58 protein-coding genes, 5 pseudogenes, 1 riboswitch and 1 other annotated feature (1 of these 65 running past the window's edge) are annotated in these 57,671 nt (G+C 38.7%); of the genes and pseudogenes, 18 read left to right on the plus strand and 45 right to left on the minus strand.

What is annotated here, in order from left to right; all coding sequences use genetic code 11:
- Positions 1-16: 16 nt before the first annotated feature.
- The 3 genes from BABA_RS13165 to BABA_RS13175 all read right to left on the minus strand — a co-directional run bounded on the left by BABA_RS13165 (position 17) and on the right by BABA_RS13175 (position 2,463).
- Positions 17-811, minus strand: coding sequence for a hypothetical protein (locus BABA_RS13165; RefSeq protein WP_007085682.1), 795 nt, complete (start codon positions 809-811; stop codon positions 17-19).
- Positions 812-1,388: 577 nt separating this feature from the next.
- Positions 1,389-1,733 carry a PH domain-containing protein gene (locus BABA_RS13170; RefSeq protein WP_007085683.1) on the minus strand — a complete coding sequence of 115 codons (345 nt, stop codon included), beginning with the start codon at positions 1,731-1,733 and terminating at the stop codon, positions 1,389-1,391.
- Positions 1,734-1,992: 259 nt separating this feature from the next.
- Positions 1,993-2,463 (minus strand): UPF0158 family protein, encoded by a 471-nt coding sequence (locus tag BABA_RS13175; protein WP_007085684.1) that lies wholly within the window; start codon positions 2,461-2,463, stop codon positions 1,993-1,995.
- A gap of 404 nt (positions 2,464-2,867) precedes the next feature.
- Between BABA_RS13175 and BABA_RS13180 the strand changes: the two genes are divergently transcribed.
- Positions 2,868-3,143: a hypothetical protein gene (locus BABA_RS13180; protein ID WP_007085685.1), complete on the plus strand. Its 276-nt coding sequence runs from the start codon at positions 2,868-2,870 to the stop codon at positions 3,141-3,143.
- A 408-nt stretch (positions 3,144-3,551) separates the two neighbouring features.
- Here the strand turns inward: BABA_RS13180 and BABA_RS28505 are convergent.
- Together BABA_RS28505 and BABA_RS13185 are read right to left on the minus strand one after the other, a co-directional pair.
- Positions 3,552-3,850, minus strand: a pseudogene (locus BABA_RS28505) (NADPH-dependent FMN reductase); the annotation flags it as partial.
- A gap of 151 nt (positions 3,851-4,001) precedes the next feature.
- Positions 4,002-4,811, minus strand: coding sequence for an SDR family NAD(P)-dependent oxidoreductase (locus BABA_RS13185; protein WP_007085686.1), 810 nt, complete (start codon positions 4,809-4,811; stop codon positions 4,002-4,004).
- 103 nt (positions 4,812-4,914) lie between these two features.
- On the opposite strand from BABA_RS13185, the gene BABA_RS13190 reads away from it, so the two are divergent.
- Together BABA_RS13190 and BABA_RS13195 are read left to right on the plus strand one after the other, a co-directional pair.
- The gene (locus BABA_RS13190; RefSeq protein WP_007085687.1) at positions 4,915-5,658 is read left to right on the plus strand and encodes an SDR family NAD(P)-dependent oxidoreductase; all 744 of its coding nucleotides are present in this window, start codon (positions 4,915-4,917) and stop codon (positions 5,656-5,658) included.
- 97 nt (positions 5,659-5,755) lie between these two features.
- Positions 5,756-6,364: a TetR/AcrR family transcriptional regulator gene (locus BABA_RS13195; protein ID WP_007085688.1), complete on the plus strand. Its 609-nt coding sequence runs from the start codon at positions 5,756-5,758 to the stop codon at positions 6,362-6,364.
- Between the two features lie 63 nt (positions 6,365-6,427).
- On the opposite strand, the gene BABA_RS13200 is transcribed toward BABA_RS13195, so the two are convergent.
- From BABA_RS13200 to BABA_RS13210, 3 genes are all read right to left on the minus strand, one after another.
- Entirely contained in the window at positions 6,428-7,390 is a 963-nt protein-coding gene (locus BABA_RS13200; RefSeq protein WP_007085689.1) for an alpha/beta hydrolase, read from the minus strand.
- Positions 7,391-7,474: 84 nt separating this feature from the next.
- Positions 7,475-8,209 carry an SDR family NAD(P)-dependent oxidoreductase gene (locus BABA_RS13205; RefSeq protein ID WP_007085690.1) on the minus strand — a complete coding sequence of 245 codons (735 nt, stop codon included), beginning with the start codon at positions 8,207-8,209 and terminating at the stop codon, positions 7,475-7,477.
- A gap of 80 nt (positions 8,210-8,289) precedes the next feature.
- Positions 8,290-9,915, minus strand: coding sequence for a flavin-containing monooxygenase (locus BABA_RS13210; protein WP_007085691.1), 1,626 nt, complete (start codon positions 9,913-9,915; stop codon positions 8,290-8,292).
- Between the two features lie 261 nt (positions 9,916-10,176).
- On the opposite strand from BABA_RS13210, the gene BABA_RS13215 reads away from it, so the two are divergent.
- A complete protein-coding gene (locus tag BABA_RS13215) occupies positions 10,177-10,872 on the plus strand; it encodes a response regulator transcription factor (RefSeq protein WP_007085692.1) in 696 nt (231 codons plus the stop codon).
- Between the two features lie 215 nt (positions 10,873-11,087).
- On the opposite strand, the pseudogene BABA_RS27005 reads toward BABA_RS13215, so the two are convergent.
- Positions 11,088-11,210: pseudogene (locus tag BABA_RS27005) on the minus strand (YdeI/OmpD-associated family protein); the annotation flags it as partial.
- Positions 11,211-11,218: 8 nt separating this feature from the next.
- On the opposite strand from BABA_RS27005, the gene BABA_RS26055 reads away from it, so the two are divergent.
- Positions 11,219-11,437 (plus strand): hypothetical protein, encoded by a 219-nt coding sequence (locus BABA_RS26055; protein WP_007085693.1) that lies wholly within the window; start codon positions 11,219-11,221, stop codon positions 11,435-11,437.
- Here the strand turns inward: BABA_RS26055 and BABA_RS26580 are convergent.
- Positions 11,366-11,733, minus strand: a pseudogene (locus tag BABA_RS26580) (NAD-dependent epimerase/dehydratase family protein); the annotation flags it as partial. The gene BABA_RS26055 and the pseudogene BABA_RS26580 sit on opposite strands and share 72 nt — an antisense overlap.
- Positions 11,734-12,127: 394 nt before the next feature.
- Here BABA_RS26580 and BABA_RS13225 point away from each other — a divergent pair.
- On the plus strand, positions 12,128-12,715 hold the full coding sequence (locus BABA_RS13225; protein WP_007085696.1) for a Uma2 family endonuclease: 588 nt from the start codon (positions 12,128-12,130) through the stop codon (positions 12,713-12,715).
- 161 nt (positions 12,716-12,876) lie between these two features.
- On the opposite strand, the gene BABA_RS13230 is transcribed toward BABA_RS13225, so the two are convergent.
- The 9 genes from BABA_RS13230 to tenI all read right to left on the minus strand — a co-directional run bounded on the left by BABA_RS13230 (position 12,877) and on the right by tenI (position 20,217).
- Complete coding sequence (locus BABA_RS13230; protein WP_007085697.1) at positions 12,877-13,530, minus strand: thermonuclease family protein; 654 nt, start codon at positions 13,528-13,530, stop codon at positions 12,877-12,879.
- Positions 13,509-13,958 (minus strand): hypothetical protein, encoded by a 450-nt coding sequence (locus tag BABA_RS13235; RefSeq protein WP_007085698.1) that lies wholly within the window; start codon positions 13,956-13,958, stop codon positions 13,509-13,511. Before BABA_RS13235 ends, BABA_RS13230 begins: the two co-directional genes overlap by 22 nt.
- A gap of 67 nt (positions 13,959-14,025) precedes the next feature.
- A complete protein-coding gene (locus BABA_RS13240; protein ID WP_040346365.1) occupies positions 14,026-15,291 on the minus strand; it encodes a replicative DNA helicase in 1,266 nt (421 codons plus the stop codon).
- Positions 15,288-16,277, minus strand: coding sequence for a DnaD domain-containing protein (locus BABA_RS13245; RefSeq protein WP_235749682.1), 990 nt, complete (start codon positions 16,275-16,277; stop codon positions 15,288-15,290). Before BABA_RS13245 ends, BABA_RS13240 begins: the two co-directional genes overlap by 4 nt.
- A gap of 188 nt (positions 16,278-16,465) precedes the next feature.
- The gene (locus BABA_RS13250; RefSeq protein ID WP_007085701.1) at positions 16,466-17,485 is read right to left on the minus strand and encodes a thiazole biosynthesis adenylyltransferase ThiF; all 1,020 of its coding nucleotides are present in this window, start codon (positions 17,483-17,485) and stop codon (positions 16,466-16,468) included.
- A complete protein-coding gene (locus BABA_RS13255) occupies positions 17,482-18,249 on the minus strand; it encodes a thiazole synthase (RefSeq protein WP_007085702.1) in 768 nt (255 codons plus the stop codon). Before BABA_RS13255 ends, BABA_RS13250 begins: the two co-directional genes overlap by 4 nt.
- Position 18,250: 1 nt before the next feature.
- A complete protein-coding gene (thiS, locus tag BABA_RS13260; protein ID WP_007085703.1) occupies positions 18,251-18,454 on the minus strand; it encodes a sulfur carrier protein ThiS in 204 nt (67 codons plus the stop codon).
- A gap of 10 nt (positions 18,455-18,464) precedes the next feature.
- A complete protein-coding gene (gene thiO, locus BABA_RS13265; RefSeq protein WP_007085704.1) occupies positions 18,465-19,595 on the minus strand; it encodes a glycine oxidase ThiO in 1,131 nt (376 codons plus the stop codon).
- Positions 19,579-20,217 (minus strand): thiazole tautomerase TenI, encoded by a 639-nt coding sequence (tenI, locus tag BABA_RS13270; RefSeq protein WP_007085705.1) that lies wholly within the window; start codon positions 20,215-20,217, stop codon positions 19,579-19,581. The genes thiO and tenI overlap by 17 nt, the downstream gene beginning before the upstream one ends.
- A gap of 98 nt (positions 20,218-20,315) precedes the next feature.
- Positions 20,316-20,424, minus strand: a riboswitch (TPP riboswitch).
- Positions 20,425-20,704: 280 nt separating this feature from the next.
- On the opposite strand from tenI, the gene BABA_RS13275 reads away from it, so the two are divergent.
- On the plus strand, positions 20,705-20,908 hold the full coding sequence (locus tag BABA_RS13275) for a hypothetical protein (RefSeq protein ID WP_007085706.1): 204 nt from the start codon (positions 20,705-20,707) through the stop codon (positions 20,906-20,908).
- Positions 20,909-21,022: 114 nt separating this feature from the next.
- On the opposite strand, the gene BABA_RS13280 is transcribed toward BABA_RS13275, so the two are convergent.
- Together BABA_RS13280 and BABA_RS13285 are read right to left on the minus strand one after the other, a co-directional pair.
- Positions 21,023-21,211 carry a hypothetical protein gene (locus tag BABA_RS13280; RefSeq protein ID WP_007085707.1) on the minus strand — a complete coding sequence of 63 codons (189 nt, stop codon included), beginning with the start codon at positions 21,209-21,211 and terminating at the stop codon, positions 21,023-21,025.
- A 91-nt stretch (positions 21,212-21,302) separates the two neighbouring features.
- Positions 21,303-22,529, minus strand: coding sequence for an MFS transporter (locus tag BABA_RS13285; RefSeq protein WP_007085708.1), 1,227 nt, complete (start codon positions 22,527-22,529; stop codon positions 21,303-21,305).
- A 412-nt stretch (positions 22,530-22,941) separates the two neighbouring features.
- Between BABA_RS13285 and BABA_RS13290 the strand changes: the two genes are divergently transcribed.
- The 3 genes from BABA_RS13290 to BABA_RS13300 all read left to right on the plus strand — a co-directional run bounded on the left by BABA_RS13290 (position 22,942) and on the right by BABA_RS13300 (position 26,142).
- Positions 22,942-23,457: a hemerythrin domain-containing protein gene (locus BABA_RS13290; RefSeq protein WP_157273183.1), complete on the plus strand. Its 516-nt coding sequence runs from the start codon at positions 22,942-22,944 to the stop codon at positions 23,455-23,457.
- Between the two features lie 353 nt (positions 23,458-23,810).
- Positions 23,811-24,929 carry an NADH:flavin oxidoreductase gene (locus tag BABA_RS13295; RefSeq protein WP_007085710.1) on the plus strand — a complete coding sequence of 373 codons (1,119 nt, stop codon included), beginning with the start codon at positions 23,811-23,813 and terminating at the stop codon, positions 24,927-24,929.
- Between the two features lie 277 nt (positions 24,930-25,206).
- Complete coding sequence (locus BABA_RS13300; protein WP_157273184.1) at positions 25,207-26,142, plus strand: alpha/beta hydrolase; 936 nt, start codon at positions 25,207-25,209, stop codon at positions 26,140-26,142.
- A gap of 116 nt (positions 26,143-26,258) precedes the next feature.
- On the opposite strand, the gene BABA_RS13305 is transcribed toward BABA_RS13300, so the two are convergent.
- Positions 26,259-27,353 (minus strand): NADH-dependent flavin oxidoreductase, encoded by a 1,095-nt coding sequence (locus BABA_RS13305; RefSeq protein WP_007085712.1) that lies wholly within the window; start codon positions 27,351-27,353, stop codon positions 26,259-26,261.
- Between the two features lie 431 nt (positions 27,354-27,784).
- Entirely contained in the window at positions 27,785-27,940 is a 156-nt protein-coding gene (locus tag BABA_RS27330; protein ID WP_157273185.1) for a hypothetical protein, read from the minus strand.
- A gap of 314 nt (positions 27,941-28,254) precedes the next feature.
- On the opposite strand from BABA_RS27330, the gene BABA_RS13310 reads away from it, so the two are divergent.
- Complete coding sequence (locus tag BABA_RS13310) at positions 28,255-28,602, plus strand: PadR family transcriptional regulator (RefSeq protein ID WP_007085713.1); 348 nt, start codon at positions 28,255-28,257, stop codon at positions 28,600-28,602.
- Positions 28,580-29,599: an HAAS signaling domain-containing protein gene (locus tag BABA_RS13315; RefSeq protein ID WP_235749684.1), complete on the plus strand. Its 1,020-nt coding sequence runs from the start codon at positions 28,580-28,582 to the stop codon at positions 29,597-29,599. Before BABA_RS13310 ends, BABA_RS13315 begins: the two co-directional genes overlap by 23 nt.
- A gap of 156 nt (positions 29,600-29,755) precedes the next feature.
- On the opposite strand, the gene BABA_RS13320 is transcribed toward BABA_RS13315, so the two are convergent.
- Entirely contained in the window at positions 29,756-31,480 is a 1,725-nt protein-coding gene (locus BABA_RS13320; RefSeq protein WP_007085715.1) for a glycine betaine ABC transporter substrate-binding protein, read from the minus strand.
- A gap of 2 nt (positions 31,481-31,482) precedes the next feature.
- Entirely contained in the window at positions 31,483-32,688 is a 1,206-nt protein-coding gene (locus BABA_RS13325; RefSeq protein WP_007085716.1) for a quaternary amine ABC transporter ATP-binding protein, read from the minus strand.
- A 543-nt stretch (positions 32,689-33,231) separates the two neighbouring features.
- Between BABA_RS13325 and BABA_RS26590 the strand changes: the two are divergent.
- Positions 33,232-33,603, plus strand: a pseudogene (locus BABA_RS26590) (DinB family protein); the annotation flags it as partial.
- Positions 33,604-33,977: 374 nt separating this feature from the next.
- On the plus strand, positions 33,978-34,286 hold the full coding sequence (locus BABA_RS13330; protein ID WP_007085718.1) for a hypothetical protein: 309 nt from the start codon (positions 33,978-33,980) through the stop codon (positions 34,284-34,286).
- Between the two features lie 241 nt (positions 34,287-34,527).
- On the opposite strand, the gene BABA_RS13335 is transcribed toward BABA_RS13330, so the two are convergent.
- The 8 genes from BABA_RS13335 to BABA_RS13370 form a co-directional block, all read right to left on the minus strand.
- Complete coding sequence (locus BABA_RS13335; RefSeq protein ID WP_007085719.1) at positions 34,528-35,790, minus strand: mechanosensitive ion channel family protein; 1,263 nt, start codon at positions 35,788-35,790, stop codon at positions 34,528-34,530.
- A 285-nt stretch (positions 35,791-36,075) separates the two neighbouring features.
- Positions 36,076-37,245 (minus strand): SEC-C metal-binding domain-containing protein, encoded by a 1,170-nt coding sequence (locus BABA_RS28355; RefSeq protein ID WP_007085720.1) that lies wholly within the window; start codon positions 37,243-37,245, stop codon positions 36,076-36,078.
- Between the two features lie 123 nt (positions 37,246-37,368).
- On the minus strand, positions 37,369-37,932 hold the full coding sequence (locus tag BABA_RS13345; protein WP_007085721.1) for a DUF2179 domain-containing protein: 564 nt from the start codon (positions 37,930-37,932) through the stop codon (positions 37,369-37,371).
- Positions 37,933-38,016: 84 nt separating this feature from the next.
- The gene (locus BABA_RS13350) at positions 38,017-39,288 is read right to left on the minus strand and encodes a hypothetical protein (RefSeq protein ID WP_007085722.1); all 1,272 of its coding nucleotides are present in this window, start codon (positions 39,286-39,288) and stop codon (positions 38,017-38,019) included.
- 194 nt (positions 39,289-39,482) lie between these two features.
- On the minus strand, positions 39,483-40,583 hold the full coding sequence (locus BABA_RS13355; protein ID WP_007085723.1) for a flavin monoamine oxidase family protein: 1,101 nt from the start codon (positions 40,581-40,583) through the stop codon (positions 39,483-39,485).
- Positions 40,584-40,719: 136 nt separating this feature from the next.
- On the minus strand, positions 40,720-42,108 hold the full coding sequence (locus BABA_RS13360) for an aminotransferase-like domain-containing protein (RefSeq protein ID WP_007085724.1): 1,389 nt from the start codon (positions 42,106-42,108) through the stop codon (positions 40,720-40,722).
- A 126-nt stretch (positions 42,109-42,234) separates the two neighbouring features.
- Positions 42,235-42,450 (minus strand): DUF6366 family protein, encoded by a 216-nt coding sequence (locus BABA_RS13365; RefSeq protein ID WP_007085725.1) that lies wholly within the window; start codon positions 42,448-42,450, stop codon positions 42,235-42,237.
- A gap of 39 nt (positions 42,451-42,489) precedes the next feature.
- Positions 42,490-42,879: a YybH family protein gene (locus BABA_RS13370; RefSeq protein WP_007085726.1), complete on the minus strand. Its 390-nt coding sequence runs from the start codon at positions 42,877-42,879 to the stop codon at positions 42,490-42,492.
- 348 nt (positions 42,880-43,227) lie between these two features.
- Between BABA_RS13370 and BABA_RS13375 the strand changes: the two genes are divergently transcribed.
- The gene (locus tag BABA_RS13375) at positions 43,228-43,770 is read left to right on the plus strand and encodes an HD domain-containing protein (RefSeq protein ID WP_007085727.1); all 543 of its coding nucleotides are present in this window, start codon (positions 43,228-43,230) and stop codon (positions 43,768-43,770) included.
- Between the two features lie 169 nt (positions 43,771-43,939).
- Here the strand turns inward: BABA_RS13375 and BABA_RS13380 are convergent, their stop codons facing one another.
- A complete protein-coding gene (locus BABA_RS13380; protein ID WP_007085728.1) occupies positions 43,940-44,683 on the minus strand; it encodes an SDR family NAD(P)-dependent oxidoreductase in 744 nt (247 codons plus the stop codon).
- Between the two features lie 326 nt (positions 44,684-45,009).
- Between BABA_RS13380 and BABA_RS13385 the strand changes: the two genes are divergently transcribed.
- A complete protein-coding gene (locus BABA_RS13385; protein ID WP_007085729.1) occupies positions 45,010-45,276 on the plus strand; it encodes a hypothetical protein in 267 nt (88 codons plus the stop codon).
- Positions 45,277-45,598: 322 nt separating this feature from the next.
- Here the strand turns inward: BABA_RS13385 and BABA_RS28595 are convergent, their stop codons facing one another.
- The 3 genes and pseudogenes from BABA_RS28595 to BABA_RS13390 all read right to left on the minus strand — a co-directional run bounded on the left by BABA_RS28595 (position 45,599) and on the right by BABA_RS13390 (position 47,370).
- Positions 45,599-45,760 (minus strand): AAA-type ATPase lid domain-containing protein, encoded by a 162-nt coding sequence (locus tag BABA_RS28595; RefSeq protein ID WP_476703716.1) that lies wholly within the window; start codon positions 45,758-45,760, stop codon positions 45,599-45,601.
- A pseudogene (locus tag BABA_RS28360) lies at positions 45,757-46,028 on the minus strand (sigma 54-interacting transcriptional regulator); the annotation flags it as partial. The gene BABA_RS28595 and the pseudogene BABA_RS28360, both read right to left, overlap by 4 nt.
- Positions 46,029-46,473: 445 nt before the next feature.
- The gene (locus BABA_RS13390; RefSeq protein ID WP_007085730.1) at positions 46,474-47,370 is read right to left on the minus strand and encodes a LysR family transcriptional regulator; all 897 of its coding nucleotides are present in this window, start codon (positions 47,368-47,370) and stop codon (positions 46,474-46,476) included.
- 124 nt (positions 47,371-47,494) lie between these two features.
- Here BABA_RS13390 and BABA_RS13395 point away from each other — a divergent pair, with 124 nt between their 5' ends.
- Together BABA_RS13395 and BABA_RS13400 are read left to right on the plus strand one after the other, a co-directional pair.
- Positions 47,495-48,679: a CaiB/BaiF CoA transferase family protein gene (locus tag BABA_RS13395; protein WP_007085731.1), complete on the plus strand. Its 1,185-nt coding sequence runs from the start codon at positions 47,495-47,497 to the stop codon at positions 48,677-48,679.
- 46 nt (positions 48,680-48,725) lie between these two features.
- The gene (locus tag BABA_RS13400) at positions 48,726-49,868 is read left to right on the plus strand and encodes an acyl-CoA dehydrogenase family protein (RefSeq protein ID WP_007085732.1); all 1,143 of its coding nucleotides are present in this window, start codon (positions 48,726-48,728) and stop codon (positions 49,866-49,868) included.
- A gap of 101 nt (positions 49,869-49,969) precedes the next feature.
- On the opposite strand, the gene BABA_RS13405 is transcribed toward BABA_RS13400, so the two are convergent.
- The 8 genes from BABA_RS13405 to BABA_RS13440 all read right to left on the minus strand — a co-directional run.
- Positions 49,970-50,623, minus strand: a complete 654-nt coding sequence (locus BABA_RS13405; RefSeq protein WP_007085733.1) for an RraA family protein — start codon at positions 50,621-50,623, stop codon at positions 49,970-49,972.
- 30 nt (positions 50,624-50,653) lie between these two features.
- Positions 50,654-51,373: a 4-carboxy-4-hydroxy-2-oxoadipate aldolase/oxaloacetate decarboxylase gene (locus BABA_RS13410; protein WP_007085734.1), complete on the minus strand. Its 720-nt coding sequence runs from the start codon at positions 51,371-51,373 to the stop codon at positions 50,654-50,656.
- Between the two features lie 55 nt (positions 51,374-51,428).
- Positions 51,429-52,964 (minus strand): 2-isopropylmalate synthase, encoded by a 1,536-nt coding sequence (locus BABA_RS13415; protein ID WP_007085735.1) that lies wholly within the window; start codon positions 52,962-52,964, stop codon positions 51,429-51,431.
- A 55-nt stretch (positions 52,965-53,019) separates the two neighbouring features.
- Positions 53,020-53,245 (minus strand) — a binding site (T-box leader).
- Positions 53,246-53,326: 81 nt separating this feature from the next.
- On the minus strand, positions 53,327-54,406 hold the full coding sequence (locus tag BABA_RS13420) for an acyl-CoA dehydrogenase family protein (RefSeq protein WP_007085736.1): 1,080 nt from the start codon (positions 54,404-54,406) through the stop codon (positions 53,327-53,329).
- Positions 54,403-55,557 (minus strand): acyl-CoA dehydrogenase family protein, encoded by a 1,155-nt coding sequence (locus tag BABA_RS13425; RefSeq protein ID WP_007085737.1) that lies wholly within the window; start codon positions 55,555-55,557, stop codon positions 54,403-54,405. The genes BABA_RS13420 and BABA_RS13425 overlap by 4 nt, the downstream gene beginning before the upstream one ends.
- 29 nt (positions 55,558-55,586) lie before the next feature.
- Complete coding sequence (locus BABA_RS13430) at positions 55,587-56,753, minus strand: acyl-CoA dehydrogenase family protein (RefSeq protein WP_007085738.1); 1,167 nt, start codon at positions 56,751-56,753, stop codon at positions 55,587-55,589.
- A 73-nt stretch (positions 56,754-56,826) separates the two neighbouring features.
- A complete protein-coding gene (locus BABA_RS13435) occupies positions 56,827-57,279 on the minus strand; it encodes a MaoC family dehydratase (protein ID WP_007085739.1) in 453 nt (150 codons plus the stop codon).
- Positions 57,280-57,307: 28 nt separating this feature from the next.
- Positions 57,308-57,671, minus strand: the final stretch of a protein-coding gene (locus BABA_RS13440) for a hypothetical protein (RefSeq protein WP_007085740.1). Its footprint extends 692 nt past the window's final position; the window shows 364 of its 1,056 coding nt (coding positions 693-1,056); its start codon lies off the right edge, out of view; it ends in the stop codon at positions 57,308-57,310.

Genomic DNA, 57,671 nt, shown 5'->3' on the forward strand with positions numbered 1-57,671 from the left:
GGGTAATATTTGACGCTTACTCATCAACCACTCCTTCTTCACGTTTTTCCTCTAACCGTTCATCGTAATACCGGCAAAACTTCTGTTTTAGGATTCCATAAAAGTAAGCAATCGACTTCTGGACAACCTTTGTGAATTTTAGCTTTCTAATCAGCTGTCTAAAGGCTTCAATGGCGATTCCCACAATGACATCTGTTTCTTCAAGTAGTTTATAGTCATAAGCTAGGATATGAACCATATGCCAATAGTCTTCGATTAACTTCGCGTCATCGAAGAAACATTTAACAAATTGAACAAATTCTTGTGGAACTCGGTTGCTCACAAAGGTGTGATTCAATTCAGACGGTTCTTCTTTACGTTTTTTTATCTCTTGATCTTTTTCAGTTTTTAAAAGATTAATAGTTTCATTATGGGGGTTCATTGTTTCCTGTTTGGGTGGTTCACTTACGGGAAAACGATGAAATACATAGAGATTACTCGACTGCGAACCGTTGCCCCGCTCCGTTTCATAGACAGTGAACAACCCTATTGCTTTTGCCTTGCCAATCATCCGTTTAAATGTGGAACGGGAAATCCCATGATCGTGGTATTTATCATGAATCGCCTTTAACACCGTGCCGATTTTGGCATTGCAAACACCAGGGATTTTCGCAGCAAAACGAACCAGCCGCTTTAAACCGACTAGCTCCCCTTTTGAAAAATCAGACTTGTGCTCCAATAACCACATTTCCATATGATGGTTAAACTCTTTCAAACTTTCAAATTGCGAATACTGTTCAAATCCCTCAATGTTACCTGATTTTAAATTCATTATTTTGTGCCACCCTTTCACCGCTGGTTTCCGTTTCCGGCACCTCTACGATATCGGGTTTTGCTGTGAGAATCGAACCGCTAAAATTCAAATTTGGCGTTGATTTTTGAACGAAAACCCTCGTTTTTGCGTTCAAATCTGTAATTTGGAGCCGATTTTTGCATTTTATGACGAATTTGATATCAATTTTAATCTCGGCCTTTGCAGACTACAGCAGGGTAAAAGAAGGTAGATGGGCCAAAACGATTAATCAGTTCTATGTGTGGGATCGGGATATCAAACAACTCCTAACAGGTACCGTCCAAATTTCTGGATAGTACCTGGCACTTCAACCTTCTACTTGATGAATTTATTTCAATTTAACAAGTGACAGTGGCACCATCCTAATTTTTGGATAATACCTGGCATTTCTACTATTAAAATCCCTTCATAGTAGATATAGGGATTAAGAGAGAAAAGGATAGGTGATTTCGGAAATATGTGAATATTTTTTGACAATCATATAAAGGGTCAGCCCCCCGGTGCGCTAAAGCGTAAGCATGCCGGGGGGCTGACCCTGAAAACCTGTATTTGTTTATTACTGATGGATATCATCAATCTCAAGTCTTTGGCTATTTCGTTGCTCCATAACAGCATTACGAATAATGTCTTTCACTTCCACTGATTTTTTAATATTTTTAAGCAGAATAACGCTATTCATGTGATCAGTGGACAAAACCGTAATATCCCCGAATCCAAAGATTCTTTCTACCAAATTTCGTTTCACTTGAATATCACGAACTCGAAATAATTCAATTTCACTGATAATTTTGGTGAAAACCCCTTTTTCAATAATAAGCCTTTGATTTGTGATCCGATATTTCGTAAATGACGGAAAACCAAAGAAAAATGACTTCCCCATCCAAAGATCTTTTTCTTCCAAAGAAACCGCCTCCTTGTTTACATATTTTTAAATAATTCTAGTACCGAATTAATAAGTCAAATTTTAATTGTGCCTGTGTTCCCCGGTTAATCATTTAAATATTCGACGCGTAATGTATAAAAATCCTTCCATATGTATTAGTAAATTATAAGTACAATTTATATAGCAGTTAGATTCAAATCCCAATGCTATTTTTTAAAATCCCAATACTCTCTTCGAAAGGGAGAACCCTATTATTTCAAAAGATAATAAACTCTCCCTAGTATTCTTTTTTTATATAGTCAATGTTTTTACTTTTGCAAAATTCTATAGCTATTTCCTCATATTTCATATCTCGGTAATCATACCATTGGTCAGAGATTCCTAAACGGTTAACACTGTCTTTAAATCGTTGGAATGCTCCCTTTCCACGAATAGAAGCAAGTAATGCATCTTGTGTTTTACTATCAGAAAGGCTATTACAATAACTTTCCATCATTTCATACTCATCAATATCAAAAGATGAAGGGAGTCCGGCAAACTGATCAAAACTGTCTACTATATCATAGGCTAGCTTTACATCTTCTTGTTGCCATTCTGGTAGGTGTTCATAATCCTCTCCATCGTCGGCAATCGCTAAAGCCTCCTGAGAGACATACACTATTTCTCCTGTTTTAAGGTTAAGATACGAACGGTTCTCTTCCGATTGCATTTCCATTCCTTCAATTATGTGTTCAAGCTTTACTTGCATAGACAACATCCTTTCGTTTAATTTTCCACTTCTTTCTTTACCACCAGAAGAAAAACCAACAATTCCCCCTTCAATATTTTCTGCACATATACACCACCATTAGGAATGTTATTTATCCATATCTATTCCTTCCTCTAATGTTATTGCTTCCATTACAATAATCCCTCCAATCTCAAAATAACATTTTACCCATAATAAGCCAATAAATTACAGAATTAATCTGCTTCTTTGTTCAATAAGAAAAAGCCAGCCGTTTTAGCATAAAGAATGTATAAATAATTTTACAGAGGAGATATGACTTAATACGAAGCAAACTTTTATTTACAAGGAATTTGTGTTTAATATGTTAAAATAAATTTGTAGTTTGTGAAAGGGTTATCAAAGATAGAGAGTGGAGGGGTTATATGAAAACGATAATAAATCGAATAGCACTTGGAGTGATTTTACTAGTTGTAGTTTTATGGGAGGTAGATAAAGCTTCTTTAGGATACTGGTATATAGGAATTATTCCTCTTATTTGTCTTACTTTAGTAGTTAATTACATTAGTAAATTAGAAAAAAAAGATGAAATTGATAAAAAGGTAAAAATAATAGGTTGGATTTGTTTTTTTGCAACTGTAATTATAGGATTAGTGCTAATCCTATCGTATCCTGAAATTTTTAATACATATGGTTTTTAGAACAACAGGAAATCAATAATTCAACAAAAGGGTGCTTTAACTTAATTATGTTGGTAAAATATTACGCTAAAAACGCTCAGGAATAATCTGAGCGTTACTGGCTATTTACATTGCTAATTTACTGTTAAAATATATGCGAATTAGGTTGCCTTTTGCATTGTTTTTAACATTTTTCTCCCCATCAACCGAACCCATTAGTTTTAGCAGCCAGCTCTTTAAGGAAAGCCCACCGTTAGCTTAAGTGTAACGGTTCACAATCTTTTTTATAGAGTGTATTCATTTATTTTCTTCAGATAAAAAAGAATATCAGACACTTTATGGTAGCGTCTGATATTCAGATTATTTTGCACCGATCAATTATCGTTATTATCTCAAGGCTTTCAATGCAACGCTCAAGCGTTAACCTGTTCAAGCAAGTATTAAATTGATATTAGTAAGATGTAATAGAGATGGTTTATATGTTGTAAAGTTTCAAAATCTGTAAACAAAGATAATGTTGGGTGAGTCTTCACATTTTCAATGAATAGTTCTCCACAAAACCCTCTTAAATGTTCAGCTGGACGAGCTCGACCAGTTCTCCCATAGCTTACGATACCTGCGGCTTTGTTATTCCAAGCTTCACGAGTAGCAATATTCAAGTGTATTTTTTAATACTCCAGAAGATTTTGATTGTATTCCTTAACAAAAAATACGAACCCATACAAGCTGCCAAAAACTTTCATTCCTATTCAAATCAATTTTTTAAAGCTTGTTCTAACAGAATATCAATCAATAAATAAACCAACTGCTCTTGTTTCCTACCATCTTTTAATAAAAGTTGAAGTTATTCAAACCTAAAATATTCATCTAATTTTTAGATTACCAGTTTAAATTTTTACTTTTTACTTGTGGTACAGTTGGATTTTGAGCAAGAATTCCACCATCTGCATTAATAACTTGTCCAGTAATGAAATCAGATTCCTCACTTGCTAAGAATAAAGCTAAGTTAGCGATATCACGGGGATTACCAATTCGATTTACTAATTTTGTTTCTTGGTATACTTCAATAAGTTGTTTTAAGCCTTCCGGTGCATTTTCTATAATGAAATCGTTTAAAACCATACCAGGTGCAATTGCGTTACAACGAATACCTTGTTTACCAAATTGCACTGCTGTTGATTTCGTTAAGCCAATTACACCAGCTTTTGCTGCCGCATATGCTGATTTTGTTAGTTCACCAACTTGTCCACCCATAGACGCTGTATTAATGATTGATCCGCCGCCATTTTCTAACATAACTGGAATTGCATATTTTGTCCCCAGCATAACGGATCTTAAATTGTACCGCATTGTTTCATCCCATTCAAAAACATCTAAATCTTTAACATTTAAGTCATTTTTAAAGTCGAGACGTGCTGCGTTATTATGCAAAATATCTAAACGACCGTAGGTATCGACAGCAGCCTGAATCATTTCTTTGATTTTCTCTTCTTCCCCGATATCAACAAATTGAGCTATTGCTTCTCCATTTTTATCTTTAATTTCCTTTACTACACGCTCTAAAGCTTCCATATTAATATCTGCTGCCACTATTTTTGCACCCTCAGACGCAAATAGTTTTGCAGTCGCTTCTCCCATACCTGAAGCTGCACCTGTGATGATAGCAACTTTGTTTTCTAATCTACCCATAAAAAAAGCCTCCCCAATTGCATAATTTTAAAATATATGTTACAAATCAATTATATGAACTATTTTACACTTTGTAAAGAAAATGAATTTGGAGGTTATTCAAATGAGATTGGATGGTAAAGTAGCAATAATTACAGGAGCTGCAAATGGTATGGGAGCAGCTGAAGCTAAATTTTTCGCAAAAGAAGGAGCGAAGATTGTAGCAACAGATTTAAACGAAGAAAAATTAAACGAAGTAGTTTCCGAAATTAAAGCAGCAGGTGGAGAAGCCGTTGCGATTAAACAAAACGTAACATCTGAGGAGGAATGGAAAAATGTTGTTGCAAAAACAGTAGAATTGTATGGTAAAGTAGATGTTTTAGTTAATAACGCTGGTGTTGCAATAAACAAAACAATTGCAAACATGGAAATGGATGAATGGAATTTCGTTATGGACATTAATCTAAATGGCTGTGTTCTTGGAATGAAATACTGTATTCCTGAAATGCAAAAAGCTGGTGGAGGTTCAGTTATTAACATTTCTTCAATTGGTGGTATCGTTGGAATGGCAGGTACAAGCCCATATACAGCTGCTAAAGGTGCCTTACGCTCTTTATCAAAATCAGCAGCAGTTGAATATGCTAAAGATAAAATCCGAGTAAACTCTGTACACCCTGGAATTATTGTAACACCAATGACGGCTCCTACAATGGAAGCAGCAATGCCCTATTATGAAGCCCATACTCAATTACCTTACATGGGAGAACCAGAAGATGTTGCTTATGGTGTACTATTCTTAGCAAGTGATGAATCAAAATTCATGACTGGAGCTGAATTAGTAATTGACGGTGGTTGGACTGCACTTTAAAAATTTAGTATAGCAACTTTAGATATTCTAAAGTTGCTATTTTTATTTTCATTGAAATCATGCTAGTATTAATATAACAATTAAAGGTGTGATATATATGGAAATAAAGGATCCTCGTCAAATTCTCTCTATAAAAAAATTACAAAAAGCATATTTATCTCTTCTATTACAGGAAAACGAAAATATGTCCATTCAACGGCTTTGCCAAGAAGCACAGGTAACTCGACCAACATTCTATAATTTATATAAAGATTTAATGGATTTACGCATTCATTTATATAATAGTATTCTGGAAGAATTAAGAAAGTCATTGACTATAACCAATCCAAAAAAACTAGAAGATATTGAACCTGAAGAATTACCAGAAAATATGATATTTCTATTCGAACATATTTTACAAAACCATTTGGCATATGAAGTCCTTTTCATTTATAAACCAGATGCTCTTTTTATGGAGAAAGTTAAATTAATTATTCGTCAATATATTGTGGATGGAATACGTGCTTCCCAAAGCACAGAAAAGGATTATCGAATGGAAATTCCCTTTATTATCTCTTACACAACAGGTGCATATTTAGAAAGCATTTTTTGGTGGATCAAAAATAATTATAAGTATACACCTGAAATAATGGCAGCTAAGTTACTTGAAATTTCACTATATGGTCCTTATAAAAATGTGATTAATTGGAAAAAACAAGGAAGCTAAATTAAGCACCCAATGGATTTAATACTCCCCTTTAATATCATTTAAGGGGAGTATATATTTAATTTATTTATTTTCTACAGGCTGTTTACGATGGAGCACATGTTTTACTGCACCGATATACTCTGCAAGTGCCCGCTGACTGATATTCGCTTGTGGTACAACTCCTTCAAATCCGTGATAAGCTCCTGGATACAAATGGAATTCAACATCTACGCCTGCTTGACAAAGTTTTTGGATATAAATTAGGGTCTCATCACGAAATGGATCCAATTGTCCAACACATGTGTACGTAAATGGAAGGCCAGATAAATCTGTAGCTCGAGCAGGTGCCGCATAAGGAGGGACATTTTCTGTTCCATTTGCACCATTTAAATACATCGTCCAAGCTCTTTGGTTCAAATCATGATTCCAAACCATGTTACCTGTGATTTCAAGACTTGATGGTGTGTTATTCCGATCGTCAATCATAGGGTACAACGGCATTTGGAAACAAAGCTCTGGACCTTTCCGATCTCTAGCAAGTAATGATAAGGCAGCTGTTAATCCTCCCCCAGCACTAGCACCTGCCACTCCAATTCGGGAAGGATCTACACCTAAACTTGCAGCATTTCCGGAGAACCAATTCAGTGCTGAATAACAATCCTCCAACCCTGCTGGATATGGATTTTCTGGGGCTAGTCTATAATCGACTGCGACCACTACACAATTTCCTTCTGTAACAAATTTCTGGCACAAAACATCATCCCCTTCAGGGACTCCGAATACATAACCACCTCCATGTATCCATAATAATCCAGGCAAAAGTTCATTTTTTTCCTTTGGTTCATAAATTCGTACCCGAATGGAGGGGTTATCGGTTGGAACTGGTATCATCCGGTTGGATATAGAAACAGATTCATTAATAGGAATTTCAATGGATTGAGAGATTTGAACCATACCTTGTCTTGTTTCTTCAAGATAATCTAAATCTAGTGGTGGGAAAACTTCAAGAACTTCCCTTAATTCAGGATCAATTCTGTTTTTCATTGCCAATTCACCTCTGATAATAATTATTATAACAAATTCAATGTATACGTTTACATTAATTAACATCTTTTATTTTAAGATTATTTAAGCTGTTAAACCTCCATCTACAGTAACGATAGAACCATTCATATAACTTGCCTCTTCAGATGCGAGAAAACAAACAACATTAGCTATTTCTTCAGGAGATGATGGTCTTCTTAGTGGCCCATTCTGTACTGGATCGGACATATCCATATCCTTTGTCATATTTGTTATTACCCCTCCTGGACAAACTGCATTAATCCGAATTCCCTTTGGTCCGTATTCCGCAGCTGCTGTTTTCGTAAGACCCACTACACCATGTTTACTTGCAGAGTAGCCTCCTAGAAATGGCGTACTTTGAACTCCTGCTGTTGAAGCAGTGTTTATAATTACCCCTGACCTCTGTTCTTCCATGACCTTGATTACATACTTAAGCCCAAGAAAGGCTCCTTTTAAATTTACTGCCATAATCCGGTCAAACGTCTCCTCACTATAATCAGCTAAAGGGGATAGTGTCCCCATAACTCCAGCATTATTAAAGAAAACATCTATTCTTCCATATCTTTCTTTTATATTCGCAACATAATTCTGCACTTCCGTACTACTAGATACATCTGCTTGGATAAAAATACCATTCCCCTCTTGTTCTTTAACAAGTCGAAGGGTTTCTTCTCCACGTGCCACATCATAATCAACTAGAGCAACCAGCATACCCTGAGTCGAAAGCTTTAAACTGGCTGCCCTGCCTATGCCACTTCCTGCACCGGTAATGATTGCTACACGATTTGCTAAGCTCATGTCTCCACTCCATTCCCTCAATTATCCAAAAAGATTTAGATCTTTTGTTCATATTCTATAAAAATGTTTGTAACAGACAATTATTGCAGGGTCATTCTACTTGAGAGAACAAAACCATCGTATCCCGAAGCTGTAACTTCATTACATTTTTGTTTGTAGTAGATAAATCCGCCTAGATAGATTAGAAAACTTCGTGGTTTCCCTTTAATATTCGCACCCGTGTACCAGGAATCTGTTTTTACATAAAGAGTCATTTCTGCTACTTCACGACAATGCTTGCTCCATTCTTCTTCTGCTTCTCTCGAAGGCTCCAAAGTATCCAGATTGTTTTGAGTGAGATACACTATACAATCCGCAATCCAATCAACATGCTGCTCAATGGCTGTAGGCATATTCACTAATACGGATGGACTTTCCGGACCAGTAATCATAAAAAAGTTTGGAAATCCAGCCGTTCCGAGTCCTAAATAAGTTCTAACCTTTGCCCCATTTTCCCATTTCTCTTTAAGAGTAACCCCTTCTTTGCCTCGAATATCGATATTAAATAATGGACCAGTCATACCGTCATAACCTGTTGCGAAAACAATGATGTCCATTTCATATTCCTCTTTCATTGTTCGAAGACCGTTTGGAGTGATTTCTACAATTGGATCATTTTTGACATCCACTAACGTAACATTTTCACGATTAAAAGTTTCGTAATAACCTGTGTCTAAGATTGGGCGTTTTGTACCAAAAAAGTAGTCTGGTAGTAACTTTTTTGCCGTTTCAGGGTTATTGACTATTTCTTTAATTTTTACTCGGATAAAATCCGCAGCCGTTTTATTCGCCTCTTCGTTGGTAAATAAGTCATTATAGATTGATGTAAAGGCAAATCCACCTTCTTGCCATGCCTTTTCATAAGCCTTCGTACGTTCTTTAGGGGACTCTTCAAAGACAGATACATTACGAATTTGAAGCCCGTTTCCTGATGGAGATCCATCCATGATTCTTTTTATCTCTTCATAGTTATCTTTCGTTTGTTGAATAAACGATGGGTTATAAAGGTAGTTTCTAGCTGGGATTGTATACTGTGGGGTCCGTTGAAATACAGTCAGATGTCCTGCTTCTTTTGCAATTTCAGGGATGGCCTGGACACCGCTTGAACCATTGCCAATTACCCCTACACGTTTGCCTTTGAAATCTACTTTTTCTTGTGGCCATTTTCCAGTATGGTACCAATCCCCTTTAAAGCTCTCTAATCCTTTGAAATTAGGAATATTGGTTGCAGAAAGACATCCTACTCCTGAAATGAAAAACTTTGCTGTCACACTTGTCCCATCATTCATTTGAATCTTCCATCTACAACTTACCTCATTATAATGGGCAGCTGTTATTCGGGTCTCAAACTGAATGTCCTTACGAAGTTTGAATTTATCAGCAACATAATTAAGATAACTTAGTATTTCTTTCTGTTCAGGATATTTAGATGTCCAATTCCATTCCTGGTAAAGCTCCTTCGAAAATGTATAGTTATAATAAATGCTTTCTATGTCACATTTTGCTCCAGGGTATCGATTCCAGTACCAGACTCCACCCACACCATCACCAGCTTCAATCAAGCGGGTGGAAAAGCCCGCCTCTCTTAAGCGGTATAACATGTATAATCCAGAAAAACCCGCACCTATGACAACTGCATCAAAGTCTTTAACATGATTATCTATCATTTTTTCCTCCCTTTTTAAAATTGGTTTCACCTTATCTTACAGTTCAACCTTCCGCACTCAAAAATAAACATCATTTCTGGGTGGTAATTTAATAATAATTAAATTTCTGAATTTTTGGAATTCCCTATTTTTACATTCAGAATACCCTAAATATTGGGTGATTATTGTTTTGTTTTTATACCTTAATTTTCATAAATATTTATAAAAGTTAGAATATTTGGTAAAATAGGTGTATAATTAGCTTAAAAAAGGGGATGAACCATGGTCTCAAACTATACCATTCAACAAGAACTTCAAAGGCTAGAGTTTATATTACGTCATGAGGAAAAGCTTTTTAACATGTTGGAAATCTATCTAGAACTTTTCCCTGTCAAAGATTCTTATTTAGTACGATATTCTCCTCTTGGCTATCTGGGTGAAGGGGTCTTTTATCGTTCCGAAACTGAGGGTGTACATATAGGTGAAATTCGTGAAGATATACGTTCTTTTCCTATAATCTTCTCAGCAATAAGTGAAAAGAAGGCAAAATACTGTACGGGACTAGAGTACCTTAAACAAGTCAGCATTAAATATACGATATCCTCTAATCTTAACGCTTTGCTTGTTATTCCAATTTGTTACGATTCATTCGTGTTCGGTTATATTTGTAGTTCTGACTTTAATGAAAACACAACAATTGATGACAAACTTATATCATCATTTACTTATTTTGGAAAGTTAGTTGGAAAATTGATAATGTCTACACAAGAACACGATGTAGCAAGACTTTTAAGTAAAAGAGAGTTAGAAGTAATGCGAAGAATCTCACTAGGAGAAAGTACCAAAGAAATGGCAAGTACAATGAAAATCAGTGAATTAACGATTAATCAGTATGTGAAAACTGCAATAAAAAAACTTGGAGCAACAAATCGTTCCCATGCGATCGGAGAATTATTCAGAAGAGGATATATATTATAGTTTTTGCATGAGTTTAATCTTATATTAAAGAAGTTAATTCTATGACGTGGCTTGTATTGATTAAGGTAGAAGCAGTATTTGATAATGAAGAAACAATTCCTATACTTAAAAAATTTATTACTTCAAAAAAGAGATTACCAATAAAACAGCAATTGGGGTGAACAGAATGCTAGGGTAGCCAAGCATTTTTTATTTCATTAGATTCTTCTTTTATATTAATCATTTAATCCTTTTTTCTTTGGAATTTGCTGCATATATTTATCAACCCTATCCTCTCGATTTTTGCATTGTTTAGCTCCAGAAAAGTAAAGAATGTAAGCTCTTTGACGTCCCGGAGTTTTACATTATGATACGGTGTGAAATCTGGCTTAAGCGATACCTAGACCTTCGCAAGGATAAAGACCCTGCAATATTTGTTACTGAACGGCACCCACACAGAATGAGTATTGGACAGATGAGGTACATCATAAAACGAATATCCAGTCGGGCAGGACGACATTTCCGCCTTCATATTGACAAAGCCAATTGGCTCCCCTTTGGCGATGCGTTCTACATGGAAATGTAAGTGGCGGGTTTAATCGTCCACGCCCATCACGATGGGAAAACGAACGGCGACGACAGGGAACGTTGCTTGTTGAAATAAAACGGCTTCAGCTTGTCGTTTTCCTTCTGCATACGTAAAGTCTGTACTGTCTCCCATCCGAATTTCATAGGTATAACCAGGTGCTCCACTTGATCACCGAATGGATTACCTGATTGGCCGCGGGTTATGATTGCCACATGGTGCCCGTCTTCAAGTAATAATTCTACTAATTTTCGGCCAAAAAACCGCGTTCCGCCTAAAACTAAAACATTTTTCATTTTTTCGGGCTCCTCACTCTGTAGTTTTAATGGACTTTCATATTTAAATTCTATAAAAATAATCGCAATCCTTCCTCTCTTTTTCGGTGTTAAATCATTTACGGCTTTTTTCAAATAGTTTGTTGTTTTTAAAATCCTCTTCCATGGACCGAGCAAGCCCCTTTTTGTTGATTCTAGTCCATGAGATCGGCTTTCATGGATCAAGTAAACCCTTTTCTGCTGATTCCAGTCCATGAAATCGTTTTTCATGGATCAAGTAAGCCCCTTTTTACTGATTTCAGTCCATGAGATCGTCTTTCATGAGTCAAAGGGATACTCATATTAAATTTTTTCATTTTATAAGGTATAATTAGGTAAACTAAAATGATAAGAGAAGGGTTGTGGGAATAAGGGTATGGCAGATAAACGTCAAAAGATCTTAACCTACAAGGAGTATGCCAACTGGGGTGAAGATGAACGATGTGAAGTGCTGGATGGTAAAATAATCAGCATGGCTCCCTCGCCCCAGCCTAGTCATCAAGAAATATCCATGCAATTATCAATCGAAATCGGTTCTATTCTTAGGGGAAAGGGTTGTAAAGCATTTGCAGCTCCCATTGATGTATTCCTTTTTGAAGATACCCATCATAAATGGATTGATGAAAACGTTAGGAATTGGGTTATTCCTGATCTTATTGTAGTCTGTGACCCTAGTATGATTAAAAGAAATAAAATCTTAGGTGCTCCCGACTTGGTAGTTGAAATCATTTCATCATCTTCGGCTAAAATTGACCGAATCGATAAAAGACTTGCGTATCAGCGTGCAGGAGTAAAAGAATATTGGATTATTGACCCAGCGAATCAGCTCGTTGAAGTATATCGGTTAAGGAATCATTCATTAGAACTACAAGATGTCTTTAAACGAGAGGACATTATTCCTGTCCATGTATTAAATGAACTAGAAATTGATTTAGCTGTAATCTTTCCGGAAAGAGACGAATAGTGATTGGTAATCCAATCACCTAATAATCCATTTCTGTTCCTAATGCTGCATGTTTCCATTCCCGCTTATTCAGAATGTTACTTGCACATCATGGAATGTCTTCGCTACTCAAACAGTGCCAAGAACTATCCAAAGTTCTGGATAGTTCCTGGCATATCCATCTAATGGAGGGAAAATGGGTTAGATCCTTGTAAATTTACTTCCCTCTCAGTCACACACCCATTAAATCCCCTATTTGTCACATAATCTTTGGTACTCCAAATCCTTAACTTGCTCTCCTTTGCCAAATTTTCATCTATTCGATATCGTTTGAGATTTCTATAAGGTGGAGCCATAATATATGCAACCCGTGCATAGCCTTCTTTCAGCAGCGTTTCCTGAATAGAAACCCCATCCACATAAACATAAGCAAGCAGTCTACCATAGGCATCTCTACTATTTCTGCCTTCAAACTCCATCGATAGACTGCCACCCTTCACTAACTCGTTATTCCTTTGGTATGCTTCCTTTGCAAATGGCTGGACGCACATCTCCGGTTTTCTTGATTCGGGTGTATCGACTAATAAATAGCGAATTGTTTCCACTTTTCCATTTACTTTTGCCTTAATGGTATCCCCATCAATTGCTTGTACTAAGGTAATAGGCACTTGCCCAACTGCTATATTTGCTACCTCGTCAGCATAATTGGAGCTTTGTTCTACTTGATGATCAGTTAGATTGCCCCCTAATTGATCTTCATCTATTATTCCCTGTTGTTGATAAGCTAATAGAGTTGCGGCAACGATGAAAGCTCCTACTGCCACTGTTTTTCGCATGGCCACCCCTCCTTCTTAAAACATCCCGCTATAGCTGGAAAACTCGTAAACTCCTTCCGCATGTCTCGAAAGGAAATCCCATCTTTTCCTTTACAAATCTCCCAATCTAGCGGATATTCATGACAGTTCAGTGGGGTTTGGTGGTAGGTCGCGCAAAAGAATTGGATTGCCTCTTGCTCACTGGCTGTAAAGATAAAGATGAATTCATACTGATTCCTTTTCAGTGAGTATATGCGAATCTTATGAAACCCTAATAGATTATTGCGAATCATTTCCGCAACTACCTGATGATTGGCTTGATCAAAGTCTACCTTGGAAACGTCGTCCTCTAATGAAATTTTCTTTTCAGCAAGTAAATGATAGAGATAATGCGCCAAGGAGGATTCTTCGTAGATTAAACTATCCCGGTAAAGTTCTTTCACGATCATGTCATAGCACCTCGATTTTCATTTTTTTATCAATCGTTCGCTTCGTCCTTATTGATCGAATAGACGATTATACCAGGGACAGACTCTGTTCCTTTTGATCCTCAATTGCTCCTGTATCCTCGGTATACTCCACTGCGATGGTTCCAACTGGGCCATTTCGGTTTTTCGAGACAATGATTTCAAGGGAACGATTCTCGGATTTCTTGTCATAATACGCTTCCCGGTATAGTAATAAAATGACATCGGCATCCTGTTCTACACTGCCCGATTCCCGAATATCAGGCATCATTGGCCGCTTATTCGCCCTGGATTCTACTGACCGATTAAGCTGTGCCAAACAAATGACAGGACAATCAAAATCCTTTGCCATCGTTTTGAGGGATTTGGATATTTCTGTTACCTGTAAATGGGCATTCCCTCCATGTAATTGACCTGACTGGATCAGGGTTAAGTAATCAATAAAAAGGATTGGTTTCTTGTATGGATATTGATGCATGAGCTTTCTCGTTTTCGCTCTCATTTCGGCAATCGTTTGTCCAGCTCCATCAAATATTTGCATATGGGTTTCATTAAGTTCACCAATCACATCGAACCATTTATCCTTTTGACTTTGACTTAACATCCTTTTCGGATCCCGCATTTTTCCCCGGTTAAAGCCTCCTGTTGAAGCCATTAATCGAGAGGTTATCAGCTTTTCAGGCATTTCTAAGGAAAATACAAGTGGCAGAAACCCGGCCCAACCCGCCATTTTGGCAAAATGAAGCATCACATCGGTTTTCCCCATCGATGGCCGTGCTGCTAGAATGGTCACTTCCCCGCCCTGAAATCCACCTGTCACTTCATCGAGCTTTTTGATACCCGTTGTCACACTCTTAAGAAGTAGCTGATCTTCCCACGGTGCCTCATAGATGCCCGCTAACGCTTGTTGTAAGGGCGTGTGATCATCCATTTTCGTTTGGTTAATTTTATCCAATTCGCCAATGACTTTCGCAATCTCCCAATCATTCATCGCTGCAAGTGTTAAGATCCTTCTCTTTTCCCGTTCCTTCCACAGATCAAGAATTAGCTGCTCCGTTCCGTCAAATTTCTCGGGATCGGCATACGATAGCAGCTCCGAAAGGTAAGACATACCACCTAATGATTCGAGGTCAGGTAAGGTGGTAAAGGTAATTAAATCTATATTCTTTCCGGCGCGCTTTAACTCGCCCATTTTTCGCATGATCTCTTTATGCCATGTGCTTTCGAGCTGTTCCGGTTGAACGATGGTATCCTTCAGTAAGTAATCCGCCTTCATCAAGCTTCCTAAGAACACTTTTTCCACCATACTCATCATTTTTCACCTCTTGTTAGGTCGAGTACAAAGTCCCTAGGAATATCCCTTCCGGCCGGCACTTGCCTTGTCGTTCGTACAGTCTTTTGCTTCTCCTGATACGAATCAATTTCTTCAACGGTTAGTAAGGATTCGTTCTCCCAATTCCTCAGAATCCCCACAACATAATTCAGCTTTCGCTTGTTATTGGCACAAGCAATATTCATCGCTTTTAAAATCATCTCTTTTGGCTGTAAAAAGTGAGAATCATCCAACCAAGCCAACAGCTGCTGTTTCGCATTCTCGTTCGTAAACCCAAATCCATTGTTGTCCCAAAACTCAACAATTTCTTTTATCTCTTCGTTTTTTTGATTACCCAGTAACGGATTCTCATTATCTAAATGGCTCTCACTGTTTAGCGGAAAATCTTTTTGTTGTTGTTTTTGTTTTTCTTTTTCTTTTTGTTTTTCTTTTTGCCCACCTATCGTATGACGAGTCAGTAACGTATCGTCCATTTCTTCGCATTCGGTTTCATATGTATCGTTTTCATCTTGATCAATGAATTCAGTGCCAAGAAATATTTCTTCTGGTTTACAAAAAGATTCATATAAGTGACGAATCTCTTGTTTATGTATGGATTCCGAAACATATGGTATTAGCGAGTAATCTTCGACCTCTTTTAATTCGGAAAAAATACAATCCATCACCGGTTTACCGCCATTCTGCAGGTTCTCTTTCCCCCAGTTTTTAATCGCGAGCTCTCTTGTTTCAGGATTATACCGAATCAACTTGTGATGCAGGGTAAATCGTTCCATTAACGCATGTACACTTTCAATCGAATAGCCCAAATCAAAGGCCATTTGTTTTTTCGTAATTTTATAGATTCCAATTTGCGTTGTTTGCGGATTCGTCAGCAAATAAACGTAAAAGTATTTATCCTCTGGAGTCATCTCCTCCATCACAACAGGGTTCTTCCAAAAATCCGTACGCACCATTCTATACCTTGCCATCCTTAACCAAATCCCTTCTTCTGTTAAAATTCCCTTCATAGTAGATATAGGGAGTAAGAAAGAAAAAGGATAGGCAGATTTCGGAAATATATGAACATTTGATGATGATTTTTAAAAAGGGTCAGACCCCCGGTGCGCTAGAGTGTTAGCACATCGGGGGTCTGACCCTGGAGATTCCAATATTATTTTTAACCCAAGTATCTATGGTATAGCGCCTTTGCTTCTGCAATATCCTTCGTTCCGTGTATGAGCACTCTTCCGTCTTTAAATAACACTAATCGGTGAGGATTCACCGTATAGGATAAAAGGTAAGGATTCCGCTGAATCGTCCCCCCTTGTTTTTCCAAAAAGATTTCTAATGCAGCCAAATCACGTAAAGTTGGACTGGGTGGACGGATCTGAACAGTATCTCTTCCACAGAGTACTGCTGTTTTCGTTTGATTTTCAAACGATAAATAAGGATACGATCGGTTTATCCCGCAAGAAGGACAATTTTCACTTTTCATTTTATCGACTTGAATCGCACTAAACTGGTTTTTCCATAAATCAAAAGAAACAAGTTTGTTTCGTAATGAGTCGAAGTCACCGACTAAAATTTTCAACGCTTCACTTATTTGATAAGCAACCACCATTTGAACGGCCGGGCTTATTATCCCTGCGGTGTCACAGGTTAACCCGCCAATAGGAACCGTTTTAAGTAAACATGAAAGGCAAGGCGTTTTTTCGGGAATAATCGTGTAGGAAATGCCGTAGCTTCCAACACATGCACCATAAATCCATGGGACACCCACTTGTTGAGATACATCATTTATCATCATTCTTGTTTCAAAATTATCAGTTGCATCAATGATAAGATCCACGTGTTTCGCCCATTTTTCAAGCTCTAAGGCTGAAGCATCTGCAACAATTGCTTCAATTTCCACAGATGAATTAACTGCTGATAAGCGCTGTTTGGCAGCTATGACTTTTGGGGTTCGGTTTTTGGCATCTACTTCTGTATATAATTGTTGCCGCTGCAAATTGCTCCATTCCACATAATCACGATCAACGATGGTAAGTTTGCCAATTCCAGCGCGGACCAACGCTTCGGCACTGCCTGTACCGAGTGCTCCCACTCCTATGATGAGTACATGTTTAGTTGAAATCTTTTGTTGCCCATCTTTTCCAATGGGTGAAAATAGTTCTTGTCGTGAGTACCGTTGATTCATCCAATACTCATTCCTTCTTTTGGACTGCTTGCGGTTGCATATTTCTTTTTCTCGATTCTTCCAGCTTCAAAGCCTAATCGTCCGGCTTCAATTGCAAGCTTCATGGCTTTTGCCATTTTTACCGGATCCTTTGCTGCTGACACTGCGGTATTTAATAACACACCATCTGCCCCTAATTCCATCGCCAAGGCAGCATCGGCCGGCGAGCCAATCCCAGCATCAACAATCACAGGAACGACGGCCTGTTCGATGATAAACCTAAGGTTTATTGGATTGATGATCCCCTGACCGGAACCAATTGGTGATGCACCTGGCATAACCGCATTACAGCCAACTTCTTGCAGCTTCCTAGCTAACACCACATCGTCTGAGGTATAGGGGAGGACAATAAATCCTTCCTTCACCAATTCTTCCGTTGCCTTTAGAGTTTCAACGGGATCAGGAAGTAATGTTTGATTACAACCAATTACTTCCACTTTAATCATATCGCATAGACCTGAAGCTTTCGCTAATTTTGCGATTCGCACTGCCTCAGCTGCCGTTTTGGCACCAGCTGTATTAGGCAAAAGCGTATATTTATTGGTATCGAGCTGCTCCAAAAAATTGGGCTGGCTTGGTTCAAAAATATTCATTCTTCTTACTGCAAACGTAAGGATTTCAGCATCAGATACTTCCACAGCTTCCTTTTGGATTTCAAAGCTTGGATACTTTCCAGTTCCTAGTAATAAACGAGATTGAAAGGATAATGGACCTATTTTTAACATATCAACCGCCTCCTACAAAATGGACTATTTCAATTCGATCTTTATCTGATATTCTCGTACTCTGGTGTTCATGTTTCACTACTATTTCCCCGTTTACTTCCACGACGATGATTTTATCCTGAATGTCATAATGCTTGAGAACATCAGCAATACAAACGACATGTTTTGGTAGTTGGATTAACTCCCCATTTACAACGACTTCCATACCTTCCCTCCTACACAACTGTTTCTTCATGCCTTTCCAAATGAAAAGCAGAAAGTAGCGTTCGATCCAGTAATCTCTCTGCTAAAAGATCTGCCACTAGTTTTCCTGTTATCGGACCTAATAAAATCCCGTTTCGAAAATGTCCTGCGGCAACGTACAATCCCTTCCAACTTGGATGTTCGCCAATGTATGGCATCCCATCCCCTGTCTGCGGTCGGATTCCAGACCATACTCGCTCCCATGGTGCTTCATTCAGCTCAGGAACAAGTTGTGTTGCTCTTTCTATTAAGCTTGCAATCCCTCTAGGTGTTACCGTTTGATCAAATGTATGCTCAATCATGGTAGCGCCGATATAAATTTCTCCATTTCGTTTTGGTACCAGATAACACCTCTTGTCGGAAAAAATGGTCGTGTTGATCACCGGTTTTTCTGGCCTGACAGAAAAGCACTCTCCTTTAACTGGATACACATTTATTTCGAGCCCGGATTCACGCATTAATTTAGCTGCCCATGCTCCGGTGGCGACGACAACCTGTTCTCCGTGGATAACACCATGGGAAGTGTTAACTCCTTTAACCTGACCGTTTTCATAATTAATAGAAACGACTTCAGTATACTCACGAATCTCGGTGCCAAAATAAGCTGCTGCTTGCGCGTATGCTCTTGATAAATTTGCTGGTTGTACATGGCCATCATTAGGAAGAAACATGGCTCCTGAAATGCTTGGAGATAAGGATGGTTCCAATTCAAGTAATTCCTTTTTATCAAGCCATGTTATTGCAGGATCCCACTTCCTTTGGAAGGTGACTTGTTTATGTACTATGGATGCTATTTCTTCTGTTTCCGCAATTTTTAGCATTCCTTTATTGACCAACTCGATATCAATTCCTGTATATTCAAATAATTCGCTTGAGAGAGTTGGAAACATGGCTCGACTTTTTAGAGCCATTTGGAATAACGGACCATCTTGTTCAATCTCCGCCTGTGCAGCCAGCATTCCGGCGGCAGCACTTGATGCTTGGCAAGCCAATCGATCCTTCTCAAGTATGACCACTTTTCTTCCCATTTTTGATAGCTGATAGGCAATGGAGGATCCGATTATTCCGCCGCCGATAATAATCACATCAAATGAATTTTCCACTTTTTCCATCTCCCATTTTTAATACTTTTGTGTAAGACTTAATTGCTGCTAGTGGATCACGTGCATCTAAAACTCCAGACATAACTGCGATCCCATTTGCCCCTGCCTGTAGTACCTGTGCTGTATTCTCTGGTGTTATGCCTCCAATCGCAATCGTCGGAATGTCAAGTTGTGTCAACATTGACAATTTCCTCACTCCTTTTGGCGCCACATCTGGTTTGGATTGAGAAGGGAAAATGTGACCGTAAATTACATAGTCTGCCCCATTCGCTTTTGCATCCACTCCTTCCTCATAAGAATGAATCGAGCACCCAATCCGAAACTGAGGGAAACTTTCCTTCACAATAGCCGGTTCTATACTGTGAAAGGCTAATTGAACCCCACCAACCCTTGTAACTAAGGCAACATCAAGGCGATCATTAATGATTACCTTTGAAAGCGGGATATTTGCAGCATGTAAAAGTTGGACCGTTTGAAATAGTTCCCTAGCCGTTTTTTGTTTTTCCCGTAAATGGATGGCCGTTACATAGGGGTGAATATCAATGAGAATTTCCCGGAACTGCTCAATCGGCATCTTACCATTGGAAATGATATGAAACTCTTTATCTTTGAAAATACACATCACCCCTTTCAGAAGATTCCGCTAAAAGTAAAAACAAAAAACCACTTCCTTTGATTAAGAAAGTGGTTGAAATTTGAAATAGAATCATACATTCTTCAAATATCCAGTTTCCACTTCCCTACGCTGGTATGATCCAGATCAGGTTCATAGAGTCCTGAAGTAGCACTTCAATCTCAGCCCTTTAAAAAGGCACCTCTAGCGGATAAACTTCATTTATTATTTTTATTGATGACCTTACATGGATAATGTTAGCACTTTTGTTAGAATTGTCAAATACTTTATCGTTGTGCAAAATCTGCAAAAAGGTCGTCCTGTATCAAATTAAAGTATAATAATGTGTTACATCTTTTTGTTTAAAAATGATTCTTTCAATAGGGTTAGGAATCGAAACAAATTTTTAACTTTTACGATTTAGGAAAAATTTATTTAATACTTTTACAGAAGTAAGGGGAAAATAAGAGGAACTTGAATTAGGAGGGCGATGCAGTTGAAAGAAAAGGAAAAGGAAGCAATTGAAGCAAATCAAGAAATGGATGAAATATTTTATGACTCTGGATTCAGTTCCATTAAAGGGGATACCGAAGCAGATACAGCAAATCTTGAAATCCAAGAGCAGTTTTATGGAGCTGACAAAGAAGATCATTCTCTTCCTTTTCATGTTGATACCAATAATCCACCAATACAAAAGTAAAAAAAAAGCCTTTTTTTGCGCTACTTGCAAGGAAAGGACTTTTTTACTTTTTAAGGTCTCAAGGAGAAAACATTATAAAAGGGAATCATAAATGTGTCAGGCACCTACCATACTCTACGTAACTCGAATTCTACCAACTCTTCTATTTCGATTACGATCTTTACTATCTAGTGCACTTTGAGATTGATGAATACCTGGAAATGATATGAGGCCAGCCTTAAACATGGCATACCCGATAAAGGTAGCAAAGATCGAACTTCCGATCAGAAACCAGATGAATCTGCTGCCAACATAGCGTATCATATTTTCACCTCTTTACCTTCTCATTGATGATAAATATGATGAAATGATCATTTTTATGTCATCTTATTCCACTCTAGAATATAGGGTCTAATTACATTACCTTAGATAGATTTTTAATAGCCACTCTCGTTTGTTTCACATTTCCTTTTCTCAAGCTGATCATCGCAATAAAGGAGATACAGTAGAGGATTGCTAGGTAGCTCATGGCAATCGTGACGTTTGCGTGCTGCAGAATAAAGCCAACTAAAATGGGGGATAGGCCGCCTAATGCTCTGCCAAAGTTAAAGATTGTGTTTGTTGCCGTGCTGCGAACTTCTATTGGGAAGTAAGCGCTGATAAGAGCACCATAGCCGGCAAACATTCCGTTCGAAAAGAATCCAACGATGGCGCCGCCAATTAACACACCTGCTGCTCCCGTTGCAAAGGAGTACAAGAAAACTGCCACTGCTGACGCAGCAAGGAAGAATCCATAAGCTTTCTTCATTCCAAATCGGTCCATCACTTGACCAAATGTTAACATTCCTGCAATCATTCCGACCGCCGTACTAATGGTCCACAAGGCAGAACCCGAAACCGACAAACCTTGTGATGTTTGTAAAATCGATGGCAGCCAAATCATCAAACCATTATAGCCGGCAATTTGCACCGTAGCCATGATCGCTAATGCAATGGTCGTAAAGGCTGTCCGTGGATTTGCAAATAATTGTTTAACATTTCCTTGCTTTACAGCTGCTTGTCGTTTTTCCTTTTGCGCCGCAAGCCATTCTGGTGATTCGTTTAAATTTTTCCTTACGAAGAAGGCAAAGATAACCGGTATAATTCCGACAAAAAACAAACCTCTCCAACCAAATGTCGGTAGAATCATGGCACTTAGTAGGGCAGCTAGGATAACCCCAAATTGAGCTCCAATACTTACATAAGATGAGGCACGGCCTTGTTTATTCTTTGGCCATGCTTCTGCGACAAGCGTCATGCCAATTCCATATTCTCCGCCTGCACCTACGCCAGCAATAAACCTGAAAATGTATACTTGTTCAACATTTGCTGCCAAACCTGTTAACGCCGTGCCGATTGCGAATAATAAGACAGTATACGTAAAAACTTTCACTCTTCCAAACTTATCTGCTAAGATTCCGAAAAGGATTCCCCCAAATAACATGCCTAAGTTGGTAATAGAGGAAATCAAACCGCCTGTTGCCATGTCTAGATGGAATTCAGCGATGATCATGGACATAGCAAAGGAAATAAACATAATGTCCATACCTTCTAAGGTCAAACCTGTTACTGATGCGACAACTGTCTTTTTCTGATAATTCATTCTGTCTTTTCCCCTTTCGAGCCTCACTGGACTTGATTAAAAGATTTTTTAGCAAAATAAAATGCCCTTTCATCCATAGGATAAAAGGGCATTCATATATACACAATTAAGTTATATGAATAGTCATGTTCGCCCTTTTTAGCCTCTCTGGACTACCTTTAAAGGAAATTTCTTTATTATCCTATCATGCTTATGGGGCAATGTAAATTTTTTTTACAAAAATAATTTACATTACCGTTTGATGAATCACCACCTTTATCCCGAGAGGGTGGTTGTCCGATGATTCTGCAAGTATCAGGCACTGCCACTTTTTACGAAAACTCTTAAAACATATTAGTGATTTATATAACTATAAAAAACAGGTAATGTTTATATACTAATGGTAAGCAAATCATGGAAAGGGGTAATTTTGGTGCAAGGATGTTCTAGCGGTATGTTTGGAAATGGTCCTGTCACACTTTCAGACGGATTAAATAAATTGGTGAGCGAACATGTCCCATTACGGAACAGTTTGGAGACACTAGTTTCCTTATGCAAACAGGTGGAGGAAGAACAAGGGGATTCCTTTGAAGTATTAATAAAAGAGGTAAAAGAGTTCACCACAAACCTTGATTATCATTCCGAGCGTGAAGAAACGATTTTATTTCGAATGATGGAAGTATATCTTGGTAAAAATGGCGGTCCGATAGCAGTAATGGAGTATGAGCATGAGGAGGCCCATGGTTTCATCAACAAATTTTTAAAAATTGTTGAGGATAATCCACAATTTTCCAGAAAAGAGAAAATAACCCATTCCAATTTAATCGAAAATGCTTATCATACATTAATTAGCCATTTTGGCAAAGAAGAACAAGTATTGTATCCAATGGCTGAGAGGATGTTTACCGAAGAGGAAAAAGAATTACTTAAGCAAAAAGTATCAGAATAAATTGATGAAGGACAGGATTGCTTTATTCTCCAGCGGTTTTGTCCCTCACTCCCCCCACCTAAAACATCCTGCTATAGCTGGAAAACTTGCAAACTCCTTCCTCATATCCGAAACGAAATCCCATCTTTTCCTCTAGAAATCTCCCAATCTTAAATGGTGGCAGTCCCCCAGTACGTTAAAGCTTTACTTTACCGGGGGAATGACCCTGAAACTAGAGATGATACTTTTTCAAAAGAAAAACACCTATATTATCATATAAGTACAAACATAAACATATCGGTTTATATTTGTATAGCGGAATTGTAGAATAAAGGAAGCATGATAAAAAGAATAAATGGAAGGAAGTGCTCTCCTTGGAATTCGCTGGTCATACATTGTTTCAATCTGTACCATTTGGAAATGAATGGTTAGCAAGCCGGTTAGTGATGGCCCCAATGACAAGAATCTTTTCGAAAGAAGGTGTCCCAGGGGAAAATGTAGCACAATATTACCGCAAACGTGCAGAGAATGGAATTGGACTCATCATAACTGAAGGGACAGCAATCAACCACCCCGCTGCGGTCATGCACGCCGATATTCCCCGTTTTTATGGTGAGGACGCCTTAAATGGCTGGGCAAATGTAGTTAACGAAGTCCACCGAGCAGGTGGCAAAATCATTCCACAATTATGGCATGTTGGGGCAGCTCGAAAAGCAGGCAGTGAACCAAATATTGAAGCACCTCCCGTGAGTCCGTCTGGATTTACTTTAAGAGGCAGCAGAAATGAGAAAATAAATGCTTTAACGAAAGAAGAAGTCACCGCATTGATTGATACATACGCCGAAGCTGCAGCCAATGCGAAGCGCATCGGCTTTGACGGAATTGAATTGCATGGAGCGCATGGATACTTAATTGATCAATTTTTTTGGGAAGTAACGAATAAGCGTAATGATGAGTATGGTGGGGATCTAGGCGAACGAACAAAATTTGCGGCAGACATTGTTCGTGCTTGCCGAAAAGAAGTAGGGCCAAATTTTCCAATTGTCTTTCGTTATTCACAATGGAAAGGAACCGATTATCACGCTAAATTAGCTAAGAACTCTAAAGAACTTGAACAATTGCTCACCCCGTTAGTTGAAGCAGGTGTAGATATTTTCCACTGCTCTACCAGACGAATATGGGAACCTGAATTTAAAGATGAAGATCCATCATTAACCTTAGCCGGCTGGACTAAACGAATTACTAAAAAGCCAACGATTGCGGTTGGTTCCGTCGGTATTAACCGCGCATATCTGAGCAATCAGGATAACGATCATGTAACAATTGAAGACAATCTCAAAATTGTAGATGAAAAAATCAAAGCAGGCGAATTTGACTACGTAGCAGTCGGTCGCGCACTGCTAGCTGATTCAGAATGGGCTGTAAAACTCAAAAATGGTAAACTTGATCAAGTTTTGCATTATACGAAGGAATCCGAGAAATACCTAATTTAATTTCAATCAAGAACCGTGCGTTTTTAATATGCAACTACCATCTTTCAAACAGAGTCGGTATCTTTGAATTTTACCCGATTAATGTACTCTTCATATGGGTCCATTATTCGGGTTTTACTATGTCCTCAGAATGAAAACCCTTCGATAGCATTAGTAAACCATTTGCCTCCTCTCCTATTCAAAAACAGGCATTAATTGGGACTTAAGATTTTTCCATTTTTGTGCTGCCTTACATATGATAATGTACCGATGACTTCAAATGGAGGAGGCGTTCATGTTGAGTGAGGAAAAGAATGGGGAATCAAGTAAATCAGGTAAGTCCCTGTGGAAACCGCTTTTAGCTGCACCTGCTTTATTTTTTCTTGCCCCTCTAGGGGTTGGGTTGTATCTAACCCATCCCTTCCCAGCAAAAACTACAAAAAAACCGATGGAATACGGACTTGAATTTGAAGATATTGAATTTTTCAGCCGAAAAGATCAAGTAAAACTGTCTGGCTGGTGGATTCCAGCAGCTTCAAAGAAAAGCAAGAAAACAGTGATCACGGCACACGGTTACATGAATGAACGTGCCATGGAAAGGATTGACGGACTGCGGCTCGTTAAGGTTCTATCTGAACAAGGATACAATGTACTAATGTTTGATTTTCGCAATGCAGGCAAATCCAAAGGGAAAACCACGGGGATCGGATATTTTGAAAGACACGATTTGTATGCAGCTATTGATTATGCAATTCAGGAAAAACATCAGGAAAAAGTTGCTCTCCTTGGCTGGAGTATGGGAGCTGCCGCTGCGCTTATTGCTGGATGCGAACACCCAGCTGTTTCCGTCATCATTGCCGACAGTCCCTTTTGTGATTTAGAATCTTTCCTAAAAGAAAATCTTTCGCATTGGACCAAGCTACCGAAAAGGCCATTTACACCGATTGTTTATCATTCCATGCGCAAGCTCCTCAAAATTGACCCCACTGAAGTTTCACCCATCAATCATGTGAAAAACACGAAAGGAAAATCCTTCTTCTTCATCCATAGCAAGTCAGATAAAGCGATTCCATATGCTGAGAGCGAAAAATTATTCCAATCGATCTCATCGGAAAATCAAAGAGAATTGTGGCTGACGAAAGATTGCGAACACATTCATTCGTATCGTTTGCATAAAAATGAGTATACACGTCGTGTACTCAGGTTTCTAAATAGGTACTTAAAGCTTGACTAAGACCACTTCCTACGTCTCAACAAGAATAGATCATTCGTCACATCCCTTTTGCTTGTAATTTAATTAAACCCCCTCGCGCTATAGCGTTAGCACGTCGGGGGTCTGACCCTTTTACTCTATTTAACGCCAGGAACCCAGCCAGGACGTGATTGCATCATACGCATCATCTGTCCAGGAATGACATTATTTTGCGTCATATCCATTTCGGTAATGACTTCTTCTCCTGCCGTCATTTTTTCAACCCAATGTGGTTCAATTAATAATTCGCGACCCAATGCTAGTAGTTCTGCACCTGTTTCCATTGCTTCTAATGCATCTTTTTTCGAATAAATTGAGCCTACACCAATTAACGGTATGCGACCATCAAGAACACGATGTACAATCTTGATACGATTTTCTTTTTCCCCTGCATAACGGTGTGCTACTGAACGGAAATCCCCGAGTGAAATGTGTAAGTATCCGAGTGGCTCATTCGCTAAACGGTCTACAAGCTGTACCGTATCATCGAGTGAAATACCCTCTTCTTCCGGCTCTTCTGGGCTGAACCGATAGCCAACGATAAAGGAATCATCTGCATATTGTTGCTTTACGCGATTCACTTCTGCTACTACTTCTAATGGGAAACGCATACGTTTTTCAAGTGTCCCACCGTATTCATCCGTACGTTTGTTTGTGAAGCCAGAGAAAAATTGTTGAAGCAAATACGTATTTGCACCGTGTATTTCAACGCCATCAAAGCCTGCTTCAATAGCACGCCTCGTTGTTTCACCAAATGCTTTCACGATTTCTTGAATCTCCTCAATTGTTACTGCGCGTGCCTTGCCACCATCTGCTGCTATCGTATCACTTGCACTGACAACATCCCCATTTGGCACAAGTTCACGAGGCGACTTACGACCACCATGATAAATTTGTAAAATCGCCTTAGCACCACCTTTATGAATCGCTTGTGCCACTTTACGCAAACTATCAATGTAAGCATCTGTATGCCCGGCAAATTGGCCCGGGAACCCCTTACCACTTGCGGCCACGTATGTACATGCTGTAATCACTGCCCCTACTCCGTATGAACGTTCTTCATAATACGCTAATTCTTCATCTGATACCGTATCATCTGGATTTGCAGAATATGTTGTCATCGGTGCCATTACGTAGCGATTCCGTAGCTCGACACCGTTATCAAATGTAAATGGTACTAAATAAGTTGTCATTTTCTTCACTCCTTGTTATTCATAGTAAACAAATGAGATTTATTGGTCAAGTGAACCGATTTCCATCGAAAGCTATTTTCAAACCTCATTCCAAAAAGTATTTAATCAAATAAATGCAAAAAGACCGATTATGGAGTTACATGTCCGATCCAACTATAGACGGTTCCCACAAATGAGTATCCAGTTCATCGGGTTGCTGCCCTTCAATTCGTTACAACATTTTGTTATGTTATTATTCATTTAATATAAAGCAATCAACTTGTGGTGTAGCGTGAAATTTTTTTCTTAGAAGATATAGGGATAAAGTGAGAAGAAGGATAGGCGGTTTTCATAAATATGTGATTATATGATGACAATCATAAAAAGAGTCAGCTCCACAGCATGCTAAAGCAGTAGCATGTCGGGGTCTGACCCTGAAAGTTAGGATGATGTTAATTCTTATCTGCGGTTATATCGTTATAGGGTAAGATAAGCTTTTTTACCCTGTCGTAACTCATAGACCCAATTTCTTGCATTAATCTTGGGATTGACTCTTCAGGATAGCCGTATTCCCGAAGTAACTTTTTCATCTTTTCTTTATGTTCCAAGCTGACACCCCCGATAAATAGTATGGTTTAGTGTCCCCTTTTATAGAAAAAAACATTTACCTCGTAGCAGATGAATTTTCTTAAAGCGTAAACCCTCAGCTTCCGCCATTAATTATTATGGACAAGGGTATATGATTGATGGCAATCGAGTGGAAGCCTTAGAAGAACAGGAACCAACAGGATTAAAATATTTCGGAGATGTTTAGTTATAAAACCTAAACATATTTTTTCATGTGGAATAATATACATTATTCATCGTTGTTTAAATGACAATAGTGGATGACATACAGTATGAAAAATGAGGTGATCAATGCATGGCTTCTTTGTTAGATACATTTACGACCGAACTAAGAAGAGGAACGCTTACCCTTGCCGTTTTAAGCCAATTGCGAACGCCCCAATACGGCTATTCACTTGTACAACGGCTTGAAGATGCTGGTGTGACCATAGAGCAAAGTACGTTGTATCCCCTGTTGCGACGATTAGAGAAACAGGAACTTGTGACTAGCAGCTGGGACACAACGGAAAGCAGGCCGCGGAAGTATTACGTCTTGAGTGACTACGGGATTGAGGTTTACAAGCAATTGAAGGATGAATGGAAAGAGATGACCCTAGAACTGAAATCATTATTAAAAGGAGATGAAGATCTTGAATCTGATTGAGGTTTATGTGTATGAAGTAACAAAAAGACTTCCTGCTAAAACACGAGATGATATCGCCCTAGAGCTTAGATCTACAATCGAGGATATGCTCCCGGAAAATTATTCGGAAGTAGATGTGAAAGACGCACTTTCGAAACTTGGAAATCCAGTATTGCTTGCTGCAAGCTATCGTGATAGACCTATGTATTTAATTGGACCAAATCTATATGACTATTATATTCTGACAATGAAAAGAGTTATTCCATGGGCCATTTTGATTTCAATCTTTATCCATACTTTCGTGAGTATTGCATCTTTTGAAGGTAAGGAAGCCATTCTTTCTGTGGCCATTAACACCATTGGAATTTTGATCGGCAATGTCATAAATGTGCTTATACAAGTGTTCTTTTGGATTACGATAGTATTTGCCTTCGTAGAAAGAGTTGGCATCACAAACGCTGATCTGCCACATAATAAGAAATGTGAAAAATGGACGCCAGAGGATTTAAAGAATATCGAAATCATCCCCAAGAAAAAAGCCATTTCAAAAGCAGATGTTGTTTTCAGCTTCATCTGGACAGCCATTTGGGCAATTGCCTATTTCAATGCTGACCATCTTGTTGGCATTTACCGATCAATGGATGGGAACGGATTGCAATTCGTTATGCCTATATTTAACCAGGATACCCTGCTTTCATACTGGCCAATCGTCCTAATTTTTATCGGTTTGGAAATAGGTTTAATCGTTTATAAATGGAATGCAGCCCAATGGACAATGAAACTTGTCATTGTGAATGCAATCATTCATTTATTGAGCGTGATTGCTTTTATCGTCATTGCAAGTAACCCGCATTTGCTCAATGATGCAGTCATTCCCTATACAGCAGATTTGTTTGAAACCACTTCTTCCACTATAGTTAATTTCTTGGATTGGATCTGGCGGATCATCGTAGCTTCCTTCGTTGTCACCACTTTGATTGAAATCATCGATAGTTATCGCAAAGCTAGAATCAGATAATTTTAGAAAAACCTCTGAACTCACGAAACTCATGGGAGCAGTCGGCCAAGACATTGTCGGTTATGAGTTGTTTATATTATTTTTAACATTCCCCTCAACCTCTGAGCTCCAGCACAAAGCTATTCCTGCCGAGCAAGAATGGCTTTGTGTCATACATTATTTTTTCAATTCCTCTATCGAATGAATCTTAACATAATCCGGAACAACTAACCCAAGTTTTGTCCCTTTTAGATTCGGGCCAAGGTCGACGATATCTTTCTTATACCTATTGTAATATTCGAGGTGGGTAGTAGGCAGCCAGGCAGCCACCATGGCGTCGGCACTTCCGTTTGCAATACCAGCAAACATCGGGCCAACTTCAACCTGACTCAGCGTTACATCGTAGCCATTTTGTTCAAGCACCTTCGCAATGACATTTGTGCTCGCTATTTCAGTATCCCAGGCTACATATACAAGTTTGATTTTTTCACCTTTCCCAGCTTGGGCACCGTTTGTCCACTTGGTTACTTTATCTGGGTTATCAGCAATCCATTTTTTAGCAGCATCAGCAGGATCCGCGCCTTTTTCAACCTCGCTCATCACATTTTCCATATCACTGGTTTCCCAAAAGAATTGGTCAAGGATTTTATAAGCTCCAGGGGCATCCCGATCAAGTCCCTTTCTAACAATTGAATTTATATTTTCAGCTTTGCCAAAGACACCTTTTGGATCTTCGAGATACTTCAGATCAAAGGAAGAAAACATCCAATGTGGAGACCATCCAGTGATAATGATAGGCTCCTGTTTATCAATGGCTTTCTTTAATACAGCAACCATTGCGGCTGATGAGCCTTCAACAAGCTGCCATTTTTCTAATCCGTAATCCTTTAACATTTGATGAGCCGACTTCATTATTCCAGCTCCAGGCTCAATCCCGATAATTTGATAATCCGTTTGGGCCCCGATTCCATTGGCATTTTCGTTTCCTGTAGTGCTTTTGGTAAACGATAATACGAGTGCCGTTCCTACTAATAGAACCGCTAAAATGGATAAAATAATTTTTCGGCTAACGATATTTTCATAGGCCGGTTTGAGAAAGTTTTGTGAGATCCGGTCAAGAATGATAGCAATGATGACGATAGATAACCCAGCTTCAAAGCCTTGTCCCACATTAATTTGACTAACCGCTCGATATACATCTGCTCCAAGTCCCGGAGCTCCAACTAATGAGGCTGTCACCACCATGGAGAGAGCAAGCATGATGCTTTGGTTTACGCCAGCCATAATCGTTGGTGTGGCTAATGGCAATTGAACTTTGAACAACTTTTGGCTAGGGGTAGAGCCGAAAGCATCTGAAGCTTCAATTAAATCATTTGGCACTTCTTTAATGCCGAGATTGGTCATCCGGATGGTCGGAGAAATCGCGAAAATAAAGGAAGCAATAATTCCTGGTACGACGCCAATGCCAAAAAATAAAATGGATGGAATTAAATAAACGAATGCCGGCATTGTTTGCATAAAGTCTAAAATAGGCGTAATGATACTATGGGCTGTTTTGCTTCGTGCGCACCAAATTCCCAATGGGATCCCGATGATAATTGTAAGCAAACCTGATAGAACAACGATGGCCAGTGTTTGAATACTTGAGTCCCAGTAGCCAAGATTATCGATTAACAGTAAGCTAATGAGCGTAAAAATTCCTAATGGCCACCTGCTCGTGTAGGAAACTAATAAGGCTAAGATGATAATTAATACGAATGGCGGACCCGCACTTAATACATCAGCACAAATATTTAAAAGACCTTCAACTGTACTAGTAATAAATGAAAATAATCCAGCAAATGTGACCGTTATCCAATTAACGAGTGTGTCGATCCACTGTCCTAAAGGGATTTTCGCCATGTTCAATCACTCTCCAAATCGTTCAAAGAATCTTTATTTCCCGCTAAAGCACCGATAATAGCTCCGCGAATCACGATTCCTTTTAATCTTTTCTCTTCATCAATGACCGCTACTGGCAATGTGCTGGTAGCCATATCATCCATAAATTCAGCAAGCACTGCACCCTCATTAACGGTTGGAAGGTCAGTTGCCATCACTTCGGAAATGGATTGGTTCTGATCAATTGCCTGACGCGCTTGTTCAGCCGTCAGCACACCCAAAAGCTTCTTCTTTCGGTCAACGACAAAGATGCTGGAATATCCTTGCTTCCTCATAATTTCCAGTGCTACCCGTGGGCCGCGGTCTGGACTGATTTTCTCCGGCCGTTTCATCACATGGGATGCTGTTAATACTTTCGATAGATCGACATCCTCCACGAACTTCTCAACAAATTCATTGGCCGGATTCATCATAATTTGTTCAGGTGTTCCTAATTGAATAACACTCCCGTCTTTCATTAATGCAATTCTGTCCCCGATTCGAAGTGCTTCATCTAAGTCATGGGTGATAAAAATAATCGTTTTCTTGTATAGCTCCTGAATTTCGATTAATTCATCCTGCATGTCTTTACGAATGAGCGGATCTAACGCGCTGAAAGCCTCGTCCATTAGTAAAACTTTCGTATCACTGGCAAGAGCCCGAGCAAGCCCAACCCTTTGTTGCATACCGCCGCTCAATTGGGATGGAAGCTGGTCTTCATAGCCTTTTAAACCAACGACTGCAAGGGCATTCAGCGCTTTTTCACGGCGCTCTTTTGGAGGAACATTCTTAATTTCGAGACCAAATTCCGTGTTTTCCAAAATGGATTTATGCGGAAATAATGCAAAATTTTGAAAGACCATGCTAATTTTCTTTTGTCTAACTTCTCTTAGTCTTGCGGCATTCATTTTGACGATATCTTCATGATCAATTAGAATTTCTCCGATAGTCGGATCGATTAGCCGATTAAACATGCGGATTAAGGTTGATTTTCCACTACCGGATAACCCCATAATGACAAAAATTTCACCGGGAAAAATTTCAAAATTGACTTTATTCACACCCACTGTCTGCCCCGTTGCTTTCAGTATTTCTTTTTTTGTTTTTCCTTGCTTTAATAATTCGATGGCAGTTTTAGGCGATTTGCCAAAAATCTTCGAGACATTTCTAACTTCTACAATTGGCTTCAATCTAAACACCTCATTCAATAGTTGCCGATATCGTATGTAGTTTTACCGAATATATATTGATATATGTTGACTTTTGTTTAGAAAAAAGGAAAAAAGGGTCAGACCCCCGGCGCGCTAATACGTTAGCACGTCGGGGGTCTGACCCACTAGTCTTGTATGATAGTAATTAAATTGAATTAATTTAAAAAATTTATATTTATTTTTCGCTATCAGTAGAAAAAACGAGAACATGGGATTAAAATGACCTTTTCCCCTTTTTTTTCCTTTTTAGTAATTTCCTAATTTCTGTTCATTTTTCCTCTTCTGTTTCCTAAGCTTTTCTTTCACCAAAGCCACAGTTCCAAACGATGGTTTTTCCCTCTCTAATGGAATAGGCACCTTCTGTCTTCCCTTTGATTTTTTCACTTTCCTATTTAGTTCTTTCAACATTTCTTTGCCTGGCAAAAATAAATAGGTTCGTAATATCCGAAAGAAAACCCAAGGTGTTTTCCTAGACTTGGTTTGAAGTTTTACAATTGGTGAAACCCCAAATGCGATGCGGGGGAACAGGCAAGCTGGAAACCAAATGGAGAGGCAACAAAAACTATTTGGGAGAACGTTAATCACCTCATTTATTACAAAGAGAGACTGACTGCAAACTTAGAAGGCAGAGAATGGGCAAATAATCTCGATGGTAATGAAACATTCGATCTCACCGATCAATCAAATGACGATGGTGAATGGAAAAAACTCATTGAACGCGCAGAGATCGCTCAACGAAATTTAAGACAAGTATTAAGTGCCATTTCCGATGAAATGCTTGACCAAAATTCACTTGAGAGAAAATTACTGGACATTATGCTTCATGATGCATATCATACAGGGCAAATTATTCAATTAAGAAAAATACAAGGATCTTGGCCATCAGTCCGTTAATATGAAAAACTTCATACTATGACAATAGGAGCTAGCTATGCAGGAGCTCTTTAATGCTTGAATGAACGATTCAATCTATTTAACAAACCGGTAAACTAGTTAAAAATGCATTTAAAAATAATGTGGCAGTTAGTCGGCGAATTTTTTTATTGATCTTCTTCAAAAATATTCTTACAATAAAGCACTGATTATTAATAATAACCACGAGAGTAAACACCATTACATTTGTCTAACATACACTAAAGCAAAATTGTAGTTCTGGGGTTGTTAATTATGGATTATCCAAAGTTTTGGAGTCAGAGTGGAAAAGACTTGAATGATGATAAGAAAAAAAAAAACTACAACTGGAAAAGGAGGTTGCATTCGCCCTTTGGGTGCAAGTGCTAGGACAAATTATCGAACTTAAAGGTTTATCAGAGCTGTTTCATTTAGAGGAAGATTCCAATAAAATAGGTGAACAACAAATACTAACCGGTGTTTGGACTAGGACAATTGGACAAATACTTGAGGCTATATCTGTTACAAAACAATTAGGCGAAACAGATTTAGTAAAACTTAACCAAGAACAAAAGATCGCCATCACAGGAGACTTGCTAGTGTCAATCGGTGCAGCGATTGAAGTAATCGGAGGAATTAATGTACTGGAAGAGGAAACAGTCACTCCTCCAATAATTGTTCCTTAATTAATGATGCATCTAACCGGTTTAGTTTTTACTTAGAACATGAGCTTGGACACCCGCACGGCTTGCTTGTATCTAATTACCTATATAAGCAGTGTATTCTCCATCTTCACCTTTCATCTCAAGTACCATAAACAAAAGTCCATTTGCCAATGGAAAATTGGGTCAGACCCCCGGTGCGCTAATGCGTTAGCACGTCGGGGGTCTGACCCTAAAACCTCACTATAGAATTGTACACTAGGGGTCACGCCCTAGATTTCATTACTTCCCCTCTTGATTCATCCACCATCGACTTCAAATCATGACCTGATGGATTCTGGAATAAGCGAAGCCCAAACTCTTGTGCTACGGCGAAAAGATGGTCAAAGATATCCGCTTGTACCGATTCGTATACTGCCCAACCTATATCATTTGAAAATGCATAGATTTCTAGTGGCAGCCCGTGTTCCGTTGGCGCTAACTGTCTAACCAATAAAGTCATTTCTTGATTGATTCCAGGATGATGTTGAATGTAGTTGTTGATATACGCCCGAAATACGCCGATATTGGTAAGAGCCCTTCCATTCACTGGATTGCTCCGATTAATATCGTTCTTCGTATTATACTCTTCAATTTCACGTTCCCGGTCATTCATATAGTCCGAGAGAAAGTCGATTGTATTAAATTTCCTAATCATCTCCTCGGTACAAAATGAAATACTAGTTGTATCGATAAATAATGACCGCTTGATCCGTCGTCCTCCAGAGGTTTGCATCCCTCTCCAATTTATAAAGGAATCGGATATCATCGCATAGCTTGGAACCATGGTAATCGTTTTATCCCAATTTTGTACCTTTACTGTATTTAAAGAAATATCAATAATATCTCCGTCTGCCCCGTATTTCGGCATTTCAATCCAGTCACCAACCCGAACCATATCATTGGAAGCCAATTGAATCCCAGCAACAAGTCCTAATAACGAATCTTTGAAAACCAACATGAGTACGGCGGAGAGAGCACCAATTCCACTTAGAAAAACAAGTGGACTCTTTCCAATCAGGTTCGCGATCACCAATATGACACCAAGTGTTATGACTATAATTTTAATTACCTGAATGTACCCTTTTATTGGCTTAATCCTAGATATTTCATACGTTTGATAAATATCATTTATCGCATTTAATAAGTTGTCCATCACCAATAATCCGACAATGATTATATAGGCAATTGCACTCTTTTCTATCAAATTCTGATAGTTTGGAAAGGTTGATGAGAACGAATAAATAATGATGGCAGGAACAAAATGAGATAACTTATGAAAGACCCTTCGTTCCAAAAGTATTTTATCCCACGTGAATTTGTTATTTTTCACAATATGTGTGATAACTCTGATTACTACTTTTCTTGTGATAAAATGCGCTACAACACAGATAATCGATATTAATAGAATCATAATTATAATAGAAAGATACCCAGCAATGGTGGGGTCTATTTCAAATTCTAAAAGCAGGTTACTTATGTAATTCATCTATTCTACTCCCTTGATGTTTTATTGATCTATTTCAATTATAACAGAGATTCTATAGGCCCTTTTATCTATCTTAATCATTACATTCAAAAAGCCCCTGGAAACGTTACATGGAAGGGGGTAAATGAAATATGATCCGGTATGAAGTGATATTCCTCTTATTATAAGGCCTTATCTGAACTTCGGAGCCCTCTTCCCTGCAAACTGCGATTATACAGAAAAAAGCATCTACAAATTTTTGAAGATGCTTTCATGTTAATAAAGTTTTTCATTCGGATGGGCTGGTTAAAATTCACTGCCACAGCATTTTTTATATTTTTTTCCGCTACCACAGGGGCATGGATCATTTCGGCCGACTTTATTTTCGTTTCGGATCGGGGCACTTGGAAGAGCATTCCCCTTTCTTGTTGAATTTCTAAAGTCGATCTCTCTTTCCATTGCTACTTGTCTCCACTCATCTAGTTCAGGATGATCTAAGCCTAAGATCGAATAGTAGCTATAAACCGGCTGTTCAATATCAACTAGGCCTGAAGAGTATTCCAGCTTCATATGTTCGTTAATTTCAGGAAGTGCCTCTTCCGACAGCTGATGACTAAGTGCTTCGGCTAGTATGTCTTGTTGGTCCAGTTCTTTCGCAGAATGATAGGCTTCTCTGAGAACCTTTACAGCAAGGTCTGATTTAATGTTTTCAACGATAGAAGCAGCATAAATAATGGATTTGTCTTTCCTTAGATAAGGTGCTACATCCTTCACAGCCTCATCCGATTGAAAACGAATTAACGCTTCGGAAGCTTCTTCTAACAAGGTGTCATCATCACGAACCAATAAGTCGGCTAGGATAGGAATATATTTTTCCAACTTTAATAATCCAATCATATAAACGGTCAAGATTCCATTAAATGAAAACCATTGTTCCTTTACTTCCTCTTGTAGCACCAGTTGTATTTCTTCTTCCGAAACCCAGCCCTTCTTCACCAAACAGGCTGCGAGTTTTTTTGCTTTTATGTAAAGGTCATGTTGGAAAGAATCCAAACAATCAAGGTCATTCAAGATTTGTCCATATTCCATGTAAACTTCTTCTTCCGTACCATGTAACAGTAAATCATATAATGACCATGTATCTTGGGGAACATACTTTTGAAGCTGTTCCTTATATTTAAATGCTGTTTCTGGTTCAATCCGTTGGACCAAATCTATCGCTAAATGGCGCTTGGATGGATCCATTAAAGGGATATTTTCAATTAGAATCCTGACACCTTCTTCAGCGATCGGTTGATTTTCTACATAGATCAAGATCGAGGATTGTTTGTCTTTTTTTCTAAAAGCTTCTTTCAGTAACTCATTGATCCATTCTTCCGGGACATTCGGATAATCATGCAGCGCATGCAAGACTGTTTCTTGGATTAAAATATCACCGCTAATCAAGTGCGGTTTAATTTTTTCTAAAAAGGTCATGATCTTTTCCTCGCATTCTCCTTATTTCATCACAATCATTGTACAATAATGTTGAAAACTTAGAAAAGAGATAGGTCTTTCTATTAAAAAAAACAGGCAATAAGCACCCGGTCATTATCGTTATTACCTTCCCATGTGTGTTGGAGCATTTTTCAGGGAACTGTTTTTCATATTCTTTTTCATAGCCTTCACGAGGAAACCGCCTTTAAATCTTCGTGGTTCATAGGAAACGATGAAAGCTTTAGGGTCATATTGTTCAATAAAATTCATCACTTCAATTTCAACATTCCGCTTTGTCAATATTTCTAATTGGTACCTTTTGCTATCACGGCCGTTCCCTTCAAAGATGGTCACTCCTAGTCCTTTATTTCTTAACGCTTCAATTAATTCTTCATTTCTGTCCATTAAATTAACATATAATGTTGTGTATCCAATTGCTAATTTATTTTCAATGTGTGTTCCAAGGTAAAGCCCCACACCGAAGCCAACTGCATAAACAAGCTTTTCAGTGATGCTTTGATTACCGGAAAATACGATGGATAAGCTGAAGATCGAGATTAATGTTTCTACTATACCGAGCAATGAAGCTGCTTTTCTCATGTTTTTTACTAAAAAGATGGTCCGTAGTGTCATAATGGGAACATATACCAGTTGGAGTATAAAAATCACAAGAAGATTTACTAACATAATGGACTCCTTTTTCTATGAAAATTAATCATCCCTGTGAAGCGCCCTTTGTGCTATCGCAGGGATGAATGGTTAAACGTTCAATCAGGCACCCGTTTCAATCTTTAGCAATTGCTGCGGTACTTCACTACTGAAGGCATTGCATATATTTTCCCAGGCCTGCTGCGTTTCTATAAAATTGTTATAATGCTTTTTCACATTGTGATGATAGTTTTCTAGTTCGGCAGCGATCTTCATGAAATCGTTTCTGCCAAAATACTCACAGATTTTTGGCAGAGTTGCGGCCAGCTGTTCACGCATCTCCTGAATTCTTTCCTCATATTTCTTCCGATCCGTGATATATAACCAAAGCGGTTTATAGCGGATCCAGCCGATACACGCCTTGTAAAAACGCTGGATCACCTCTTCACAGTCCGCTTTAATGTTGTCTAATTTCGTCGGCAGCACTCCATCCAGCAAGTTCTTGTACATGGAGAAACCGTCGTGGAAGGTATAGCTTGGCACACGCAGCACTTTCCGATCATGAAGGCAGGTTGCTAAAAAGGTATCTTCCCCACGGGCGTTCGGGGGATTGTAAAAAGCATTGACACGATTAGGATCTGTTAAATTAATACAAAGATTAGAGCCAGAGATAAATTTAGAATGGTTGACTTCTTCCACCTCTTCTACCTCTCTATTAACGAGCACCCTCGTATCTGCATATGTAACACCACCGTTTGCCATTACCGATTTAATCGTATCCCAGTTGACAATATCATTACTGATGGCTTGAATGAAGGTCTGAAAATCGGATTCCTGTAAGATATCATTGTATTCAAGATATGGAATAGGAGAAATGTACCCACAGTGGTGGCCATTCGTCATATCGGCGTGCTGAATATATGTAAGATGGGTGCGCAGACCCTGCTGACCGCCCCATACAGCTGTTTCGCTATTGGTAACAGCTAAAGGATATTCATCGTCATCGAGAAACATCAGATAATCTATGCCTTCCTTTAAAGCCATATATTGAATAATATTGCGTTTACCTGCATATCCTCTACCGAAAACAAGCTTTGCTTGTCTTTCATTTATAATCCCCTGCTCGATTAACCCGCTGATTTCTGCCTGCATTTTTTCATTTCCGATAAGGCAGATCCCATCAACTAGTTCTAGTAATTCAGAATTGATATTTGTATAGTCTGAAGGCTTTGTATTGTGGTAGTTTAAATCGTAGGCAACAAACAGGTTTAAACTTACCTTATCGCTGGAGGTTAATTCAGATTCCCTCCAATTATAAATATAGGTTTTTAAAACCTGTTTGAATTGTTTGCGGCCAGTTGCAAAGCCAATACCTACTTTCATTTCCTTTTTCACTAATAATCCCCTCTTCCATTTTACATAACTTCGTCCCATCGACACTCGCCTATTTGAGCATTCCTTGGGTAATGTCAAGCTTCTTTAATTTCTAAGTACCCTATTACTAGCAGGTCAAAACATGTAACAAATTTTCGTTAAATTAGTAGAATCAAAAAAAAGTTCAGCTCCTTTATTGAGCTGAACCATAACAATCAAATATTTAAATTAATGATTTTAAAAACTGCCTGTTCAGCTGACTGGAGTGCACCTTCAAGATGTCCACTATATTGTGAATTCGTCTCTGTTCCAGCAAAAATAAGTTTCTTTTCCCATACACCTTCTACTGGCGGCTGACCATAACTCTGGTAATTTTTAAGAGGACTTAAGTCTTCCTTAACAGTGGTTTCAGTATCGCTGGACCAATCTTTATAAAGAATAGCCTTTGCGTTTTTAGCTTCACTTCCAAAGAGCTTAACTAACTGGTCAGCAACCAAGTTTAAAATTTTATCTTGACCCATTTTTTCACGCGCTTCTGCAGGCATTCCGAAGAAACCAAATAATGCACCAGGGCCATTAATAGGCGAGGCATCATATATTTCTTCTAAGGGACCAACGGCACTTAATACATATCCAGAAAGTCCTACTTCTCTCCAGAAGGGACGATCATAGACTGCAACTACCTTGGCCTGTCCCGCCATCCACGTAGGTTTTTTTACAATTTCCGTCATAAGATTTGGAGGGAGGGAAGGCGAAAATTCAATGTGATGCGCCACAAGACGAGGTGGCAATGCAAGAATAACAGCCTCTGCAGGAATTTTTTCTATCTTTCCATCAGAATGCTCTGCTTCAACCGTGATATCACCAGCTTCATTCAGCTGAATTTTCTTCACTCGTGTTTCTAGCTCCACTATTTCGGAAGGAATCGTCTCCACAAGAGCATCGATAAGGGACTGCACACCTCCAGTCAATCGAACCCATTTTTCGTCAGAATTTTCTTTCAGCACACAGCGCTCTGGTGGCTTGATTTGGAATCGTTCTATAAGTATTTCGCCTTCCTTATATTGTTCGAAAGTTTCTAAATTTAGTTCTTTCACAAGATTAGCCATATGGCTCTCATACTGTGGCCAAAACCACGTTGGGCCTAGGTCAAATCTACCTAGATCAGGTCTGTTGGGAACGGACGTACTCAAAACCCTACCACCAATCCTATCTCGTGCCTCTAGGACCCTACATTTAATGCCTTGTTCAGTAAGTAATGATGCAGCACGTAGGCCACTTAACCCCGCACCGATAATGATTACTGGATTGTTCATATTTTTTTCCTCCTTCTAACTGTGTTTATGTTGTATAAAGTTATTTGAAAGGGTTATTCCTTTCCTTCTACTAGTTTGAATCATCATAACACTCACAAAAAAACCATACAATATTAAAATTGTATGGCAAACAATATTAAGAAAACTCGTTTAGTAGACCTTTAAGGATTATTAATCCTTGCTCAAGCTCTTCAAGCGTTTTCGGTGCACAGACAGATATCCTTACAGCTCTTTCTGGAGAACTATTTCCAACTACAAAACGCTCGGCAGCATATACTTGTACTCCCTGCTTTGCAGCTAACGTTTCAAATTCAGCACCTGTAATCTTGCCTGGTAACAGCAACCAACGAAAGATGCCTGTTTCCACACCTAGACACGTATAGTCTGCCAAATATCGGTTTACGACTTGGTTTCTGCGAATGGTTTGTTCCCGATGACTCTCAATTAAGATTTCAAATTGATTCGATACAATCGTACGTGCTGTCAGTTCTGCTAAGAGCGGGGAAACTGTTATATTTAAATTATAAAGTGCCTTTGAAATTGGTTCCTTGAATTGACTCGGCACTGCTACATAAGCTAGTCGTAACCCTGGGGCTAATGATTTAGATAAACTTGCGATATAGATAACCTGTTCAGGTGCAAATGATGCGACTGCTGGAAGAGGTTTCTTGCCCAGAAGATGGTACGATGCATCCTCAATAATGAACTGATTATACTTTTTGGCAATTGCTGCAATCTTTTTTCGATTCTCAACAGACATAAAGGAAGCTGTCGGGTTATGATAATCTGGGATCAAGTAAACGCCTTTAAGATTATCATTTTTACAAGCATCTTCAAAGGACGTTGGACTCATTTCATCGTTCTCTGATTTTATCGGTACTATTTGTACACTAAGCATCGCCGCAACCGTTTTTAAGCCAGGGTACGTATGATGGTCAACACCAATACGATCTCCAGGGTTACAAAGACTTGCCAGTATAGCAGCAATCGCATTTTGACCCCCATTGGCAAATAAAATGTGATCAACTGTGGTTTCAAACCCACCTCTTCGGATTAGCTTTATAGCAGCATCCTTTTGCCAAAGGCTTTCACCTGCACGACCATAACCAAACCACTTAGCATAATCTGTCTCTTGTAACATACTTTTTAGTTGGATTAGCAGTGACTCGTAAGAAGCATTATCTGGTAGTGTTGCTCCCATTTCAATTAAATGCTTCGGCTTTGTATCTTCTAGTAAATACGCATTGGATAACGCATCATACGATACAAATGTGCCACTTCCCACCGATGCACTTAACAATCCCTTTAACTCGCAGACTTTAAAAGCCTTTGAAATGGTACTTAGATTTAAATTCAAATAATCAGCCAGTTCTCGCTGTGGAGGAAGTTTTGTTCCAGGTAATAAAACTCCTTTTACTATATCCTGTTCCAATTGCACTGCGATAGCTTGATAAATAGGCTTTTCCGTTTTATCAATCGATGGCTTCCAGCTCATCGGGTAGTTTTCAAAAGAATTAATCGGCATCATCTGCATCCTTTTTCAGATAATTATAGGATTGTGCTTTTTTAAACACAATTGAACTCCTGCTCCTATTTTGTAACAAGAAAAAAACCGCTGGATCCACAGACGGATCTTTAAGTAATGCACGAGTTAGCTAAAGAAGAAAGAATATATTATTACTCCTACTATTACTACAAAAATAAGTATTCCCGTACCTTTCCATCCCAAACTACCTACCAAATCAACAAGACTGCCATTGTTTGCTTTGTTGAAAGCATCGTTCAGATTGCCCGTTGGATTGCCTTTCAATTCTTGTTGTCTTAGTCTCTCTCTTTTTTGTTCAGGAGTTTCTTTGTTTTCTTGCATTTAAACACCCCTTAAAAAAGATTCACAAACTACTATTGACTATTTGAAAATTAATTCCGTACCATACGAGTTGTCTATTGCACAAAGCCAATTACCTTGTGGACTTTTCTTAAACACGTATGTTGCTCGTCTATCCATAGAATATTCACTATCATTTTTATTAGCTTCGAGCAAGGTTTGGGAGATAACTAAGGCAGTGTCGCCAGCTTCTAATATAATCATTTCCCCTTGTGTTGGGGTAAGGCTGTTATTGAAATATTTTGCAATTTTAATAAATGCAGATTTAATTTCCTCTTTGCCTCGTGCAATCATTCCTGGCTTTATAACCAAGATTGCATCATCCGTATAATAATTCATTAGCCTATCAAAATCTTCCTGTTTTATTGCGATATCACATTTTTTAATAACTTCCTGTAATTCCTGATCCATAATATCCCTCCTCAGTTAGTTCATATATATTCTCCATTTATTCCTGTTATCCTTTTTCAAAAAAAAGGTCAGACCCCCATCGCGCTAAAGCGTTGGCACGTTGGAGTCTGACCCTTGAGCATTTATTTTTTGTTTTTGCCAACAAACATATTGATTACATATCTTATCAAAAGAAAAGCAACAATTAACAAAATAATACCTACAAAATTAACTGTGAGCCTATTCCCTTTTCACTCCAAGGAACAATCGATTCCCCTCCCGTTTAAGCCTAAATATCATCCATATCTTTGTTACTATCTCTAAACTGTTTTATAATACAATATAATACTTTACATAAGGGTGTTTAACATGAGACATGTAACATTAATTCAAATTTTCAATCATCATATTGCGAAAAAATATCTGAATCGCTCTGGAGTGGCTCATGCCATCGCTTGTGCGTACCACGCTTTCAAATTAGCGAAAGAGCGCAACGTATCGGTTGACTTGGCAACCAAAGCCGCACTGCTGCACGATATGGGCCATTATACGTGGTATCAAAATGGCAAATGGGATTATGATCTATATAAAAAGAATGATATACATGCAATCAAAGGCGCAGAAAGAGCTCATAAATTGTTGATCCGATTAGGAGAAAATCCAATTATTGCAAAAGAAATTGCGATAGCCATTTTATTTCATACTGATTCTTATATGCCAGAAGGTTTTATCAAAAGGACACCGTTACAAAAAATTGTAAAATTAGCAGATGAGTTAGACGAGGAACAAGGTGGTATGCATCATTATCGAACAATAGAGAAAGACAAAGCTATAAAAATGATTGAACGATTAGATCAAATGGTGGAAGAAGAATTGAGAGAAACGAAAAGCTGTCAGGAAAAACCTTTATAGTACAGGATGACCCTAGACGTGTTTGGTAAATATTGTGTATTTCTCGAAGAAATAGGGTCAGACCCCCAGTGCGCTAAAGCGTTAGCACGTCTGGGAGTCTGACCCTCATTATCATAAGAAATACACCATCTACAATGATATGGGCTGGAGCCTATTGTAAAACGTTTTATTATAAATCAGAAATCATACCGCCATCCACAACGAATTGTGCTCCAGTTGAATAACTAGAATCGTCAGAAGCAAGATAAATAACTAAATTAGATACTTCATAAACCTCTGCTCTTCTTCTTAATGGGATGTCCTGTTCCAGTTGTTTCAAATAATCTGCAACATCTCCTTGTTCAGCCATTGGAGTTTTAATAATTCCTGGGTGAACGGAGTTTACACGAATATTATATTGACCAAGTTCAGTAGCAGCACCTTTTGTCATACCAGTAACAGCATGTTTTGATGCACTGTAAGCAATGGCAGTTGGTGCACTAACTAATCCATCAACAGAAGAAATATTAACGATAGATCCAACTCCAGCCTTTTTCATAGAAGGGACGACTGTCTTCATGCCTAAAAATACACCTAATTCATCTACTTCAAATGTTAATCGGAAGTCTTTTTCTGTTAGTTCCTCAAGAGGTTTAAAAATCCCAACTCCAGCATTATTTACTAAAACAGTAACAGGCCCAAACTTTTCTTCCGTTTTTTCGACTACTTCTTTCCAATTATCCGCATTTGAAACATCCAGTTTTAATGCGATAGCATTCTCACCAATTTCATTTGCTAATGCCTGCGCTGCTTCAACATTGATATCCGTAATGGCTACTTTTGCCCCTTCTTCAACGAATTTACGAGCATGCATAGCTCCCATTCCTTGTGCTGACCCAGTAATAATAGCTACTTTATTATCTAATTTTCCCATTTTTAACATTCTCCCATCGTTTTTGAATCAAAAGTAGTTTAAGTATAAGTAATTAATATTATGCATTAAATTACTTTTAATTCGAGAATTTTTAATTACAAATATATATTATTCCTATTTAAATATAGTGTCAAAAAATCTGTTTTAAGTGCCCTGCCCCTCCAAAAAAAGAGTCAGACCCCCAGTGCGCTAAAAGCGCTAGCACTTGGGGGGTCTGACCCTCATTATCTGGATGGTTTTGTGAATTTTACTTTGAATATTATGTTAGTATTGATATAGAGATAGTGGGTTAACGCCGCAGAATAGTTAGAGGGAGGAAATTGGTTTTGAATGAAAATAAAAAAGCATTGTACTTCAGTATAATTTTGGGTACAATCGGAAACATTCTCATTGCCATAGCTACAATGAAGTATCTGGTTAAAGAAAATGATATTCTAGGATATGGTATTATACTTTTTGGTTTAGTATTAACGAACTTATATATAAGTGACTTAGAAAAAAAAGCAGGAATAAGAAAAAAATTGACTTTGATTAGAGTATTTTTTGTTACTTTAAGTTTATTTATTTCTGCTTTATATTTCTTTTATTACTGAAAAAAAGGTCAGCCCCCCAGTGTGCTAAAACGTTAGCACGATGGGGGGCTGACCCTTGGGCACATTTTGCCTGGCTATGAATCTTTTAGAGTCACTAATTGGTCTCTAACTTACTTTAACCATTTTAAAAATCAATCTACCTTTATATTTGCAATTCTAGTGCCAAGTGATTGAGCCGCTAACTTTTTATTATTTCCAAATTTTTCTATATTTGTGAGAATAAGTTCTTTTTCTTTATTTTTTATACTTTGTTTATTTGTTGTTTCTTTCGAAAACTGTCTTCTTTTTATTTTTTCTGAAAGAAATTTTGCCCCCTAAAGTCTTAAACTATTACTCTCTTCAAGAACCACCCTGCGTTCAATTGTATCCTTAATTCACGAATATTCCCAGGCCAGTCGTACTTCTGAAAAAAGCAAATTAATTCTTTTTCAACGGTTATAATTTTATTTTTTCTTTTATTATTAAACTCATCTAGAAAAGATATGTGCCTTTCTCATATCCAAACATTTCACTTTCGAGAAGATTTTCTGGTAAAACGGCGCAGTTTACAGATACAAAGGGGCCAAATGATCGATGACTTGCCGAGTGAATCCCTTGAGCAAATAATTCTACTTAGCTTCAAAGCCATTGTGATGAAGTTTTTTACGAAGTTGCAATTCTACCTTTTGAAAATCTGTAATTTCTTTAAAATTTGATACTGCCCCGACAATTTTTCCTTTGACGATAACTGGAGATCTATTAATAACATGTTGCCCGTATTAGAAGCTGGGAAAATTGAACGAGGCGGTATTGTTACTGTAGGAGGGCGTCAAATTTAAAAATAATTGAAATAAGTAATGTTGCAGAAATTAGTATGTTAAACCACAAAGGCTCTTTTTAGGAATTGTTTAACCATAAATTTTATCCACTACATAACGGTATAACCCCCTTCTCTAATGTTTACTGGGTCTGCCTTTTTTGATCTTAAAGAATGAAAGAAACACTCACTTTAAAAGAATTGGTACATGTTTAATTAGAAATGAAAGTGTATAAATCATTTTTACTTTCACATCGCTTATAATATAAAAATAAAATAGTAGTTTTTTTCAAGGCATCAGTTTGGAAACTGATACACTCTCTTGTTTATTCAATTTGCAGCCATTGCTCATCGTAATCAGAAGCGGACAAGTTATCATGGAGATAAAAACTTATTATCAATTATTGGGAAGCAGACATAAACCTAATAAAGTTTTGCATCTGTTTCGTTAAAATTTGATCTTTCCTGTATATCAAGAGGGAATATCGTTTGATGGGTACATAATCATTTATATCTGCTTTTACCAACAATCCCTGTTTTAACTCATCCTGTACGGAAATTTCCGGCAAAATAGCTACACCAGTTCCTAACTTTGCCATCTGTTTAACTGCATATATATCGTTTAGTTCCATAATAATTTTGGGTGAAACCCCAAACCTATTATACAACCCTTGAATTTGTGGCCAAAAGTTTGTGTTTTTTCCATAAGCAATCAGTGGCTCCTTAATCAGGTCCTCAATAGCAATAGAATTCATCCGATTAATCTTGTTGTTTGGTGAAAATACGAAGACAAAGTTGTCAATGCCTATACATTTCGCATTGAACTTCGGATCCGAAACAATATCTGTAGAATTTCTAATTATACCAATTTGAATTTCTTTAGAATTTAACATATGGATAATTTTAGGACTGATTTCGGCAAAAAGAACTATTTCGACTAGAGGGAATTTCCTGTTAAATTTTTCAAGTAACTTTGGAATATTGTAATAACAAAGTGTAGGAGAAATTCCAATTGATATTGAACCAGATAAACCTTTATTATAGTTTTTTATCGTTTTTTTTGATTCGTTTGCCAATGCAACAATTTGAGAGGAATATTGTAAAAAAATATGTCCAACTTCAGTTAGTTCTCCTGTTGATTTTTTATTACCCTTAAACAGTCTTATCCCCATCTCTTTTTCTATTAAATTTATGTATGAACTTACAGTGGATTGTGAAATAAAAAGTGCCTCAGCGGTCTTTGAGAAGCTTTTAAGTTCACAAAGTTTATTAAATACCTCATAATGTCTTAAATCCATTTAACGCCTCTCCATTATTATAATTTGCGATAATTATATGCTGAATTTTGAAAATTATCAAATAATTAATGTGATAAGCTTAAATAGTAAAAGTTTTAAAACATGTGGTTGGAGGTGAAAAACTATGAATCTGCCTTTAGAAGGTATAAAAGTTCTGGAATTGGCTAAAACATTAGCTGGTCCTGTATCTGGACAAATGCTGGGTGATTTGGGCGCGGAGGTTATTAAAGTAGAACAACCAGGAATAGGCGATGAATCCAGACATATGAAGCCCCCCGAATGGAATGGTGAAAGCTGCTTTTATCTAAGTTCAAACCGCAATAAAAAAAGCATCACCTTAAATCTCAAAAGCGAACAAGGGAGACAAATTGTATATGAATTGGTAAAAGAAAGTGATATCTTAATTGAAAATTTTCGAACTGGTGTTACTGAAAAGTTAGGAATTGATTATGAGACGCTACTCAAGATCAATCCCCGATTGATTTACTTGTCTATTTCAGGTTTCGGGCGGACAGGCCCTGAAAAATATCGTGCAGGATACGATCTTTTATTACAAGGATATTCAGGCTTTATGAGCACAACAGGAGAGCCAGATGTACCATACAAAACAGGCCCTTCAGTTGTGGATCTTTCAACAGGTTTTCTTGGAGCCTTGGGTGTATTGGCAGCGTTATTGGCACGTGATAAAACAGGGAAAGGACAATTTATTGATTGCGGTTTACTGGATGGACAAATTATGGTTCTAAACCACTTAGCAACTGGTTTCTATGCTACGGGCCAATCAGCTAAACCTATGGGCCAGGGGCACAACTCTCTTGTTCCTTATCAAGTTTTTAAAGCAAAGGACAAGAATATTATCTTGGCAGCTGCTAACGATGCACTTTGGGTCAAAACGTGCGAGGCAATGGGCTGGTTGGATTTACTAGAATACAATTTGTTTAAGACAAACAGCTTACGGGTAGAAAACAGAGAAAAACTCATCCCCATCCTTAGTGGGCGAATTAGAAATATTTCCAGTGATGAAATATGCACAAAACTTGATGAAGCTGGGGTTCCTTGCGGTCCTATCAATTCAATTGGTGAAGCACTTACATCTCCTCAAGTAGTGGCTAGAGAAATGATGGTTAGAATCAATCATCCCAAAATAAAAGATTTAAGGACACCAGCGTTTCCTGTAAAACTATCTGAAACCCCTGCAACCGTCAGGCTCCCCCCACCTTCTCTAGGAGAACAAACGGAAGAAATACTGACGTCCTTAGGCTTAAGCTTTGAAGAAATTGATAATTTCCGAAAAAACGGTGTGATTTAAAGTCCTAGTTAGAATATATAGATAGAAAATAAGGAGGAGTAATTCTATGATTATTCATCATTCCAAGTCTACCTGGAGGGAAAAAGCAAAAGAAGTGGGAGAAAAGCTTCAACCTATTGCAAGAGAAGTGGATAAAACAGGAGAGTACGATCCCAGGGCTTTGGAACTGTTGATTGAGAGTAAATTAATCGCCCCAATACTACCTGAAGTTTACGGAGGAAGCGGGGTTTGTGAAACTGAGTGTCAAGATATTATGGAGGAAGTTTGTAAAGCGAATACAAGTGCAGGTTCAATGATTGCTTGTCAGCTGATGGCTGCATACGCATTTTTATCAGGGGCTTCTGACGATCAAAAAAAGCTTTATCTTCCAAAAATGGCAGCAGGTGAAATAATAGGAGTTCCTGCCATTACAGAAAAAGATGCAGGCTCCGATGTATCTGCCATTCAAATGACAGCTGTCCGAGACGGAGATGATTATATTCTAGATGGCGAAAAAACTCTGATTTCTTTTTATGGAATTGCAGATATATATGTAGTTTTCGCTAAAACGAATCCTGAAAAAAAGCATAAAGGAATTTCTGCTTTCATTGTAAACAGCTCAAATAATGGCCTTGAGTTAACTTATAGATACAATAAAATGGGTCAAAGGGGCATGCCTACAGGTTCACTTCAATTTCGTTCATGCCGGATCCCGGCAAAAGACCTAATAGGTTCAGAGGGAGAAGGCTTTAAAATTGCGATGGAATTGTTGAATCGTTCAAGAATATTGATGGCTTCACAGGCTATCGGCATATCGATGGCAGCCTATGAAGCAGCAGTTGACTACGCCACAAAAAGAAAAACCTTTGGCAACTCTTTGTCTAGCCATCAGGTAATAGCCTTTAAATTGGCTGATATGGCAATAGGTTTGAAGACTGCTAGACTGGCAGCGCAAGAAGCGGCAATAAAATACGAAAAAGGCGAAAATTACTTAATGGACGTGGCCGTTGCGAAAGTTTATGCATCCGAAGTTTGCCAAAAAATTGTAAACGAATCATTACAAATTCATGGTGGAATCGGCTATACAACGGAATATGACATAGAAAGGCTATACCGTGATTCCAGAATTATTGAGTTGTATGGCGGAGCCTCAGAAATTCAACGGCTAGTCATCAGCAGGATGATTTTGGAGGACCCTAAATTAATGTAATAGCCCTCTTTATAACACATGCTTCCTCTTTACCGGCAGGTGCCTTTATCCCACCCGAAATTCAAAAAACAAATTGGCTGCCCATCCCGGCAGCCATAACTTTAACTTCTAGTTTGAAGATTATAGTATGAATTTTTTGTACGGGCATCTTTTAACTTTTCACCCTTTAATACAGCAGCGCGAATATTTTCTTCGGCAGTATGGATCATCCATGCGGCTTCTAATACTAGCTCTACTTTTGATGCTGGAATGGCCACCACTCCATCACCATCTCCACGTAAATAATCCCCGGGACTAACCAAGACGCCGCCAATTGAAACAGGTACATTTTCCTCCACAACCATTACTCGATCTTTGCCCGTTCTCATCCAATTCCCTCGACTATAAATCGGATAATTTAGTTCCAGTATACGGTCCACGTCGCGACAAACTCCATTGATTACTGTTCCTGCAAGGTTATGCTGATGAGCGGTTAAAGTTAATAGATCACCCCAAACAGTTACATCCTTCCGTCCGCCATTATCAATGACAACAACCGTATCCGCTTCAAGTTTATCTATATAATCACCAACAGTTCCTCCTTCTACGCTTATGGGGCCATATCGAATTGTAAAGGCCTCCCCTGTTAATTGAAATGATCGTTCCAGCGGCATAATCCCCAAGCATTGGCCATTAATTCCTAACCGATCCAGTGCATCACTTATTGTCGAAGTACCAAATTTCCGTAAATGACTTAAAATTTCCGCCTTTTCCATGCGCTATCCCCCATCCAAAAGTTCAGAAGCCTAAAGCTCAACCTTTTTCATTTCTTTTTCAGCCTCTACTTGGTTTTCGTAATATACTACATTTTCTTTTATCATTGCAGACCTCAAATTAAAGATATCTAAGGTGAATTCTCCATTAACAATCCTATTTCTTGTGATTTCTTCGTCCAAAACTCTCTTTTCCGATTGGTGAGAAACTTTCTCCAGATAATCGCTTTTTACTACAACCACTCCATCATCATCAGCCATTATCAGGTCTCCGGGGCATACCTCCGTGCCCCTGCAAATAGCTGGGGTATTGACCAAGCCGCCTTTTATTTTAGTTGTTCCTTCTGAGTAGATAACCTTGCTCCAAATAGGGAACCCGAGCTTCCTGATTTGTTCCGCATCACGGATGCCAGCATTTATAATGACTCCTTGGACATCCTGCTCCATCATTGCTCTTACCATGAGCTCCCCGATCATACCTGATACACTCTCACCTATTGTTGTAATGACAAGAATATCTCCAGGTTGACAGACTTCAAGGGCAGCATGAATCATTAAGTTATCGCCTGAATGACAGATAACAGTGACTGCGGGACCGCAAATCATCTTCCCTTTTATGAGCGGCATTAATCCGTACTCCATCAGCCCAATTTTCCCTTGTGCCTCATAAACGGTAGATACATCAAACTCTTTAAACTTATTAATGATTTGTGGACTTGGCCGTTTGAAATTTTTTACAATATAGGGCTTCATAAAATATCTCACCTCGATTCCAGTTGTTTTACAATATCTAAACAATGTTCACTTACTATATTTTCTTAAGGACCTTACTAGAGGCTAAATTTTTTATCCTATTAATAGCAGCAAGATAAGCCTCAGCACTGGCTTCTAGGATATCGACGCTCATCCCGCGGCCCTGAGCGAGGGTATCGTCCATTTTGATTTGGACAAAAACCTCTCCTTGCGCATCTTTTCCTTTTGTAACCGACAAAATTTTATAGTCTAATAGTTCAATATCTTTATCAATAATCTGGTCAATCGCATTAAAAATTGCATCTACTGATCCATTTCCTGATGAGGTTCCATTCAGTAATTGGTCGTCATCGTTCAACAACTGGACTGATGCATTCGGTTGACTGGAAGTATCATATGAAATGGAGATATTTCTCAATTTGTACAATTCCAATTCATTTTTTCTTTGATTATCCACCAAAGCAATAATATCTTCGTCCAAAATTTGTTTTTTACGGTCTGCAAGTTCTTTGAATTTCTTAAAAATATTTTTTAATTCATCTTCATCAGCATCATATCCCAGAGTGATTAGTCTTTGTTTCAAAGCATTACGACCGGACAGCTTACCAAGAACAAGGTCTATCTCATCTAATCCAATGGTTTCAGGTTTCATGATTTCGTACGTGCTCTTGTCTTTGATGACCCCATCCTGGTGAACACCGGATGCATGAGCGAAGGCGTTTGCCCCAATTACAGCTTTATTCGCAGGTACCGGCATTCCGGTCAATCTGCTGACTAATTTACTAGTTTTGGCTATTTCTTTCAAAACCATAGAAGTTCGTTTTTGAAAATGGTCATACCGGGTCTCTAATGCCAAGGCAACTTCCTCCAAAGCGACATTGCCCGCACGTTCTCCGATTCCGTTAATACACCCTTCAACCTGAGTAACACCGGCTTCAATAGCTGCAAGTGAATTGATTGTGGCCATTCCAAGATCGTCGTGACAGTGGCAGCTTAAAATGACATTTTCAATTCCTTTGACTCGTTTGCGTAAAGTCCAAAACCGATTGGCATATTCCCAAGGTGTTATGTAGCCAACCGTATCTGGAAAGTTTAAAACCGTAGCCCCGGCTTTAATTACCTGTTCAGAAATTTCACAAAGGAAATCAAGGTCTGAACGTGTTGAATCCTCACAAGAAAACTCAATATGATTAAAGAATTGACTGGCATAGCGTACTGCTTCAACAGATTGTTCTAATACCTGGCTTTTTGTCATCCTTAATTTCTTTTCCATATGAATTGAAGAAGTTGCTATAAAAATATGAATTCCTATATTATTATTTCCACTTAATGCTTCAACAACAGCGTCAATATCTTCTTTATTTGTCCGTGCCAGGCTGACAACAATTGGTTTTTCAACTGCTTCAGCAACGGCGCGAACCGCCTTCAAGTCACCAGGTGAGGCTGCAGCAAAGCCTGCCTCAATCACATCAATGCCAGCCTTTTCCAATTGCTTGGCAATTTCCACTTTCTCAGCAAGATTCAGACTGACTCCCGGCGTTTGTTCCCCATCTCTCAAGGACGTGTCAAACAGGTAAATTTTTTTACTCACTATTATTCCCCTTTCATCAGGAAGTCTATTATGAAAACAAAAAAAACCTTCACTTTAGAGGGGCGAAAATAATTCACGGTACCACCCTCTTTTACCGCACACAACATACGGCCTCTTTAAGTAAAAGATTTACTTTGCAATGTTACGGCTGCAACCGTACTTCCTACTTAATTCAGAAGTCGACTCCAAGGTGAGTAGCCTCAAATGTCAACACCTATTCTCAGCATCCATAGGTTCTCTGTGCTTGACATGAAGAAGCGTTTCCTTTTCATCATCAATTTTATTAACTATTCATAATAATTTAAATTATATGATAATTAATATTCCAATTCAATACTTTAAAGTAAAAAAATGAAAATCATTTACAATCTAATTTGATTTATGTTTGTTACTAGCGGATATAAAGATTCAGATCCATGTGATAAGATTCTTTCCCCTAAGCGAGCTGCCCAAACAGTTTCATTACCAAACTCTTCACGCCAAGCCCAAAGGCGACGTGTATATTGCTGGAGTACATGTTCATCGGTGAATCCTATTGCACCGTGTATTTGATGTGCTATTGGTGTAACGGTGCCCGCTGCCTGACCCAATCTAATTTTGGCTAAAGCTATGCTTGGCCACGAAGCTTCTTCCTCTGAATCTGAAATTGCCATGTTTGACGCTACCCCAGCTGCAGTGACCTCCCCAGCCAAGATAGCCAATTGCTGCTGGACAGCTTGGAAACGCCCAATTGAACGGCCAAACTGCTCCCGTTCTTTTGCATATGAAACTGATAATTCTAAAACTCGCTCTAAAGCCCCGCTCATTAAGGCGATGCGCGTTAATGCTGCTCGTGTGAAAATTGCTGTTTCGTCCATATGAGAAGTCATTGTTTTTACATTCTCTATCTCTACACCGACATGATTAAAAATCACTTCATCCAATGACTCGCCTGCCAGGTTTTCTCCATTATTAATGGTTAATAAATCAGGATGAAGCAGTGCAGCAACTAAAGAATCACCACAATAACCTAAGACTACAATAGCCTTTGCAAAGCGCGCCCAACTAACCTTTTTTGCAGTACCTGAGATGTCCCAACCAGCAGGTGTATTCGTAAATTTTACAGAATCAGTTGAAGATGGCATAACAATAGCCAAAGGACCATCCGGAAAAGGTAAGTTGCAAGTAGAAAGAACCCATTTTGATAAAAGTGTCTCTGCTAAAGGTATTGGGGCTGCAAAGCGGCCTGCTGCCTGCAATACACTTAACGCATCACCAAGTGAACCGCCAGATCCTTGCATCTCCACAGGAATAGATATATTCGTTATCCCTGTTTCCTCCAATGTATCCCACAATGGAGCCGGCCAAATTCCCTGTTCAACCTTAGTGATAACCTCTTTCGTACAGTGATCCTTTAATATTTTTTCAGTAGTAGTTAAAAGAATATCCCGAATTTCACTCATCTTACCCCCAACCCCCTTGCAATAATACCGCGAAGAATTTCTGTTGCTCCACCGCGCAATGTGAATCCCGGTGCGTGCAAGATGGCTTCAGCCATTAATACTTCAAAGCGGGAATCTGATGTCTCCGAAGGAATAATTGACACAAGCAGACGAATAGTTTCAGTTACATCTTTTTCAAATTGTGTCCCTAAATCCTTCACTAATGCAGCGGCAATTTCGGGAGATTGGCCCTTCTCCAACAAACCAGCGACCCCTAACGACATATGGCGCAGCGTCCATAAGCGGGTTGTAAGGTTTCCAATTGCAACATGTACAGACTTGTCTCGACTTTCACCAACTATACGTATAAATTCCTTAAATAAAGGAAAAGTACTGAGAAATCTTTCGGGACCGCTTCTTTCAAAAGCTAAATCAGCCATGACTTGCTTCCAGCCATTCCCTGTTGTCCCGATAACCATGTAATCAGGCACTTCTACATCTTCAAAAATCACCTCGTTAAAGTGATGCTCCCCATTCATTAATCGGATCGGCCGAACGGTCACGCCTGGAGTTGATAAATCCACAATAATCTGGCTGAAGCCGGCCCGGCGATCTTCTGTCCGAGGCTCTGTCCTGCAAAAGACAATTATTTGATGGGCACGGTGGGCACCACTGGTCCAGATTTTGCTTCCATTAATCCTCCAACCGCCATCGATTCTTTCTGCCTTTGTGGAAACAGAAGCCAAATCAGATCCGGAATTTGGCTCGCTTAGGCCAATCGCTACGAACCACTCGCCATTTGCGTATTTGGGAAGGTATTTTTGCTTTTGTTCTTCCGAACCAAATTTTAATAGCAGCGGTCCTGTTTGACGGTCGGCAATCCAATGGGCAGCAACTGGTGCACCAGCTGCCAACAGTTCTTCTGTTACGACAAACCGTTCTAAAGCTGTCCGTTCATGTCCTCCATATTTTTTGGGAAAGGTCATTCCCAGCCAACCGCGCTTACCCAGCTTTAAGCTAAATTCAGGGTCAAAACCGCCCAGCCATGAATCACATTGTGGGGCAAACGACTTGGAAGCGAGTTCTTCTTTAATAAAATCTCGGACTTCAGCCCGCAATTCTTCTGCGCTTTTGGGAAGCTCTACAAAAGGCAGCTGCAACTCTTTAAACAAATTCAAAACCTCCCAATGTATGCTTTTTCTTAGTAGGATTTAGGCAAGCCAAGGACGTGTTCGCTGATATAATTGAGCACCATCTGCTGAGAGATTGGGGCAATTTTTAATAGTCTTGCTTCACGCCAATATCTTTCAACATGGAATTCCTTGGCATAACCGAATCCTCCAAACGTTTGCAAGGCTCTATCACAAGCTTCAAATACTACTTCTCCTGCAATGTATTTGGCTGTATTGGCTTCAGCGCCGCTAGGAAGCCCCTTATCATAATTTACAGCAGCACGCTGCCAAAGAAGCTCAGCTGCCTCTAACTTTGCATAACTATCAGCAAGAGGGTGCTGAATCGATTGATTCTTCCCGATTGGACGGTTGAACACCACTCTCTCATTTGCATACTTCACCGCCTTTTTCAAAGCAGCCCTTCCTAATCCGCAAAATTCAGCAGCTAACAATATTCGTTCCGGATTTAAGCCATCTAACAAATGATAAAACCCCCTGCCGACCTCTCCGACTACATCACTGGCATCAACTGGCAGGTCCTCAATGAATAATTCATTGGAATCCACCGCATGCCTTCCAAGCTTTTCAATCTCCTTGATAGTGGTATATCTCTCATCCAGATCTGCTAAAAATAATGTCATCCCTTCGGTTCTCTTTTTACAATCTTTTAATGGTGTTGTTCTCGCTAGCAATAATACTTTACTAGATTCTTTAGCTTTCGTATTCCAAACCTTTTGTCCGTTGATGATATAACGGTCCCCGTCCTTACGCGCAAAAGTGGAAATGCTTGGAGTATCAGAGCCTGCATCCGGTTCAGTTACTCCAAATGAAACATGGAGATTTCCTTTTGCTGCTTCTGGCAGGTATTTTTGTTTCATTTCCTCGGAACCATGTTTGACAACCGGGTTTAATCCGAACATGGAAAGATGCAAGGTGGTGCCGCCGTTCATTCCTGCTCCCGATTCCGCAACTGCGTTTAATACTATGCAGGCCTCCATTATTCCCAATCCAGCGCCACCATATTTCTCGGGGATGGCAATCCCTAACCAGCCGCCCTCCGCAAAGGCGTTATAAAATTCCCAAGGAAATCTATGTTCATTATCACAATTCATCCAATAATTATCATCAAACTGTGAGCAAAGTCTGCTAACCTCTTTTTTTAACGTTATTCGCTCCGGTGTCCATTCAAAATCCATTATATCCCTTCCTTTAAAAAGAATTGGCTACTCATTTAAACAACTTCATTCAAAATATTTTCAAAAGCACTTATCAGTTATGTTTTTTTCGCATTAAAGCCACACGTTGACAACACATCACAATTTCTTCATGTTGATTTCTAGCACGATGTTCTAAAAATACGAGACCTTCTTTAGGTCTTGACTTTGATTCACGTTTGTTCAGTACTTCCGTTTCAACATAGATGGTATCTCCCGCAAATACGGGTTTCGGAAACTCAACTTTATCAAAGCCAAGGTTTCCGACAGTTGTGCCAAGTGTGGTATCGTTTACAGTAAGGCCAATGGCTAAACCTAAGGTAAATAGACTATTCATTAAGGGTTTCCCGAACTCTGCCCTTGACGAGTACTCTTCATCAAGATGCAACGGCTGCGGATTCATTGTAAGAGTAGAGAATAATACATTGTCATAATCATAGACAGTACGGCCGGTCTTATGTGAAAAGATATGTCCAATCTCAAAATCTTCATAGTATAATCCCGTCAATTACATACCTCCTCTAATATCATTACACTTAATATTTGTAGGGATTTATCTGGGAACAATGAAGGTCGCCGCCAAATCCCCAGCCGTGAAGAACCATGGAAAAACGTCCTAATCCACCGGCAACGGTTACGGCAATACGATCCGGGCTTTTAACGAGCGGGACCATTTCACTATCATCAGCTTCTTGAAGCCACTTGGGCCAAAACGCCTCTTTATTTTCCTTACTGTACATGCCACCCGTCTTTGCCAGATGCATGGGGACACGGGCTTTTTCAAACAAAAACTCTTTAACATCCTGTTTTGTCCAATGGTCTTTTGCAATGGTTGCTGCATGCTCTGGGCTGATAACCACCATCACATCTCCATGGCAATGCAAATTATTATTACCTAAT

Source organism: Neobacillus bataviensis LMG 21833 (assembly GCF_000307875.1).
In the GTDB taxonomy this organism is placed as follows: domain Bacteria; phylum Bacillota; class Bacilli; order Bacillales; family Cytobacillaceae; genus Neobacillus; species Neobacillus bataviensis.

What these genes read in the sequence shown, in the direction of transcription:
- BABA_RS13230 (WP_007085697.1), bottom strand. Translation starts at nt 13,530, where the DNA reads ATGCGAAAAACAGTGGCAGTAGGAGCTTTCATCGTTGCCGCAACTCTA.
- BABA_RS13235 (WP_007085698.1), bottom strand. Translation starts at nt 13,958, where the DNA reads ATGATCGTGAAAGAACTTTACCGGGATAGTTTAATCTACGAAGAATCC.
- BABA_RS13180 (WP_007085685.1), top strand. Translation starts at nt 2,868, where the DNA reads ATGAAAACGATAATAAATCGAATAGCACTTGGAGTGATTTTACTAGTT.
- BABA_RS26055 (WP_007085693.1), top strand. Translation starts at nt 11,219, where the DNA reads ATGATACGGTGTGAAATCTGGCTTAAGCGATACCTAGACCTTCGCAAG.
- BABA_RS13420 (WP_007085736.1), bottom strand. Translation starts at nt 54,406, where the DNA reads ATGAGTGAAATTCGGGATATTCTTTTAACTACTACTGAAAAAATATTA.
- BABA_RS13305 (WP_007085712.1), bottom strand. Translation starts at nt 27,353, where the DNA reads ATGACAACTTATTTAGTACCATTTACATTTGATAACGGTGTCGAGCTA.
- BABA_RS13245 (WP_235749682.1), bottom strand. Translation starts at nt 16,277, where the DNA reads ATGGCAAGGTATAGAATGGTGCGTACGGATTTTTGGAAGAACCCTGTT.
- BABA_RS13175 (WP_007085684.1), bottom strand. Translation starts at nt 2,463, where the DNA reads ATGCAAGTAAAGCTTGAACACATAATTGAAGGAATGGAAATGCAATCG.
- BABA_RS13315 (WP_235749684.1), top strand. Translation starts at nt 28,580, where the DNA reads ATGAAGATCTTGAATCTGATTGAGGTTTATGTGTATGAAGTAACAAAA.
- BABA_RS13200 (WP_007085689.1), bottom strand. Translation starts at nt 7,390, where the DNA reads ATGAAAAACAGAATTGATCCTGAATTAAGGGAAGTTCTTGAAGTTTTC.
- BABA_RS13365 (WP_007085725.1), bottom strand. Translation starts at nt 42,450, where the DNA reads ATGCAAGAAAACAAAGAAACTCCTGAACAAAAAAGAGAGAGACTAAGA.
- BABA_RS28355 (WP_007085720.1), bottom strand. Translation starts at nt 37,245, where the DNA reads ATGACCTTTTTAGAAAAAATTAAACCGCACTTGATTAGCGGTGATATT.
- BABA_RS13360 (WP_007085724.1), bottom strand. Translation starts at nt 42,108, where the DNA reads ATGCCGATTAATTCTTTTGAAAACTACCCGATGAGCTGGAAGCCATCG.
- BABA_RS13215 (WP_007085692.1), top strand. Translation starts at nt 10,177, where the DNA reads ATGGTCTCAAACTATACCATTCAACAAGAACTTCAAAGGCTAGAGTTT.
- BABA_RS13285 (WP_007085708.1), bottom strand. Translation starts at nt 22,529, where the DNA reads ATGAATTATCAGAAAAAGACAGTTGTCGCATCAGTAACAGGTTTGACC.
- BABA_RS13250 (WP_007085701.1), bottom strand. Translation starts at nt 17,485, where the DNA reads ATGAATCAACGGTACTCACGACAAGAACTATTTTCACCCATTGGAAAA.
- BABA_RS13370 (WP_007085726.1), bottom strand. Translation starts at nt 42,879, where the DNA reads ATGGATCAGGAATTACAGGAAGTTATTAAAAAATGTGATATCGCAATA.
- BABA_RS13405 (WP_007085733.1), bottom strand. Translation starts at nt 50,623, where the DNA reads ATGGAAAAGGCGGAAATTTTAAGTCATTTACGGAAATTTGGTACTTCG.
- BABA_RS13375 (WP_007085727.1), top strand. Translation starts at nt 43,228, where the DNA reads ATGAGACATGTAACATTAATTCAAATTTTCAATCATCATATTGCGAAA.
- BABA_RS13410 (WP_007085734.1), bottom strand. Translation starts at nt 51,373, where the DNA reads ATGAAGCCCTATATTGTAAAAAATTTCAAACGGCCAAGTCCACAAATC.
- BABA_RS13205 (WP_007085690.1), bottom strand. Translation starts at nt 8,209, where the DNA reads ATGAGCTTAGCAAATCGTGTAGCAATCATTACCGGTGCAGGAAGTGGC.
- BABA_RS13345 (WP_007085721.1), bottom strand. Translation starts at nt 37,932, where the DNA reads ATGTTAGTAAATCTTCTTGTGATTTTTATACTCCAACTGGTATATGTT.
- BABA_RS13225 (WP_007085696.1), top strand. Translation starts at nt 12,128, where the DNA reads ATGGCAGATAAACGTCAAAAGATCTTAACCTACAAGGAGTATGCCAAC.
- BABA_RS13185 (WP_007085686.1), bottom strand. Translation starts at nt 4,811, where the DNA reads ATGGGTAGATTAGAAAACAAAGTTGCTATCATCACAGGTGCAGCTTCA.
- BABA_RS13310 (WP_007085713.1), top strand. Translation starts at nt 28,255, where the DNA reads ATGGCTTCTTTGTTAGATACATTTACGACCGAACTAAGAAGAGGAACG.
- BABA_RS13395 (WP_007085731.1), top strand. Translation starts at nt 47,495, where the DNA reads ATGAATCTGCCTTTAGAAGGTATAAAAGTTCTGGAATTGGCTAAAACA.
- BABA_RS13255 (WP_007085702.1), bottom strand. Translation starts at nt 18,249, where the DNA reads ATGTTAAAAATAGGTCCATTATCCTTTCAATCTCGTTTATTACTAGGA.
- BABA_RS13280 (WP_007085707.1), bottom strand. Translation starts at nt 21,211, where the DNA reads ATGATACGCTATGTTGGCAGCAGATTCATCTGGTTTCTGATCGGAAGT.
- BABA_RS13190 (WP_007085687.1), top strand. Translation starts at nt 4,915, where the DNA reads ATGAGATTGGATGGTAAAGTAGCAATAATTACAGGAGCTGCAAATGGT.
- BABA_RS13320 (WP_007085715.1), bottom strand. Translation starts at nt 31,480, where the DNA reads ATGGCGAAAATCCCTTTAGGACAGTGGATCGACACACTCGTTAATTGG.
- BABA_RS13355 (WP_007085723.1), bottom strand. Translation starts at nt 40,583, where the DNA reads ATGAACAATCCAGTAATCATTATCGGTGCGGGGTTAAGTGGCCTACGT.
- tenI (WP_007085705.1), bottom strand. Translation starts at nt 20,217, where the DNA reads ATGTGTATTTTCAAAGATAAAGAGTTTCATATCATTTCCAATGGTAAG.
- BABA_RS13390 (WP_007085730.1), bottom strand. Translation starts at nt 47,370, where the DNA reads ATGGATTTAAGACATTATGAGGTATTTAATAAACTTTGTGAACTTAAA.
- BABA_RS13380 (WP_007085728.1), bottom strand. Translation starts at nt 44,683, where the DNA reads ATGGGAAAATTAGATAATAAAGTAGCTATTATTACTGGGTCAGCACAA.
- BABA_RS13240 (WP_040346365.1), bottom strand. Translation starts at nt 15,291, where the DNA reads ATGATGAGTATGGTGGAAAAAGTGTTCTTAGGAAGCTTGATGAAGGCG.
- BABA_RS13165 (WP_007085682.1), bottom strand. Translation starts at nt 811, where the DNA reads ATGAATTTAAAATCAGGTAACATTGAGGGATTTGAACAGTATTCGCAA.
- BABA_RS13195 (WP_007085688.1), top strand. Translation starts at nt 5,756, where the DNA reads ATGGAAATAAAGGATCCTCGTCAAATTCTCTCTATAAAAAAATTACAA.
- BABA_RS13430 (WP_007085738.1), bottom strand. Translation starts at nt 56,753, where the DNA reads ATGGATTTTGAATGGACACCGGAGCGAATAACGTTAAAAAAAGAGGTT.
- thiS (WP_007085703.1), bottom strand. Translation starts at nt 18,454, where the DNA reads ATGGAAGTCGTTGTAAATGGGGAGTTAATCCAACTACCAAAACATGTC.
- BABA_RS13400 (WP_007085732.1), top strand. Translation starts at nt 48,726, where the DNA reads ATGATTATTCATCATTCCAAGTCTACCTGGAGGGAAAAAGCAAAAGAA.
- BABA_RS13335 (WP_007085719.1), bottom strand. Translation starts at nt 35,790, where the DNA reads ATGAATTACATAAGTAACCTGCTTTTAGAATTTGAAATAGACCCCACC.
- BABA_RS13210 (WP_007085691.1), bottom strand. Translation starts at nt 9,915, where the DNA reads ATGATAGATAATCATGTTAAAGACTTTGATGCAGTTGTCATAGGTGCG.